The organism is Aliivibrio sp. 1S175, assembly GCF_001690985.1.
Classification (GTDB): Bacteria; Pseudomonadota; Gammaproteobacteria; order Enterobacterales; family Vibrionaceae; genus Aliivibrio.
In genome coordinates, this window is sequence record NZ_MAJS01000006.1 from 484,181 (window position 1) to 541,851 (window position 57,671).

The 57,671-nt window shown below is 38.5% G+C and carries 49 protein-coding genes (2 of these 49 running past the window's edge); 34 read left to right on the forward strand and 15 right to left on the reverse strand.

The annotated features are described in order from the left end of the window. The 6 genes from A6E06_RS04105 to A6E06_RS04130 form a co-directional block, all read left to right on the forward strand. Positions 1 to 1,292: the 3' portion of a fumarate hydratase gene (locus A6E06_RS04105; protein WP_065591762.1), read on the forward strand. Its footprint begins 253 nt before the window's first position; the window shows 1,292 of its 1,545 coding nt (coding positions 254-1,545); its start codon lies off the left edge, out of view; the stop codon is at positions 1,290 to 1,292. 153 nt (positions 1,293 to 1,445) lie between these two features. Next, on the forward strand, positions 1,446 to 1,808 hold the full coding sequence (locus A6E06_RS04110; protein ID WP_065591833.1) for a DUF2799 domain-containing protein: 363 nt from the start codon (positions 1,446 to 1,448) through the stop codon (positions 1,806 to 1,808). Positions 1,809 to 1,893: 85 nt separating this feature from the next. Further along, positions 1,894 to 2,928, forward strand: a complete 1,035-nt coding sequence (locus A6E06_RS04115; protein WP_065591763.1) for an efflux RND transporter periplasmic adaptor subunit — start codon at positions 1,894 to 1,896, stop codon at positions 2,926 to 2,928. A gap of 2 nt (positions 2,929 to 2,930) precedes the next feature. Continuing rightward, a complete protein-coding gene (locus A6E06_RS04120) occupies positions 2,931 to 4,010 on the forward strand; it encodes an efflux RND transporter periplasmic adaptor subunit (protein WP_065591764.1) in 1,080 nt (359 codons plus the stop codon). Further along, positions 4,010 to 7,087 (forward strand): efflux RND transporter permease subunit, encoded by a 3,078-nt coding sequence (locus A6E06_RS04125; RefSeq protein WP_065591765.1) that lies wholly within the window; start codon positions 4,010 to 4,012, stop codon positions 7,085 to 7,087. Before A6E06_RS04120 ends, A6E06_RS04125 begins: the two co-directional genes overlap by 1 nt. Before the next feature lie 104 nt (positions 7,088 to 7,191). After that, positions 7,192 to 7,578: a DUF2750 domain-containing protein gene (locus A6E06_RS04130; protein ID WP_065591766.1), complete on the forward strand. Its 387-nt coding sequence runs from the start codon at positions 7,192 to 7,194 to the stop codon at positions 7,576 to 7,578. A 95-nt stretch (positions 7,579 to 7,673) separates the two neighbouring features. On the opposite strand, the gene A6E06_RS04135 is transcribed toward A6E06_RS04130, so the two are convergent. Next, positions 7,674 to 8,864 carry a cystathionine beta-lyase gene (locus tag A6E06_RS04135; protein WP_065591767.1) on the reverse strand — a complete coding sequence of 397 codons (1,191 nt, stop codon included), beginning with the start codon at positions 8,862 to 8,864 and terminating at the stop codon, positions 7,674 to 7,676. Between the two features lie 143 nt (positions 8,865 to 9,007). On the opposite strand from A6E06_RS04135, the gene A6E06_RS04140 reads away from it, so the two are divergent. The 9 genes from A6E06_RS04140 (at position 9,008) to A6E06_RS04180 (ending at position 17,993) form a co-directional block, all read left to right on the forward strand. Beyond that, on the forward strand, positions 9,008 to 9,358 hold the full coding sequence (locus tag A6E06_RS04140; RefSeq protein WP_065591768.1) for a hypothetical protein: 351 nt from the start codon (positions 9,008 to 9,010) through the stop codon (positions 9,356 to 9,358). Between the two features lie 238 nt (positions 9,359 to 9,596). Then, positions 9,597 to 10,742, forward strand: a complete 1,146-nt coding sequence (yiaY, locus tag A6E06_RS04145; RefSeq protein ID WP_065591769.1) for an L-threonine dehydrogenase — start codon at positions 9,597 to 9,599, stop codon at positions 10,740 to 10,742. 147 nt (positions 10,743 to 10,889) lie between these two features. Continuing rightward, positions 10,890 to 11,489 (forward strand): GTP cyclohydrolase II, encoded by a 600-nt coding sequence (gene ribA / locus A6E06_RS04150; protein ID WP_065591770.1) that lies wholly within the window; start codon positions 10,890 to 10,892, stop codon positions 11,487 to 11,489. A gap of 224 nt (positions 11,490 to 11,713) precedes the next feature. After that, complete coding sequence (locus A6E06_RS04155) at positions 11,714 to 12,967, forward strand: imelysin family protein (protein WP_065591771.1); 1,254 nt, start codon at positions 11,714 to 11,716, stop codon at positions 12,965 to 12,967. A gap of 168 nt (positions 12,968 to 13,135) precedes the next feature. Then, entirely contained in the window at positions 13,136 to 14,539 is a 1,404-nt protein-coding gene (locus A6E06_RS04160) for a di-heme oxidoredictase family protein (RefSeq protein WP_065591772.1), read from the forward strand. Between the two features lie 10 nt (positions 14,540 to 14,549). Next, on the forward strand, positions 14,550 to 15,569 hold the full coding sequence (locus A6E06_RS04165) for an imelysin family protein (protein ID WP_065591773.1): 1,020 nt from the start codon (positions 14,550 to 14,552) through the stop codon (positions 15,567 to 15,569). Further along, positions 15,559 to 16,662 (forward strand): DUF1513 domain-containing protein, encoded by a 1,104-nt coding sequence (locus A6E06_RS04170; RefSeq protein ID WP_065591774.1) that lies wholly within the window; start codon positions 15,559 to 15,561, stop codon positions 16,660 to 16,662. The genes A6E06_RS04165 and A6E06_RS04170 overlap by 11 nt, the downstream gene beginning before the upstream one ends. A gap of 95 nt (positions 16,663 to 16,757) precedes the next feature. Next, positions 16,758 to 17,411, forward strand: a complete 654-nt coding sequence (locus A6E06_RS04175; protein ID WP_065591775.1) for an MBL fold metallo-hydrolase — start codon at positions 16,758 to 16,760, stop codon at positions 17,409 to 17,411. Positions 17,412 to 17,615: 204 nt separating this feature from the next. Beyond that, on the forward strand, positions 17,616 to 17,993 hold the full coding sequence (locus A6E06_RS04180) for a hypothetical protein (RefSeq protein ID WP_065591776.1): 378 nt from the start codon (positions 17,616 to 17,618) through the stop codon (positions 17,991 to 17,993). Between the two features lie 75 nt (positions 17,994 to 18,068). Here the strand turns inward: A6E06_RS04180 and A6E06_RS04185 are convergent, their stop codons facing one another. Together A6E06_RS04185 and A6E06_RS04190 are read right to left on the reverse strand one after the other, a co-directional pair. Beyond that, positions 18,069 to 18,986, reverse strand: coding sequence for a DUF3943 domain-containing protein (locus tag A6E06_RS04185; protein WP_065591777.1), 918 nt, complete (start codon positions 18,984 to 18,986; stop codon positions 18,069 to 18,071). A gap of 181 nt (positions 18,987 to 19,167) precedes the next feature. Further along, complete coding sequence (locus A6E06_RS04190; protein ID WP_065591778.1) at positions 19,168 to 20,340, reverse strand: aromatic amino acid transport family protein; 1,173 nt, start codon at positions 20,338 to 20,340, stop codon at positions 19,168 to 19,170. Positions 20,341 to 20,578: 238 nt separating this feature from the next. On the opposite strand from A6E06_RS04190, the gene A6E06_RS04195 reads away from it, so the two are divergent. Continuing rightward, complete coding sequence (locus A6E06_RS04195) at positions 20,579 to 21,814, forward strand: CinA family nicotinamide mononucleotide deamidase-related protein (protein ID WP_065591779.1); 1,236 nt, start codon at positions 20,579 to 20,581, stop codon at positions 21,812 to 21,814. A gap of 47 nt (positions 21,815 to 21,861) precedes the next feature. Here the strand turns inward: A6E06_RS04195 and yfaE are convergent, their stop codons facing one another. The 5 genes from yfaE to ubiG all read right to left on the reverse strand — a co-directional run bounded on the left by yfaE (position 21,862) and on the right by ubiG (position 29,243). Further along, a complete protein-coding gene (gene yfaE, locus A6E06_RS04200; RefSeq protein WP_065591780.1) occupies positions 21,862 to 22,140 on the reverse strand; it encodes a class I ribonucleotide reductase maintenance protein YfaE in 279 nt (92 codons plus the stop codon). Positions 22,141 to 22,223: 83 nt separating this feature from the next. Continuing rightward, positions 22,224 to 24,296, reverse strand: a complete 2,073-nt coding sequence (locus A6E06_RS04205; RefSeq protein WP_065591781.1) for a sensor domain-containing diguanylate cyclase — start codon at positions 24,294 to 24,296, stop codon at positions 22,224 to 22,226. A 169-nt stretch (positions 24,297 to 24,465) separates the two neighbouring features. Then, positions 24,466 to 25,599, reverse strand: coding sequence for a class Ia ribonucleoside-diphosphate reductase subunit beta (gene nrdB, locus A6E06_RS04210; protein ID WP_065591782.1), 1,134 nt, complete (start codon positions 25,597 to 25,599; stop codon positions 24,466 to 24,468). A 166-nt stretch (positions 25,600 to 25,765) separates the two neighbouring features. Beyond that, on the reverse strand, positions 25,766 to 28,042 hold the full coding sequence (gene nrdA / locus A6E06_RS04215) for a class 1a ribonucleoside-diphosphate reductase subunit alpha (protein WP_065591783.1): 2,277 nt from the start codon (positions 28,040 to 28,042) through the stop codon (positions 25,766 to 25,768). 496 nt (positions 28,043 to 28,538) lie between these two features. After that, a complete protein-coding gene (ubiG, locus tag A6E06_RS04220) occupies positions 28,539 to 29,243 on the reverse strand; it encodes a bifunctional 2-polyprenyl-6-hydroxyphenol methylase/3-demethylubiquinol 3-O-methyltransferase UbiG (RefSeq protein WP_065591784.1) in 705 nt (234 codons plus the stop codon). Between the two features lie 322 nt (positions 29,244 to 29,565). Between ubiG and gyrA the strand changes: the two genes are divergently transcribed. Then, positions 29,566 to 32,205 carry a DNA topoisomerase (ATP-hydrolyzing) subunit A gene (gyrA, locus tag A6E06_RS04225; protein ID WP_065591785.1) on the forward strand — a complete coding sequence of 880 codons (2,640 nt, stop codon included), beginning with the start codon at positions 29,566 to 29,568 and terminating at the stop codon, positions 32,203 to 32,205. Positions 32,206 to 32,689: 484 nt separating this feature from the next. Here the strand turns inward: gyrA and A6E06_RS04230 are convergent, their stop codons facing one another. Further along, on the reverse strand, positions 32,690 to 33,397 hold the full coding sequence (locus tag A6E06_RS04230; RefSeq protein WP_065591786.1) for a DUF3581 domain-containing protein: 708 nt from the start codon (positions 33,395 to 33,397) through the stop codon (positions 32,690 to 32,692). Between the two features lie 210 nt (positions 33,398 to 33,607). Here A6E06_RS04230 and A6E06_RS04235 point away from each other — a divergent pair, with 210 nt between their 5' ends. The 11 genes from A6E06_RS04235 (at position 33,608) to A6E06_RS04285 (ending at position 44,219) form a co-directional block, all read left to right on the forward strand. Then, a complete protein-coding gene (locus tag A6E06_RS04235) occupies positions 33,608 to 34,156 on the forward strand; it encodes a phosphatase PAP2 family protein (RefSeq protein WP_065591787.1) in 549 nt (182 codons plus the stop codon). 62 nt (positions 34,157 to 34,218) lie between these two features. Further along, positions 34,219 to 35,571, forward strand: a complete 1,353-nt coding sequence (gene yegD / locus A6E06_RS04240; RefSeq protein ID WP_065591788.1) for a molecular chaperone — start codon at positions 34,219 to 34,221, stop codon at positions 35,569 to 35,571. Positions 35,572 to 35,643: 72 nt separating this feature from the next. After that, positions 35,644 to 35,961: a N(4)-acetylcytidine aminohydrolase gene (yqfB, locus tag A6E06_RS04245; RefSeq protein ID WP_065591789.1), complete on the forward strand. Its 318-nt coding sequence runs from the start codon at positions 35,644 to 35,646 to the stop codon at positions 35,959 to 35,961. Between the two features lie 77 nt (positions 35,962 to 36,038). Further along, positions 36,039 to 37,223, forward strand: coding sequence for a multidrug effflux MFS transporter (locus tag A6E06_RS04250; protein ID WP_065591790.1), 1,185 nt, complete (start codon positions 36,039 to 36,041; stop codon positions 37,221 to 37,223). Between the two features lie 55 nt (positions 37,224 to 37,278). Beyond that, positions 37,279 to 38,361 carry a site-2 protease family protein gene (locus A6E06_RS04255; RefSeq protein ID WP_065591791.1) on the forward strand — a complete coding sequence of 361 codons (1,083 nt, stop codon included), beginning with the start codon at positions 37,279 to 37,281 and terminating at the stop codon, positions 38,359 to 38,361. A gap of 84 nt (positions 38,362 to 38,445) precedes the next feature. Then, positions 38,446 to 39,192 carry a sporulation protein gene (locus tag A6E06_RS04260; RefSeq protein ID WP_065591792.1) on the forward strand — a complete coding sequence of 249 codons (747 nt, stop codon included), beginning with the start codon at positions 38,446 to 38,448 and terminating at the stop codon, positions 39,190 to 39,192. Positions 39,193 to 39,415: 223 nt separating this feature from the next. Then, a complete protein-coding gene (thrS, locus tag A6E06_RS04265) occupies positions 39,416 to 41,344 on the forward strand; it encodes a threonine--tRNA ligase (RefSeq protein WP_065591793.1) in 1,929 nt (642 codons plus the stop codon). 3 nt (positions 41,345 to 41,347) lie between these two features. Then, positions 41,348 to 41,899, forward strand: coding sequence for a translation initiation factor IF-3 (infC, locus tag A6E06_RS19525; RefSeq protein WP_083190274.1), 552 nt, complete (start codon positions 41,348 to 41,350; stop codon positions 41,897 to 41,899). Between the two features lie 107 nt (positions 41,900 to 42,006). Beyond that, positions 42,007 to 42,201: a 50S ribosomal protein L35 gene (gene rpmI / locus A6E06_RS04275; RefSeq protein WP_065591795.1), complete on the forward strand. Its 195-nt coding sequence runs from the start codon at positions 42,007 to 42,009 to the stop codon at positions 42,199 to 42,201. Positions 42,202 to 42,241: 40 nt separating this feature from the next. Next, positions 42,242 to 42,595, forward strand: coding sequence for a 50S ribosomal protein L20 (rplT, locus tag A6E06_RS04280; protein ID WP_012550351.1), 354 nt, complete (start codon positions 42,242 to 42,244; stop codon positions 42,593 to 42,595). A gap of 295 nt (positions 42,596 to 42,890) precedes the next feature. Next, positions 42,891 to 44,219 (forward strand): ferric reductase-like transmembrane domain-containing protein, encoded by a 1,329-nt coding sequence (locus A6E06_RS04285; protein ID WP_255312052.1) that lies wholly within the window; start codon positions 42,891 to 42,893, stop codon positions 44,217 to 44,219. Positions 44,220 to 44,315: 96 nt separating this feature from the next. Here the strand turns inward: A6E06_RS04285 and A6E06_RS04290 are convergent, their stop codons facing one another. The 6 genes from A6E06_RS04290 to A6E06_RS04315 are packed head-to-tail and all read right to left on the reverse strand — an operon-like array spanning position 44,316 to position 48,840. Then, on the reverse strand, positions 44,316 to 45,095 hold the full coding sequence (locus tag A6E06_RS04290) for a heme ABC transporter ATP-binding protein (protein ID WP_065591796.1): 780 nt from the start codon (positions 45,093 to 45,095) through the stop codon (positions 44,316 to 44,318). Then, positions 45,095 to 46,132 (reverse strand): iron ABC transporter permease, encoded by a 1,038-nt coding sequence (locus tag A6E06_RS04295; protein WP_065591797.1) that lies wholly within the window; start codon positions 46,130 to 46,132, stop codon positions 45,095 to 45,097. The genes A6E06_RS04290 and A6E06_RS04295 overlap by 1 nt, the downstream gene beginning before the upstream one ends. Positions 46,133 to 46,144: 12 nt before the next feature. Continuing rightward, positions 46,145 to 46,993, reverse strand: coding sequence for a hemin ABC transporter substrate-binding protein (locus A6E06_RS04300; protein ID WP_065591798.1), 849 nt, complete (start codon positions 46,991 to 46,993; stop codon positions 46,145 to 46,147). Next, the gene (locus A6E06_RS04305) at positions 46,990 to 47,409 is read right to left on the reverse strand and encodes a biopolymer transporter ExbD (protein ID WP_065591799.1); all 420 of its coding nucleotides are present in this window, start codon (positions 47,407 to 47,409) and stop codon (positions 46,990 to 46,992) included. Before A6E06_RS04305 ends, A6E06_RS04300 begins: the two co-directional genes overlap by 4 nt. Beyond that, on the reverse strand, positions 47,406 to 48,083 hold the full coding sequence (locus tag A6E06_RS04310) for a MotA/TolQ/ExbB proton channel family protein (protein WP_065591800.1): 678 nt from the start codon (positions 48,081 to 48,083) through the stop codon (positions 47,406 to 47,408). The genes A6E06_RS04305 and A6E06_RS04310 overlap by 4 nt, the downstream gene beginning before the upstream one ends. Before the next feature lie 16 nt (positions 48,084 to 48,099). Further along, positions 48,100 to 48,840 carry an energy transducer TonB gene (locus A6E06_RS04315; protein ID WP_083190275.1) on the reverse strand — a complete coding sequence of 247 codons (741 nt, stop codon included), beginning with the start codon at positions 48,838 to 48,840 and terminating at the stop codon, positions 48,100 to 48,102. Between the two features lie 183 nt (positions 48,841 to 49,023). On the opposite strand from A6E06_RS04315, the gene hutW reads away from it, so the two are divergent. The 6 genes from hutW to A6E06_RS04345 form a co-directional block, all read left to right on the forward strand. After that, the gene (gene hutW / locus A6E06_RS04320; RefSeq protein WP_065591801.1) at positions 49,024 to 50,382 is read left to right on the forward strand and encodes a heme anaerobic degradation radical SAM methyltransferase ChuW/HutW; all 1,359 of its coding nucleotides are present in this window, start codon (positions 49,024 to 49,026) and stop codon (positions 50,380 to 50,382) included. 30 nt (positions 50,383 to 50,412) lie between these two features. Further along, positions 50,413 to 50,904 carry a heme utilization cystosolic carrier protein HutX gene (gene hutX, locus A6E06_RS04325; RefSeq protein WP_255312053.1) on the forward strand — a complete coding sequence of 164 codons (492 nt, stop codon included), beginning with the start codon at positions 50,413 to 50,415 and terminating at the stop codon, positions 50,902 to 50,904. Between the two features lie 29 nt (positions 50,905 to 50,933). After that, entirely contained in the window at positions 50,934 to 51,464 is a 531-nt protein-coding gene (gene hutZ, locus A6E06_RS04330) for a heme utilization protein HutZ (protein WP_065591802.1), read from the forward strand. 288 nt (positions 51,465 to 51,752) lie between these two features. After that, positions 51,753 to 53,837, forward strand: coding sequence for a type VI secretion system tip protein TssI/VgrG (gene tssI, locus A6E06_RS04335; protein WP_065591803.1), 2,085 nt, complete (start codon positions 51,753 to 51,755; stop codon positions 53,835 to 53,837). Continuing rightward, a complete protein-coding gene (locus tag A6E06_RS04340; RefSeq protein ID WP_065591804.1) occupies positions 53,837 to 54,691 on the forward strand; it encodes a DUF4123 domain-containing protein in 855 nt (284 codons plus the stop codon). Before tssI ends, A6E06_RS04340 begins: the two co-directional genes overlap by 1 nt. Beyond that, positions 54,688 to 57,671, forward strand: the 5' portion of a protein-coding gene (locus A6E06_RS04345; protein ID WP_065591805.1) for a T6SS effector BTH_I2691 family protein. 277 nt of this gene lie beyond the right edge of the window; 2,984 of the gene's 3,261 nt are visible here — the first part of the coding sequence; the start codon lies at positions 54,688 to 54,690; its stop codon lies off the right edge, out of view. Before A6E06_RS04340 ends, A6E06_RS04345 begins: the two co-directional genes overlap by 4 nt.

The following is a 57,671-nucleotide window of genomic DNA, read 5'->3' on the forward strand; positions in this document are numbered from 1 at the left end:
CTTGTTTTGTTAATATAGGTATGAACGTTAGATGGGAAGGTGATTTAACGGTTCAACAAATGATAGATGAAGGTACTCGTCAAGCGTACTTGAATCCAGACAATCCATTACGAGCATCAATATTGTCTGATCCTGCAGGTAAGCGTATTAACACCAAAGACAATACGCCATCGGTAGTTCATATCAGTATGGTTCCAGGCAATAAAGTTGAATTTCAAATCGCAGCTAAAGGTGGCGGTTCAGAAAACAAAACTAAAATGGTTATGTTAAATCCATCAGATGATATCGCTGAATGGGTAGAAAAAACCTTACCATTAATGGGTGCGGGTTGGTGTCCTCCGGGTATGTTAGGGATAGGCATTGGCGGTACAGCAGAAAAAGCAGCAGTACTGGCTAAACAATCATTAATGGAACATATCGACATTCAAGAATTGATTGATCGTGGCCCAGAGAATGCAGAAGAAGAGCTTCGTCTTGATATCTTTAACCGTGTCAATAAACTAGGTATTGGCGCGCAAGGACTTGGCGGTTTGACAACGGTTGTTGATGTGAAAATAAAATCAGCACCAACTCATGCTGCATCTAAACCTGTGTGCATGATCCCTAACTGCGCCGCGACGCGCCATGTTCATTTTACGCTTGATGGTTCAGGTCCTGCCGATCTTCAACCGCCAAAATTAGAAGAATGGCCAGACATTACATGGGAAGCCGGCGCGAATACTCGCCGTGTAAACCTAGATACGATTACAAAAGAAGAAGTGCAAGAGTGGCGAACTGGTGAAACAGTTTTACTCACGGGTAAAATACTAACAGGCCGTGATGCTGCACACAAACGCCTTCAAAGTATGATCGAAAGCGGTGAGGGTTTACCTGAAGGTGTCGACTTTAATGGTAAATTTATTTACTACGTTGGTCCCGTTGACGCAGTACGTGATGAAGCCGTTGGTCCTGCGGGTCCAACAACATCAACTCGAATGGATAAATTCACCGATATGATGCTTGATACCGGATTGATGGGAATGATCGGTAAAGCCGAGCGAGGCCCTGCAACCGTTGCGTCTATTAAAGACAAGAAAGCGGTATACCTAATGGCTGTTGGCGGTGCTGCTTATTTAGTCGCAAAAGCAATCAAAAAAGCCAGAGTCGTTGCTTTTGAAGAATTAGGAATGGAAGCGATTTATGAATTTGATGTTGAAGATATGCCGGTGACTGTGGCTGTCGATTCAACAGGTGCAAATGCACATCAAATTGGTCCAGATACGTGGAAAGTAAAAATCGCAGAAATGGAATAAGTTAGTAATTTACTAAATTGTTTCTATAATTTATGAAAAGCACTCAATTTTTGAGTGCTTTTTTTATATATGTATAGTTAATGTTAACTTATTGAGTGTATTATGGTTCTTCATTATGAATCAAGCAGAACACGTTATTTACTTGGAGATCCTATGAAATTACTTATTTCAGCGATATTGGCATTGTTATTGGTTGGATGTTCATCATCACCTCAAGCAGAAAAAGAAAAAAATGCAGATGACTGGTTTAATTATGGTGAGTTCAGAGCGAAGAAAGGATTAATTGTTCAGACACAAGAACAATTAGAAGCGGTGAATCCTGATGAGACAATTACAAAGGAGTTTTACAATGCTTATTTTTCAGGTCATCAGGAAGGTACTGTTATTTATTGTACCCAAAATCCTTATATCTTAGGGTTAAGTGAAGCACCTTACTTTGATTTATGCGCCCAATCTCATCCAGAGTTTAAAGACGAATATGAGAAGGGAGTGAACCACCAACAAAATAAAAAATAATATGTATTAATTTCAGACTTTCGGGATGAAAGAATGTTATGGGTAATAATGTTTTATATAAAAAATTCATTACAAGGAATTGTGTATGTTTAAAAAAACAGCAGTGGCAACGCTACTTAGTTCTGTTTTATTGATCGGGTGTGATAATAAAGCCCTAGAGGTTGTAGAGCCAGAGTCGAGACCAGCGAAAACAATGGTTGTGTCTATCGGTAATCAAGCCACCTCGCGCTTATTTCCTGCTCAAGCGGAAGCCGGAGATAAAGCCGTATTAGCGTTTAGGGTTCCGGGTCAACTAAATACCTTAGAAGTAAATGCGGGTGAAATGGTATCAAAAGGACAGCAACTCGCCACGATAAATCCGGATGAATATCGATTATTACAGAAACAAGCACAAGCGCAATACCGTTTGATTGATGTGCAGTACCAACGAATTAAAAAACTACGTAAAGACCAAGTCGTTTCAGAACAAGATTACGATACCGCAGTAGCAAACCGAAAAACCGCCAAGGCGGCCTTGGATCAAGCGAAAGCCAATCTCAGCTATACCAAATTAATTGCCCCTTACGAGGGAACCATTTCCTTGTTACCAAGTGAAAACTTTGAGTACGTAAGTGCCAAGCAATCGATCATGCACATTCAAACCAATGATATTTTTTATGTGGTTTTTCAACTTCCAGATTACTTATTAAAACGGTTCAGTTTTTCCGAAGTCGAAGCAACGGTAACGTTTGATTCATTTCCTAATTTTCAATTCCCTCTTGAATTTGAAGAAATTGATACCGAAGCGGACAGTAAAACATCAAGTTACACAGTTAAAATGAGCATGCCTCGACCAACAGAATTAGGTATTTTGCCAGGAATGTCAGGTCAAGTAAAAGTCACTATCCCAAGTGGTGAAAGTGAAAAATTGCCAGTAGGGGCGGTTGATTCGGAAGGTGATAAAACTTACGTGTGGCGAGTGGCCGAAGATGGCAGAGTCGAAAAAGTAGAAGTAGAGCTTAGTGATGAGCGTCAAATTCTTTCTGGCATTAATGATTCAGACCAAATCGTATCTTCAGGGATTGCCGGGTTAGAAGAAGGCATGAAAGTACGTAAGTGGGTTAAGGAAAGAGGATTATAATTATGCAGAAATTAATGAGATTTTCTTTATTGTCGACTGCCTTATTGCTTACGGCTTGTAACCCCGCCCCAATTGATACGGTGTTAGAAACACCTGATGTCATTATTAAAACGATTAATTCCGGTTTAGTGAGTGATCATCTTTATCTTCCTGCAGTCGCTACGGCGGCCGATCGCTCCCATCTAAGTTTTCGTTTATCTGGTGAGATTAAAGAGTTAAATGTTCGCTCGGGAGAAACCGTTAAAGCCGGTCAAGTCTTAGCTATTTTAGATAAAACGGATTACAACATTGATGTAGATAATGCGAGAGCAAGATATAACGTGGCAAACAGCCAGTATCGACGCTCGAAACCCTTAGTCGATAAGGGGTTACTTGCAAAATCACAATTTGATGAATTAGCCGCCCAACGTCAGATTGCATTGGCTGATTTAGAATTAGCACAATTGCGATTAAGTTTTACAGAATTAAAAGCCCCAATAGATGGCGTCATTTCTCGAGTGAGTGTCGAGCAATTTGAAAACATTCAAATGGGGCAGCAAATCTTCAATATTCATAATCGTAGCGCGGTTGATATTACGGTTCAGGTACCTGATAAGTTATATGCTAAACAACCAAATAAAGGATTAGTCGATAAAATTAAAGCCTCTGTTCGTTTAGATGATGGTTCATCGTACCAAGCGAGGGTTAAAGAGTTCACTACAGAGCCTGATCCTGAATCGGGTGCTTACTTAGTGACGCTGACGATGCCAATGCCAAAAGATCAATTTATTTTGGATGGTATGGCGGTTGAAGTGACGACTGAGCAAAGTTCATTAGGCGCGTCGAGTCAATTTGGACTTATTATTCCAATAGAAGCTGTTTTTAATGAAGATGGAGACAGTATTGATCGAAAAGAAAAATACGTCTGGCTTGTTGGCTCTGACAATAAAGTGAAAAAGCAAAAAATAATAACCACCAAGGCAACGTCTTCGGGCTTACGAGTCGTTGAAGGGATTTCAACAGGTGATCGTATTGTTATCGCGGGTGTTTCACGTTTACGTGATGGTATCGAAGTGAATATTATCAATGCGGAGGAGAAATAATGAGTCAAGAAAAGGGAATCGCAGCTTACTTTATAAAAAATAAAGTGGTTAGTTGGATGTTGACTTTGATCTTCATGATTGGCGGTACATCGGCATTTTTTGGTCTTGGGCGTTTAGAAGATCCCGCCTTTACCATTAAAGATGCCATGGTTGTCACTAATTATCCGGGAGCAACGCCAGAGCAAGTTGAAGAAGAAGTCACCTATCCAATAGAGAAAGCCATTCAACAGCTTACCTATGTTGATGAAGTGAATTCAATTTCAAGCCGAGGTTTGTCTCAAATTACCGTCACCATGAAAAACAATTATGGTCCGGATGATTTACCACAAATTTGGGATGAACTGCGTCGTAAAGTGAATGACTTAAAACGTCAATTGCCGCCGGGGGTTGGAGAGCCTTCTGTGATTGATGATTTTGGTGATGTATATGGGGTGCTTCTTGCCATTACGGGGGAAGGATACTCTTATAAAGAATTATTGGATTATGTTGATTATCTGCGACGTGAACTTGAATTGGTTGATGGGGTAAGTAAAGTCTCTGTTTCTGGTGTTCAGCAAGAACAAGTCTTTATCGAAGCGTCTTTAAAGCGAATGACAAGTTTAGGTATTTCACCACAAACACTTTATAACTTACTGTCAAATCAAAATACCGTGTCTAGTGCTGGTGCCGTCAAAATTGGGTCGGAATATATTCAAATCCATCCAACGGGTGAGTTTGAAGACGTTTCTCAATTGGGTGACTTGATCATTACCGAAGGTGGTGCTCAAGGTTTAATCTACTTAAAAGACATTGCCGAAGTAAAACGAGGTTATGTTGAAGTACCAAGTAATTTGGTTAACTTTAATGGTAACTTTGCACTCAATATGGGCGTTTCTTTTAGCGCGGGTGTTAACGTTGTTGAGATCGGAAAACACGTTGATCAACGTATGCTAGAACTGCGAGTTCAACAACCGATTGGCATTGATATTTCTGAAATATACAGCCAGCCAAAAGAAGTAGATAAATCGGTGAGTGGTTTTGTGGTTAGCCTCGCTCAAGCGGTTGCCATTGTTATTATTGTATTGCTTTTCTTCATGGGTGTGCGTTCAGGTCTACTTATTGGTTTAATTCTATTAGTGACGGTGTGCGGTACGTTCGTGTTCATGAAATACTTCGCGATAGATTTACAACGTATTTCGCTAGGTGCATTAGTTATCGCACTAGGGATGTTGGTTGATAACGCCATTGTGGTGGTAGAAGGTATTCTCATCGGTATGCAAAAAGGCCGAACGAGACTGCAAGCGGCCACCGACATTGTAACGCAAACCAAATGGCCACTGCTTGGTGCAACCGTTATTGCGGTAACGGCCTTTGCCCCGATTGGTTTATCGGATGATGCAACGGGTGAATACTGTGGAACCTTATTTACCGTTCTACTTATTTCATTAATGTTGAGTTGGTTTACTGCTATTTCTCTTACGCCATTCTTTGCGTCTTTATTCTTTAAAGAAACGGTTCAGGTTGAAGGGGATAATAAAGAAGAAAAAGATCCATACAACGGAATGATCTTTGTGATCTACAAGCGTTTCCTTGAGTTTTGCATGCGCTACTCATTGGCAACCATGCTGATCCTTGTTGTGGCTCTTGGTGGCAGCATGTATGGCTTTACCAAAGTTAAACAATCGTTCTTCCCATCATCAACAACGCCAATTTTCTTGGTGGATGTATGGATGCCAGAAGGAACGGACATTCGCTCAACCAACGATACGCTTAAAGAATTAGAAGAGTGGATCTTAGAACAAGAACATATTGATCACGTAACAACAACGGCAGGGAAAGGCCTGCAACGGTTCATGCTGACTTATACGCCAGAAAAAAGCTATGCTGCTTATGGCGAGATAATGACACGTGTTGATGATTACACCGCTTTACCTCCATTGATGGCTAAATTCCGCCAACACATTGAAGCCAACTATCCGCAGATCCAATACAAGTTAAAGCAAATTGAATTGGGGCCGGGTGGTGGTGCCAAAGTTGAAGCGAGAATTGTGGGTGCCAATCCAACTATTTTACGAGACTTAGCTGCACAAGTGATTGAAGTCATGCATAACGATCCGGGTGCCACGAACGTTCGTCATGATTGGCGTGAGCGTACTAAAGTGCTTGAACCTCAATTTAATGAAAGTCAGGCGCGTCGTTACGGCATATCAAAAACCGACGTCAATGAACTGCTTGAAATGGCATTCTCTGGCAAAGCGATTGGTGTGTACCGTGATGGTACAACGTTAATGCCTATTGTGACGCGTTTACCTGAAAATGAACGTGTTGATATCAGTACGATTGAAGGAATGAAGATCTGGAGCCCGGCATTATCATTGTACATTCCATTACAACAAGTGGTATTGGGTTACGATGTAATTTGGGAAGATCCACTGATAGTACGTAAAAACCGTAAACGTATGCTAACGGTAATGGCTGACCCCGATATTCTAGGTGAAGAAACCGCCGCAACATTACAAAAGCGTTTGCAACCACAGATAGAAGCGATCGATTTCCCTACAGGCTACAGCTTAGAATGGGGTGGTGAATATGAATCATCACGCGATGCACAAGCGTCACTATTCCAAACGATGCCTATGGGGTATTTGTTCATGTTCTTAGTGACGGTGTTCCTATTTAATAGTGTGAAAGAGTCCGTTATTGTGTGGTTAACTGTGCCACTTGCCTTAATTGGGGTAACCAGTGGTCTACTCTTGCTTAATACCCCATTTGGCTTTATGGCACTACTTGGTTTCTTGAGTTTAAGTGGGATGTTATTGAAAAACGGCATCGTACTGCTTGATCAAATTGAGATAGAAATACACTCAGGAAAAGAACCGTATCATGCAGTAGTTGATGCGGCATTGAGTCGTGTTCGTCCGGTTTGTATGGCGGCGATCACTACGATTCTAGGTATGATCCCACTATTGCCAGATACCTTCTTTAAACCAATGGCCGTAACCATTATGTTTGGTTTAGGTTTTGCAACCGTACTGACCTTGATTGTGGTTCCTGTGCTGTACCGCATGTTCCATAAAATTAAAGTCGTCGAATATTAATCAAAGATTGCTATAAACTCTAATTCAAGCCCACATTGTCATACGCAGTGTGGGCTTTTTTTGGTATTATCCATAGGATACTTTCCCACTGATAGGAATTGGTAATGAGCCAACTAGATCAACAAACAATGGACAAAATCGTAAATTCTCATGAAGAAGAGCGTTTTACTTACTTTATGAAAGAAGTTGTCGCTAATCGTGAGATTTGGATTTTGACTGATGAGCACGGTTGTGTGATGTTGAATACTGAAGAAGAAGATTGCGTTCCAGTATGGCCAAACAAAGAGTTTGCAGAAGCGTGGGCAACGGGCGAATGGGATGTATGTAAAGCAGAGTCTATCTCTCTAAACAAATGGCACAGCCGTTGGACTACTGGTTTAGAAGACGATGAACTTGCTGTTGTTGTTTTCCCAAATCAAAATGAAGAAGGGCAAGTATTATTCCCTGATGAGTTTGATTTTGAATTAACAAAACAAGAAAGAAAGCGTTAATTTTTTATCAGCCTAGATATTAAATACAGAGACATATAAAAATGGCGACTCAAATAAGAGTCGCCATTTTTGTATTTTTGCTAAACAGCATAAAGTTAAGCTGACAAAGTTTCTTGATATCGAGCTAAACCTTGCTCTAAATCTTCAATCAAATCATCGACATCTTCTAATCCAATATGAACACGGATCAGCGTGCCTTCAAACTGAGGATGAGCCACCGTTCTTAACGCATTAAAGCTTTTTGGCTCATTCGCTAAGATCAAACTTTCAAAGCCACCCCATGAATAACCCATACTAAAATGCGTCATACTATCAAGCAATGCCGTTGTTGCTTTGGTGTCAGACTGTTTTAGAACAAAAGAGAACAAGCCATTACAGCCTTTAAAGTCTCGTTGATAAATATCATGACCCGGGCAGCTTTCAAGGGCAGGGTGACGAACGTGATCAACCAGTGGATGCACTGCCAACCAATTCGCTACTTTAAGACTGCTTGCTTCATGCTGTTTCAGGCGAACGCCCATCGTACGAATACCACGCATTGCTAAATACGCATCATCAGGTGAAATACATTGGCCCATTAAATAGCTTTGCTCACGCAGTTGATCCCAATGTTGTTCATTCGCCACTGCCGTACCAAGCATCACATCAGAATGACCGACAATGTATTTGGTCGCCGCTTGAATAGAGATATCAACACCATGATCAAACGGTGAGAAATTCACACCCGCCGCCCATGTATTATCAAGCATCACCACAATATCCGATTCGTGTGCGATACGAGCAAGAAGCGGAACGTCTTGAACTTCCATCGTGATAGAGCAAGGAGACTCAGTAAACAGCACCGTGGTATTGGGTTTAATTAAATCACGAATGCCTTCACCAATCATTGGATCGTAATAGGTAGTTTCAATCCCCATTTTCTTCAAGATGGTGTCACAGTAATCACGAGTAGGTTCATAACAGCCATCAACCATTAAGATATGATCGCCCGTTTTTACGAAACACAAAATCGCATTTGCTATTGCAGCCGTACCACAAGGGTATAAGGCACAACCTGCGCCGCCCTCTAATTCAACCATCGCATCTTGCAAGGCAAAGTGGGTTTCAGTGCCGCGACGACCATAGAAAAGAGTTTGTTTGGCACGATTGGCCATGGCATGATTTTTTTCAGCAACGGTATTAAAAACAACCGTAGAAGCGCGTTGAACCGGTGGATTGACCACACCTTTTGTCCATTTCTTGCTGCGACCAGCAGTAACGTATTTGGTCTCTAATTTATCAGACATCTGAATCCATTCAATAATAAGTAAATAATACCTCCATAAAGCCAAAGTGAAGGCGAAATATCAAGGATTAAAACGAATTCCTATCGAATAAATTTTTATTACTGATAAAATCACACTATTGTTAATCTAAGAGTTGAATCAAAATGCAACAGAATGAATTTGAAATACTAGTTAAAGAGTTGTGCCAAAAAGAAAACCTTCCTCAAGTGCTAGAAGCATTAAAAGCATGTGAAGACCAAGATATCGTTGAAGCGGCTGAGTCATTGGCTGGCCAATTCCGTCTTGCTGAAGTAGAAGGCGAGCAACGTATTTATCATGTATTTAATGATGAAGACGAAAACGGCGAAACTCAAGAGCTTGCAGAGTGGATCATGAACGAAGGTGATGATGTGATCAAATTCGTCGCTTGGTTCTTCTACGCAATGTTTGATATGAAGCAAAAAGAAACGTACCAAGCCGCAGGTAAAACGTACCAGCAGCCAAAGCGTTCTTAGGATTCGCTCGTACTTTCTCAAGCCAATAATTAGTTTTATTGGCTTTTTTATCAATTAATTAACGTATTTTCTTCTTTGTTCTATCCGTCTACCCATAAAGTATGATGCATATCTCGTTTTCACTGTAACGTAGGCTACCCGTTACAAAAAATTGTCTTAGATCAAAAAGTTATTAACCGCATCAGTGTTACAACATAATCAGTTCTTAAAATTTATATAAATTATATTGGAGTTGGTTATGAGTGCATTTTTTATCCCTAGCGTAAATTTAATGGGTGCGGGTTGTCTTACTGAGGCAGTGGATAGCATTAAATCTCAAGGTTACAAAAAAGCGTTAATCGTGACTGATAATGTGTTAGTCGCTATCGGCATGGTAAAGCAAGTTTCTGATTTATTAGCTGAGCGTGGCGTAGAAGTTGCGGTGTTTGACGGCACTCAACCAAATCCAACCATTGGTAACGTAAACGCAGGCCTTAAAATCCTACAAGAAAATCAGTGTGACTTAGTTATTTCTTTAGGTGGTGGTTCTCCACATGATTGTGCTAAAGGTATTGCTTTAGTTGCAGCCAATGGCGGTGAAATTGCAGATTACGAAGGCGTAGATCAATCGCCAAAACCTCAAATGCCACTAGTTGCTATCAATACAACCGCAGGCACGGCATCAGAAATGACGCGTTTCTGTATCATTACGGATGAAGCTCGTCACATTAAAATGGCGATTGTGGATAAACACACAACCCCGTTAATGTCAGTGAACGATCCAGAACTAATGCTTGCAAAACCGGCCTCATTAACCGCAGCGACAGGTATGGATGCACTAACGCACGCAATCGAAGCGTATGTATCTATTGCAGCAACACCAATCACAGATGCCGTAGCGATTAAAGCGATGGAATTAATCCAAGCGCATTTACGCACCGCGGTAGCTGATGGTCAAAACCTTGAAGCACGTGAGCAAATGGCGTACGCACAATTCATGGCTGGCATGGCATTTAATAATGCATCTCTAGGGTATGTTCACGCGATGGCACACCAATTGGGTGGTTTTTATGACCTTCCACATGGCGTATGTAATGCCATTCTTCTTCCTCATGTACAAAGCTACAACGCAAAAGTATGTCCAGAGCGTCTAAAAGACGTCGCAAAAGCAATGGGTGTAAATGTAGAAGGTATGACTAATGAAGAGGGCGCACAAGCGGCTCTTGATGTAATTAAAGTGCTATCAAAAGATGTAGGTATTCCTTCTGGTCTTACTGAGCTAAATGCGAAAGAAGAAGACTTTGATACGCTCGCTGAAAATGCACTAAAAGATGCGTGTGGGTTTACTAACCCTCAACAGGCAACACATGATGAAATTGTGAGCATTTTTAAAGCGGCAATGTAATAAATAAGCAATATATCTATAAAGGTCTAACATTTGTTAGGCCTTTTTTTTGATTCTTGCATTTTAACTAGATATGCTTATGATCTTTTTATCTAGTTAAATCGTAGAAGGTCTACTCTTCTCATTGGAAAAAGGCAGTAAATCCGCATGGCAGACGTAAGAGCTCGTATAGAGTTAATGGTAGGACAGCAAAGTAATATCCCTGCAGAAATGCTTTCATTTGAAGGGCTAGAGACTGAAAAAGAACACGTTGCCGTTGTTTTCAAGCAAGCAGATAAAACACAAGCAATACCTTTAGTTCGTATGCATTCAGAATGTTTAACAGGTGATGTGTTTCATTCATCACGCTGCGACTGTGGTGAGCAATTAGAGGAAACCATAAATCGTATGTCTGAGAGTGGCGGTATTATCTTATATCTTCGCCAAGAGGGACGCGGTATTGGTCTATATAATAAACTGGATGCTTATGAGCTACAAAGCCAAGGCATGAATACTTATGAAGCGAATAATCACCTAGGGTTTGGGGATGATTTACGTGATTTTAAAGAAGCAGCGCAAATGCTTAATGCGCTTGGGATTACTAAAATAAAGTTAGTGACCAATAACCCGAAGAAAATAAAAGATATTCAGGATTATGGTATTGAATTAGAGGAAGTGGTTAACACTCATGCTCATGTGAAGAAAGGCAATGAGCATTACTTACAATCTAAAGCTGATCATGGACATAAACTTAATTTTGATAAATAGATAATATCGAAATCATTAAGTAAAGTTACGATTTATATAAAGCCTCATCATTGAATGGGGCTTTTTTGTATCCATTTTAAATTGAGTAATCTAAATGATAAATATTTGCATTTCCATTTCAATTGCGTATATTACGCAAATAAAAATAATTATCATTAATGAATGCTTACAAAATTCACTTAATGATTTACATACTCTATTCATTTGCTCAACAAGGACGATTTATGAACCGCGTTAAATTTGCCCGAAATATCATTACCGCTTCTCTTTTTGTTTTACCGACGTTTTCTTATGCAGCAACGCAAGCAGAAGTGGTTGAACACTATGCAGATATTGCTCATGCGGTATACAGTGATTCATTAACAACAGCTCAGCAACTTGATAAAGCCATTCACACTTTTTTGAATAACCCATCTGAGAAAGGCTTACAAACGGTTAAAACTGCATGGAAAGCAGCACGAGTTCCTTACCAACAATCAGAAGTGTTTCGTTTCGGAAATGCAGTTGTTGATGATTGGGAAGGGCAATTAAACGCGTGGCCATTAGATGAAGGCTTAATTGATTATGTTGCTGATGATTACCAATATGAATTAGGTAATGATGGCGCAAAAGCAAACATCGTTGCTTCTACCTCAATCAAAATTGGTGCAGAGACACTGGATGTTAAAAGCATTGAAGCGGATAAATTGGCTGACCTTAATGAGCTGGGTGGTTCAGAGGCAAACGTAGCAACAGGTTACCATGCAATTGAGTTTCTTTTATGGGGCCAAGATTTAAATGGCACTAACGCCGGAGCTGGTGAGCGTCCATATACAGATTATGTTATTGGCTCTGCATGTACTAATGGTAACTGTGAACGCCGTGCTGAGTATTTGAAATCGGCTTCTGAGCTGTTAATCAAAGATTTATCTTGGATGGAAAAACAGTGGAAAGAAGGTGAGAAAAACTACCGCGCTGAGCTGCTATCTGAATCATCAACACAAGGTTTACGTAAAATGTTGTTTGGTATGGGCTCATTATCATTAGGTGAACTTGCGGGTGAGCGTATGAAGGTGGCATTAGAAGCTAACTCTACTGAAGATGAGCACGATTGCTTCTCTGATAACACGCATAACTCTCATTATTATAATGAGCAAGGTATCTATAACGTCTACACAGGGACTTATACGCGTACTAACGGTTCAACATTATCTGGTCCAAGTATTCATGATCTTGTTGCGAAAGAAGATAAAAAAGCAGCGAAAGAAATTAAACAACAATTTGATGCGACTCGTGATCAAGTAGGTACATTGGTTTCTTCGGCTGAAAAAGATAACCAACATTTCGATCAATTAATTGCTTCAGATAATGCGGCAGGCAATGCGTTGGTTAATAAATCTATTATGTCTTTAGTGTTACAAACGGCGTCGATTGAACGTGCAGCTAATGTGATAGGCATTACAAGTTTAAACCCTGATACCGCAGATCATGAATTTTAATTCTAAGAAAAAGCAGTGAATCACTAGCTCAATCATTTTCTAATAAAGTGATTGAGCTCTTTTGTTTTTTAATATTGGGCTTATCGATATAAAAATAATTAAATTAATATTACCGATACTAGGTATATTGATAAGCGCGATAAAATGATAATCAGGACGTTCGATATCATGAAACCCGCAATACTTGGAGCAATAGCTTTACTATCAATTATCTCTTTCTCTGCTTCTTCATCTGATACTGCTTTTGTGGATATCGCCTCAGGTGGAAAAACCAGTGTTAAGAAGAATGGCCAAAATGCATTTTCTTTACCTGCCGCAAACTTACCAATGAGTAAGCGCCTCGATTTTAGTGTCGGAAATAGTTTTTTTCGTAATCCTTGGGTGCAAGCTCCGGCATCAACAGATGCGCGTGATGGTTTAGGACCGCTTTTTAATACGAATGGATGTCAAAGCTGTCACATTAAAGATGGGCGAGGTCACACACCTAAAGAGGGCGATACAAATGCGGTTTCTATGTTGGTGCGGTTAAGTATTCCCGCCTTAACCCCAGAGCAAAAAAGACGTGTTATTTTGGAAGGCGTGATCCCTGAACCTATGTATGGTGGTCAACTACAAGATTTTTCTTTACCAGGGATTGATCCTGAGGGTCAAATTAAGATCACTTATACCGCGCACCCTATAGCCCTTGCTGATGGTGACGTTGTCACATTAAGAAAGCCAAACTTATCGATAACTGATTTAGCTTATGGTGAGATGGCTGACAATGTCTTGTTATCTGCTCGTATTGCACCGCCAATGATTGGTTTAGGCTTATTAGAATCTATTCCTGAGCAAACTATTTTAGATTTTGCCACACAGCAAAAAGAAGAGAATAAAGGGATTTCTGGCAAGGCGAACCGTGTATGGAATGTTAATGCTGATGCATTGACATTGGGACGTTTCGGATGGAAAGCAGGACAGCCGACATTAATGCAGCAAAATGCGGCGGCGTTTAATGGTGATCTTGGTTTAACTAGCACGATGTTTCCTAAAGATGATTGCACTAAGGAACAGGCCATTTGTGACAAATTTCCTCACGGAGGGGTTCCTGAAGTGAGTGATAAAATCTTAGATTTTGTTGAGTTTTATTCACAGCACTTAGCGGTACCTATTCGTCGAAATACAAAAGATCCTCAAGTAATTAAAGGCCAAAAATTATTTAAAGATATCGGTTGTGAAAGTTGTCATAAAACGAATATCAAGACGGCAAAAATTGAAGAAAGACCGGCGTTATCAAATCAGATTATTAATCCTTATACCGATATGTTACTGCATGATATGGGGGCAGGCCTTGCTGATAATAGACCTGAGTTTTTAGCGAATGGTCAAGAGTGGAGAACAGCGCCGTTATGGGGATTAGGCTATATACAAGAAGTTAATGGTCATACTGAAATGCTGCATGATGGTAGAGCTCGAAATGCACTAGAAGCAATATTGTGGCACGGCGGTGAAGCACAACAAGCACGCGATAAAGTCGTTCAATTATCGACTCAAGATCGTACTGGGCTATTAGCATTTTTAGATTCGCTGTAAGGGAGTAGTCATGAAAACTATCTATTTATTATTGAGCTGCACGGTGTTACTTACTGCCTGTCAAAGTACTAATGAAGCGAATCAAGTTCCTAACTCCACCAATATGATTGACCATGTTTATTATATTGAACAACAATCAGCTCAACGCTTAGTTGGATCTAGTCAACGATTGGCTGAGAGTTTTGACGGGTATTGTGCAAATCAAACAACAAAAGAAACGGTTGTTATGCAGTGGCAACAAACCATGCAATCGTGGATGGCATTGCAAGGTCAAGAGAGAGGACCAGAAGCGGCGCTGAGCTTAAATTGGAATATTCAATTTTGGCCGGACAAGAAAAACACCACTGGGCGCAAAATGTCTCAACTGTTGAAAAAAGATCAAACGTGGAATAGTGAGTTGATCCAACAACAGAGTGTGACTACCCAAGGTTTAGGTGCGGTGGAGTGGTTATTATTTGATCCGGCATCGACGTTGCCAGCAGAAGAATCGTGTCAATTAGGTCAAGCTATTACTGAAAATTTGGCACTTAATACGAAAAAAATGGCTCAAGTATGGCAGATAAATCCATGGACACAGTTAGATGAAACCATGTGGTTAAATGAATACATCGCATTGCTTGCTAATCAACTTGATTACAGTATGAAGAAGCTTAGTCGTCCGTTGGCTAAAATAGGACAACCTCGTCCTTATTTTTCTGAGTCGTGGCGTTCAGAAACCTCGCTAACTTGGCTTAAATACAATGTAGAAGCGATGCAGCAACTATATATAGCGAATGGCTCAGGACTTAATCAGTATTTAAAAGATCAAGGCCACTCAGATTTAGCTGAAAGAATAGAAGACCATTTTAACTCTACGTTAGAGACATGGCCTGAATCGTCATCGCTATTTTCTGAGCTACAGACGAAATCTGGTTATCAAAACACCTTGGCTTTATACAATAAATTAGAGTATTTGAAGTATCTAATTCACGAAGAAGTTGCTATCGAATTAAATATTGCTATAGGGTTTAATGCAACCGATGGCGATTAATAATCAAAGACGAAAGCTATTGAAAGGCAGTTTTGGGGCGGTCGCATTATCTCCTTGGCTAACAGCGTGTTCGTCGGTCTCTAATCTAGATAAAAAAGCGGCTTTAATCTCTTGCTCCCGAACGGCTAATGGTCGTTTTGGCGCAGTGGTGGCTGACAGTGAAGGTTATCCAATCCATTCTATCCCTTTACCAGAAAGAGGGCATGGTGTTGCGATTACGCCGAATGGTGAGTTGGCAGTTGCCTTTGCGCGTCGTCCGGGTAATTACATGCAACTGTTTAATATAAAAACTGGTGTGAGCTATTCTATTACCCCATCAATGCCTAATCGATATTTTTATGGGCATGGGGTGTTCTCTTATGATGGCTTAACACTTTATACGACCGAGGGAGAGAAAGAGACTAGCCAAGGTGTGATTGGGGTTTATCAATTGCAAGGAACTCAATTAATAAAAATGAAAGAGTTCTCAGGGTTTGGTATTGGTCCACATGAGGTCATTCGTGTTGATGACACAACCTTAGCCATTGGTGTTGGTGGTGTTCATACTAAAGGCAGAGTCCCTGTTAATTTAGCATCAATGGAACCTGCCTTAGTTTACTTATCTACAGAAACAGGAGAGGTACTCGAATCGGTTGGTTTGCCTGATCATAAGTTGAGTATTCGCCATTTATCCTTAAGCGATGATGGCCGAGTGTTGTGTGGACAACAATATCGTGGAGAGCCAGAAGATGGAGCGCCACTGGTTGCCGTGCATCGACGCGGAGAACCCTTGGTTCAACTAAATGCAGATCCTGAAGAGTGGCTACGTTTTAATCATTACATTGCCAGTATTGCTGTTCTTGGGGATCATGTTGTAGCGACGTCACCGAGAGGCAATTGTTATGGCGTATGGAACTTAAAAACCAATCAATTAGTTGAGATAGCCACATTAGCGGATGCTTCTGGAGTGGTAGTTAATAGTAATGGTCGTGATTTACCTCAATGGCACATAAGTTCGGGCACTGGAAAAGTGATTAATAGAACGGAAAGAGGCGCGGTGACAAGCCACCAAACCAATGTAATGTGGGATAATCACTGGAGCCAAATATCATAGCGAACTAATCGTCGAAAATAGGTAAGGCATATCTGCATTCCCCTAAAATTATTGCCGTGGTATTCTTAGTGTAATTATTTTAGGAAGAGAAAATCATGAGTTTACAATATCAAATAATTCCAGTGACTTCTTATGAACAAAACTGTTCAATTGTATGGTGTGATGAAACAATGAAAGGCGTTGTCATTGATCCTGGTGGTGACGTTAGCCTATTGATGCAAGCGATTGAAGCGCTGAATGTAGATATCGTTAAGCTAGTATTAACTCATGGTCACTTAGATCATGTTGGTGGCACTGAACCTTTAGCTGCATTAACTGGCGCTCCAATCATTGGGCCTCATAAAGAGGATGATTTTTGGTTACAAAGCCTTCCAAACCAAAGTCAGCGTTTTGGTTTTCCGCATACAGATTCATTTGAACCGAATCAATGGCTAAATGAAGGTGATAGCGTTGAATTTGGCAATCAAGTATTGCATGTGCTGCATACGCCAGGTCATACACCAGGTCATGTTGTATTGTTTAACAAAGAAGCTCAAATGGCCTTTGTTGGTGATGTATTGTTTAAAGGCGCTATTGGTCGTTCTGATTTCCCAAGAGGCGATTACGAGACTCTTATTTCCTCAATCAAAACAAAACTGTGGCCTTTAGGTAATGATATGAAATTTGTACCAGGTCATGGTCCTGAATCTACATTTGGTTATGAACGTAAAACAAACCCGTTTGTTGCGGATGAAATGCCATTTTGGTAAGAAATTTGGCAAAAGTGCCGTACTTTTCGCCATACAGTGTCACCATCCCTATAAATATAGCGCGTTTTTTGGTATAAAACGCGCTTCGCCAATTCCAATACAACTATTTGAGTTTCACTTTAGGAATTGACATCTTTTTTCCGCTATCGTTTTTTTGTATATAACGCTTAAAAACAAGGTATAGCGCAACGGAGTTTACGTTTCATGAAAATTGCTCACAAACGCAAAGTACAGTCTAAGCTGCATAAACGCATTAAAGCAACAGCACCAAAAACTGAAGTGAAAAAAGCAGCTAAGCCTGCAAAAGTAGCTAAACCAGTTGAGAAAAAAGTGGAAGTAGCAGTCGTTGCAGCAGCACCTAAAGCAACAGATATCGCTCTAACACCAAAACAACAGACTGTATTTGATATTGTTTGCCAGAGTGCTGAAGGCATCAATTCAAAAGAAATTGGTGTAGCCGCAGGTCAAGAAGAAGCAAAAGCAGCAGCATGGGCAACAGGTGGTTTGAAAAAGCTAGTTGAAGAAAACCTTGTTGTGCGCGAGCAACTTACGGGTAATAAAGTGATTTACAAAGCAGCTTAATGTTTTAGTAACTTTCTTTAAGACACAAAAAAGCCGAGACTCTCTCGGCTTTTTTGTGTCTGTAATTTAGTGTTTTTAGAATTTCAATTTAAATTCAAGACCCACAAATTGGTCGGTGTAAGGCATTCCAGCATCATAAGCAAATTGAGCGGCATCACCATTACTAAACCAAGCGTTGTATGCTAAATTTACTTCAGTGTCGCCACCCCACGCGTCAGTTACCCAATAATGAATGTGACCAACAGGGTTTAAGAAGAATAAGCTGAAGCTACCAAGAGCCTCTGAACCCATTACTTCACCGCCATTATCTGTAATGCTTAATTCTTGTTGCAGCATTAACTCACCAACAACCGCACCAAAGAAAGGCGTGACGAATAAATCTTGTATTGATGGAACTTCGGCAAATGCTTCTACACCATACTCCCAGAAGAAAGTAGACATAGTGGTTGAATATAAGAAAGATTCAAATTCATTAAAGCCAGCGTGACGAGCAGCAGTATAGTAAACACCACCAAAGTAAGGGTGCATTACATAGTTTAAGAAATGCTCATCTTTATCCCATACAGGGCCTGCACTGACGTTATCTTTCCATTTACTGCCTAGACCTTTAAGGCTCGAATCTTCAGAATCCCATTTAGTAATGCTTTCTGGTAAAAAAGTCATTAAACCCACAGTAGCAACACTTAGCCCAAGAATCGTATAAGACTGCTCTAATAGGTAATCCCAATCTCGTTCATCAGAGACTCGTAAATAATGAGGTAGGTTTGCATCTGCAGAAAACATATCAGCTTCAGCTACTTTTGATGGGGTTGTATCGCCATCTAGTCGCATTGGAGACAAATTAAAAGAAGACGTTGCGCAATAGCTAGAGTAAATGTTTGTAGAACAGTCACTTTTATATTCCATATCATAAGCGCTATTAGTATTTAGTGCGTAAGCGGGCGTTGACGCTGCACATCCTAAAAGCAAACTGGCTATTGCTTGTTTTTTCACAAAAAGTCCTTAATCAATTAAATACTGAGCTAGATCACAATTATCTACTATTAAGCGAGAATTGCAAAACATAAAAGCAAAAAAAAGCCTATCTAATCTCTTTTGAACGAGCTAAATAGGCATTTAATACAGAGGTTTATGATATGTGGAATTAGTTCAGTTTTTTATAATATAAGAGTATTTATAGTGAAGAAAAAAGCTGACTTCCAATAATAACAACACCAAAAATCAGAACGATTAATAGAGCTAAATTACCACCGATAACTTTATATTCTGACTCTTTGTGGGTCTTACGAGCAGATACAACAAGTGCAACTGGTAGAAATAAAGCTAAAATTACAAGAGCAATAGCGGCATAACCGAGCGCGGTAATAAAACCTTGTGGGTAAAAAAGAGCAAACATCAGTGGTGGGGTGTAAGTTAATAAGGCTGTCATTAACGAAGATTGTTGCCATTTTTTGGATGAATCACGTAAAAACTCAAACAGGCCTAAACTTACACCAATAAAGGATGTTAATAGCGCTAAATCTGCAAATAATGATAAAGCAAGTTGAATAAATTGATGATCAATCGACTGTTGTATCGTGGTGATAAATTGATTTAATCCGTTAATTTGTTCAAATTCGACTTGAGATAATTGGCCTAGTGTAATGCCTTGCCAAAATAAGTAGATAATCAAAGGAAGCGATGATCCAACAAGTAAACTGGTTTTTATTTTTTTGATATCTAAATCAAGGTAATTAACAATTGCTGGAATACTGCCATGAAAACCAAAAGAGGTAAAAATCACAGGCAGAGCTGTAACAAATACACCTTGATGTACAGGAAGAGACAGTAAGTATTCGCCAGTAATATTAGGTGTTAAGAAAAATAAAATAGCGACCAGCATGATCAGCTTTAACGTAAATAAACCACGGTTAATAAAATCAACCGTTTTAGTGCCTAAGGTAATAACAATGGCAACGATCACCGTAAAAAGAACGGTAGAACCTGTTTTTGATAATTCAAAAGGTGAAATGGTATTAATTTTTGAATGAAATTGTTCACTGCCACCAGCGATGTAAGCCGCACATAGGGCATAAAAAAGAAATAGCATTGAAAAGGTAGCGATTCGTTGCCCATTTTTACCAAGAAACTGGAGTGCAAGGCTATGTAATGTCGCACTTCGTTGTCCATATTGATGGACTTCTAGCATCAATAAACTGGTGTAACTCATGATCGCCCAAATGCCAATCATAAGGAGACTTGCTGTAAAGAAACCTAAACTAGCAGAGACTAAAGGCAAAGCTAACATGCCTGCACCAATAGTTGTTCCTGCGATAATGAGAGAACTTCCGAGAACTTTTGTCTTCATTTATACATCTTCTATATTAAATCAGTTCAAACTGAGTGCTTTTTCAATGTTGTTAATGTACGCCGTATCGAATTCAAATTCAATTGTTTGTATAATTTAAATTACACTTTATGTAAATAAAAGATTACAGCGGTCGGTAGTTAGAATATTCACTATAATTGAAAGTAAGATAGGTTTTTTAAATCACTTAATGTGATAAATTAGACATAACTATAGAGATATCAAAGAGGAAGGGTGCATGTTGCAAGTTGCGATGATTAGCACAGGTGAAGAAGTCCTACATGGGGATATTGTTGATACTAATGCTGCATGGATGTCTCAACTGTTTTACCAGCATGGCTTCAAGCTATCGAATCGTTCAACTGTGGGCGATGATATTGAATCATTAGTTGCTGAAATTCAGCATCAGTCTAAAAATGCTTCTGTTGTTATTGTTAATGGTGGATTAGGGCCAACGTCTGATGATATTTCAGGGGAAGCGGCTGCAAAAGTATTAAATACTTCTTTGGTAATGTCTCAGTATTGGCTAGAACGAATGCAAGCTCGGTATTTAGAGCAAGGCAAAGAGATGCCACGTAGTAATATCAAACAAGCAATGCTTCCTGATGGAGCTCAACTTATAGATAACCCAGTTGGAACGGCTTGTGGTTTCTTTATCGAAGTGAATAAATCGATTGTTATCTTCACTCCGGGTGTCCCTTCTGAATTTAAAGTCATGGTTGAACATCAAATTCTACCTCGCATGAAACAATGGCATCCTATGGTAGAAACCTCCGAGTGTAGCCGTTTATTTACTTTTGGTTTATCTGAATCTGGAATTCAAGATAAATTGCAGCAAATCCGGTTACCTTCTGGGTTTGAGATTGGATATCGTTCTTCTTTACCTTTTATAGAAGTTAAGTTATTCGGTCCTGCCAATCATGACGGTCGTTTTCCTGTTTTAGAAAGAATGTATCATTTACTTGGTGATAATGTGGTTAGTGTTGATGAATCAATGCTTCCTAACGTTGGTGCCTTATTAAGTGAGTTTACGTTAAATCTAACAGTAGCAGAGCAAGCAACTGGTGGGTGGTTGACGAGTTGGTTACAAGAAGATGAGCAAATCCGAGCCAATATGAAACAAGGTTGGATCTTATCATCAGTTGTTGACCAACAGATGGCAGGGCAAGATCCTTTAGCCGCAGCTCTGGCATTAGCCGCTGCAACTCGTGAAAGAACTCAAACAGCGATTGGTTTATCATCAGGACCAATGATTCAAGGCAAAGTAGCAGTTGCATTGTCTACACCCTACGGAGAGTGGGGGCAATTGGTTAGCTTAAAACGTAACTACAGCTATAATGAAATGCGTTCAATAATATCCACACTTATGCTTGATATGCTACGTCGATGCTTAGAGAAGAAACCGATGTTTGGCCATTATGAATCGTTAAGCAGGGAATCTGAAATTTATGTTCCTCAAAGTGCTTTGCGATAAACATAGGTTTAATTAAAAATAGATAAGACGGCCAATAGGGCCGTTTTTTATGCTTTTTTTTCGGAAAATTGAAAATTAACACCTTCGATGACAAGATCGCTTTCTACCTTACATACGCAAGGTAAGATTTCATTTGGTGCTAAAAATGCTAAAGGGAATGATAGGTAACTGATTTCACCAGACACTAATGTACAGCGACATGTCCCGCAGTCACCATTGCGACAATGGGATTCAATGATCATCCCTTTATCTTCCATTATTTCTAGCAAGGACAAATTAGGTTTATTATCTAATGTGATGACTTTATTGATGCGTATTTTTGTCATGTTATATAAAGTGACTCTGCTAAAATAGATTGGTGAGAGTAGTATAATACAACTAAAAAATAGAGACAGTAATATGAAATGTATTAGACAACGCTTTCTATTTGATAACTTTCATAATAACAATTTCTGCCATTTCTTTTCGCTTCATAAAGAGCTTTGTCGGCTTGTTCAACTAATTGATTAAGAGTCAGCGAACCTAAAGGATCGACAGCATAGCTTATTCCGATGGATACAGATATATAATCAGAGCAACGTGAGTTCTTATGAGGAATGTACAAATATTCAATCTCATTTAGTAAGCATTTTATTTTATTGTGTATTTTATCTTGATTGTTCTTGGTAATTAAAATAAAAAACTCATCCCCACCATAGCGATGAACTTGTGTCTGTAAACCGTGAAAATGTTTTTTAATTAAGTTGCTTACTTTTATTAATACTTCGTCTCCGGCTATATGGCCATAAGTATCGTTATATTCTTTGTAATGATCGATATCAAGCATGATCCCCGTATAATGTTGAGTCGATTGTCGTTTGAATTGATTAAAGTGTGATTCAAGAGAGTTACGATTCCAAAGTTGGGTTAAATGATCGGTCTGCGACAAGTGGAGTAGCTGTTGTCGGTTGTGCTGGTTCTCTAGTGCAATTGAAATATAGTTAATTAATTGAATAAATAATTCAAAATGAAACGCTTGGTATTGATAGCTCTCTTTTGCTTGTACAGTAAAGCAAGCTTGTACTTCTCCATTAAACTTAATTGGAGAAAACATGACAGATTTACAAGTCACTCGTTTATCACAATTCTCTCCTAGCATCACCACTTTTCTCTCTGAATTCATATGATTAAAGTAAAAAGAAGAGTCACTTTTTATACAATAGCTCATATAAGTGGCCTCATTTTTACAATGACTTATCCATGGCTGTGTAACGGGTTGTTTATCATCGGAACAATGAATAGTAATATTATCTTGTTCTTTATTATAAAAGCCCAGCGCTAATGTATCTATGTGGAATAAAGTTGAAAGATCATTGTGAATCGTAGGCAAAACACTTTGAATATCAGTGCTATGATTAATATATTGACCAATTTTATTAATCAAAGCTAAATTATCAGATAATGATTTGACAGTACTAAGTTCAAGTTTAGCTGTATTAAGACGGTAAAGTTGTTGCAGATAATCACTTTCTCTTTTAAGTAATTCTCTTCTAGAATTAAGTAGAGAAGAGGTCAATGTTTGATAATGTTTTTCTCTAATTTCTATTTCTTTAATGTCTTTAATTCTAAGTAAAATAATGTCATTAAAGCCATCAATTAACTTATCGCTTTCGATTGCTTTAGCTATATTTAACCCTTGCTTGATATATTGATCAAGAGTTGAGTATTTGTCGTGACTAGTTAAAAAATGACAGTACTCTAAGATCATTTCAGCATAATAATAATCGTGTTGGCTTACCTTCATTTTTTCAATAGAAAGCAAATGGTATCTTTCCGCTGCGTCTGTTTGTTCTAATCCATTTGCGATTTCTGCTTTGATTTTATAGTAAAAACCTAAAAATCGAGGTTCATTTTGGATGTGTTGAAAAAGAGAGTCTAGCAGGGCTTGAGATTCAGTAAAACGGCATTGTTTTGCTTTAATTTCAGCGATATTAAATATTGGTAAAGCAATTGATGATTTTGAACCATATTGCTCTAGTCGTTTCTTTGCGTCATAGAGGTAAGTCAGAGCTTCGTTGAAATTGCCAATTTGGCGGAAAATATCACCAATATTGTTTTTAATTAGCCCTGTTATATAACTATCACAAAATTGCTGTGATTTTTCTGCCTTTGTTAAAAATTTATGGGCATAAAAATAGTTACCAAGCTTCCCGTAAAGTGTACCAATATTATAATTACAGAAACAGATTAAAAACTCTTGTTTATTTTGTTGGGCAAAAGTAACGGCATCAAAAAATAAAGCAATAGATTCGATGAGTCTTCCTGAACAAGAAAGAAGGTAAGCTTGAAATATATAGTCAAATTGTGGTGGAATGATTTGTTTTTGTTTCAGTGCTTCGACTGTAATTGTATTCAGATGAAATTGAACCTGCTCCTTGGATGAAGCTGAGGGTAACTGGCGAACTTGTTCCAGTAAATAATCATTCCATTGATTCTTAGCCATAATTTACTTTTATAATTATTGTTTTATTACAAGAAATTATTGCATATATAGATGATTATATGAAGTGATGTCTCATTTTAGTGCTATTAATAAGTTCAATTTGTGGATGATGTCATAAATTGCAGATATAAAAAAACCGAGCAGCTAGGCTCGGTTTTTTTAGATAAACTTAAAGCTCAAAATCGCCTAAATCATCAGCATCCATGTCGTTGTCAATTTGCCCAACAAGGTATGAACTAATCTCAGTCTCTTGAGGTGCAACCTGAACATTATCAGAACTCAGCCAAGAGTTAATCCATGGGATCGGATTCTGAGTTGCGCCGTCGTATGCACTGTTAAGACCAACGGCTTTCATACGTAGATTAGTAATGTATTCTACGTATTGGCAAAGAATGTCTTTGTTTAGACCGATCATTGAACCGTCTTTAAATAGGTAGTTAGCCCATTCTTTTTCTTGCTCAGCTGCGGCTTTAAATAAGTCGAAACAGTCTTGTTCACATTCTGCTGCTATTTCTATAAATTCAGGGTCATCTTGACCAGTACGAAGTAGATTTACCATATGCTGAGTACTGGTTAGATGAAGGGCTTCATCACGAGCAATCAGTTTGATGATTTTTGCATTTCCTTCCATTAATTTGCGTTCTGCAAAAGCAAAAGAACAAGCAAAACTCACGTAGAAACGAATGGCTTCTAGTGCATTTACAGACATTAAACAAAGGTAAAGTTTTTTCTTTAGTTCGCGTTTTGAAACGATAACTTCTTCATCGTTAATAGTATGCGTACCTTCACCTAAACGATGGTAATCATTGGTCGCCTGGATCAAGTTATCGTAATAGTGCGCAATGTCTTTAGCGCGTTTTAGGATCTCTTCATTCTCAACAATATCATCAAAAATAATTGATGGGTTATTGACGATGTTACGAACAATATGTGTGTATGAACGTGAGTGGATAGTCTCAGAGAAAGACCATGTTTCAATCCACGTTTCTAGTTCAGGTAGAGAGACTAAAGGAAGTAGGGCAACATTTGGGCTACGGCCTTGAATTGAATCTAGTAGCGTTTGGTACTTTAAATTACTGATAAAGATGTGCTGCTCATGCTCTGGTAAGTTATTGTAATCAATGCGATCACCAGAAACATCAACTTCTTCAGGGCGCCAAAAAAAAGACAGCTGTTTCTCGATAAGTTTTTCAAAGATCTGAAACTTTTGTTGATCATAACGAGCAACGTTTACTGAGTTACCTAAGAACATTGGTTCTTTCAATTGATCATTTTTTTCTTGTCGAAAAGTACTGTACGCCATGGAAACCTCAATATTATCAAGCCAAAGGAAGAGAGTGGCTTTATTCTAATCAAATAATTATACCAATAAATACTTGTTAGAAGCATGTGTTGGTATAACTATATGAAAATAAGCTAAAAAATAAATAGCCCGCTAAAAGTAGCGGGCTGAATTTTAAAGTGAAACGTTAGATCTTACAACCGCCGCCTGCACAATCGTCATCTTGTCCTAGATCACCTTGTGAATCGCTAGCACCATCACGAGTGTTATGGTAATAAAGTGTTTTAAGACCTAGCTTATAAGCGGTCAATAAATCTTTTAGCAATAGCTTCATTGGCACTTTGCCATTTGGCTGAATGTTAGGATCGTAGTTTGTGTTTGCTGAAATTGCTTGGTCAACAAATTTTTGCATGATACCTACCAGTTGAAGGTAACCATCGTTTGAACCGATATTCCAAAGTAACTCATAGTTGTCTTTTAGATTAACGTAATCAGGAACAACTTGCTTTAATATACCATCTTTAGATGCTTTTACTGATACAAAGCCACGTGGTGGCTCAATGCCATTCGTTGCATTTGAGATTTGTGAAGAGGTTTCTGACGGCATCAATGCAGATAACGTTGAGTTACGTAAACCGTGAGTTTTAATGTCTGAACGTAATTCTTCCCAATCTAAATGTAATTCTTCACTACATATATTATCGATGTCTTTTTTGTAAGAATCGATAGGTAAGATACCTTGAGCATAAGTAGTTTCATTGAAAGCAGGGCAAGCGCCTTGTTCTTTCGCTAAATTTACAGATGCTTTTAGAAGATAGAATTGAATTGCTTCAAACGTTTTATGTGTTAATCCGTTCGCGCTGCCATCAGAGTACTTAACGCCATTTTTCGCTAAGTAATAAGCATAGTTAATAACACCTACACCTAACGTACGACGGTTCATTGTTGATTTGTAAGCCGCTGGTAATGGGTAGTCTTGGTAATCAAGTAGCGCATCAAGCGCACGTACCGCTAATTCTGCTAATTCTTCAAGCTCTTCTAATTTCTCTATCGCACCTAGGTTAAATGCAGACAGAGTACATAATGCAATTTCACCTTCTTCGTCATTAACGTGTGTTAATGGCTTAGTTGGAAGAGCGATTTCTAAACATAAGTTAGATTGGCGAATTGGAGCAACACTTGGGTCGAATGGGCTGTGTGTATTACAGTGATCGACGTTTTGAATATAGATACGACCTGTTGAAGCTCGCTCTTGCATTAGTAACGAGAACAGCTCAATCGCTTTGATTGTTTCACGCTTAATTGATGTATCTTGTTCGTATTTAAGATACAGACGCTCGAACTCGACTTGATCAGCAAAGAAAGCTTCGTACATGCCAGGAACATCAGAAGGTGAAAATAAGCTGATGTGCTCCCCTTTAATTAGGCGAGTATACATAAGCTTGTTAATTTGAACGCCGTAGTCCATATGACGAACACGGTTTTCTTCAACACCACGGTTATTTTTAAGAACCAATAATGATTCTACTTCACGGTGCCAAATAGGGTAGAACAAGGTTGCTGCGCCGCCACGAACACCGCCTTGAGAACAACATTTTACCGCTGTTTGGAAGTATTTGTAGAATGGGATACAACCGGTATGGAATGCTTCACCGTCACGGATTTCAGAACCAAGTGCACGGATACGACCAGCATTGATACCAATACCTGCACGTTGTGATACATAACGTACAATAGAGCCAGCAGTTGCATTAATTGAATCTAGGCTGTCATCACACTCAATCAGAACACATGAGCTAAATTGACGTGTTGGCGTACGAACACCAGACATGATCGGTGTTGGTAATGAAATCTTGAATGTAGAGGTTGCGTTGTAGAAACGCTGAATATAATCCAGACGAGTCTCTTTTGGATATTTTGCAAACAAACATGCAGCAACAAGGATATAAAGGAATTGTGCACTTTCGTAGATCGCGCCCGTTACACGGTTCTGAACGAAATATTTACCTTCAAGTTGTTTAACTGCAGCGTATGAAAAATCCATATCACGATTATGATCGATCATTTGATCCATCAAGTCGAATTCTGCTTCTGAGTAATCTTCAGTAATATGTTTATCATATTTACCTAATTCGATTAGCTTACTAACGTGATTAAACAGTGTTGGTGGCTCAAATTGGCCATACGCTTTTTTACGAAGGTGGAAAACTGACAAACGAGCCGCAAGGTATTGGTAATCTGGCGTTTCTTCAGAAATAAGATCGGCCGCTGCTTTGATAATGGTTTCATGAATATCAGATGTCTTCATGCCATCATAAAATTGGATGTGAGACTTCATTTCAACTTGAGACACTGAAACGTTATCTAGATCTTCTGCAGCCCAGGTGATCACTTTATGGATCTTATCCAGATTGATCTTTTCTGTGGTGCCATTTCGCTTAGTAACGGTAAGCTGTTGGGTCATTTGCTACTTTTCCTTAGGATGAAGAACGAAAGATGTAATATTTGTAATTTTCGTTATTAATTTGTGATCAAGCTCATTGCGTTGAATTTTGAAGTAAACACAACATATAGGGCTTAATAAGTAATTAGCTACAAGATAATGATAAATTGACAGGTAATCAAGTCTGAAAATAAGATAGCCCTGTGGATAACCTCTGAATTAAAAAAAACAGTAAGTAGGCACTAACCGAGTTAGATTAGGTATATCAAGAGATCAGAAATAACGTATTTCGTAATGGGTGAGAAGTAGGCAGTAAAAAAAATATTTTCCTTGATTTTTGTGGTTTAGAAGGATCTTCTATTATCAAAAAAAAATGCTGTTTTGTTGTTCTAATTTGGAGATTAATGGAGCTTTAGTAAACAAGATGATAATTGAAATATTTACACAAAACATCACTCTTTATTTGTATTAAGAACACAGATAAAGAGTGATAAATGTGATAGGCAGGTGATGAAACTTACAAAGTGGTATGAACGATATAATTTACATCAACATTTTTGCCTAATGAATAGACATCTGTTAATGGATTGTAATGTAAGCCTGTAATGCCTTGTTCTTGTAATGCGGTTTGGTCTAGCATCTTTAATAATTCAGAAGGGCGAATAAATTTGTCGTGGTCATGTGTGCCTTTAGGTACCAGTTTAAGAAGTTGCTCTGCACCAACAATGGCAAATAAGTAAGATTTAATATTACGATTCAATGTAGAGAAAAATACATGGCCACCAGGTTTTACCATCTTTGCACATGAACGAATAACAGAAAGAGGGTCGGGAACGTGCTCAAGCATTTCCATACAAGTAATTACATCGTAGGTTTCAGGATTTTCTTCTGCGTGTTGTTCTGCCGTCGATTGTATATATTCTAGTTCTGTACCGGTTTCTAATGCATGAAGGCGAGCGACGGTAAGGGGTTCTTTACCCATATCTAATCCGATAACATCAGCACCTTGATTTGCCATGCTCTCAGCTAGAATGCCACCACCACAGCCCACATCTAATACCTTTTTACCAAATAAGCCATTGGCATTGTTTAATACATAGTTCAGACGTAATGGGTTAATTTGGTGTAGTGGTTTAAATTCACCTTCAAGATCCCACCAACGAGAGGCCATATCTTCAAATTTTTTGATTTCTGCTGGATCGACATTTAACTGCTGAGTCATAATTCACATTCCTTTTTTATCTTCCTTTTATTATATACAAAAAAAATAAGAAAGAGAGCCTTTAAAATGATGCTTTTTTCATCAATTTATTCAGGCTTTTCAAGAATATGATAGATTGACTTGTGACTTGCTCCTGATTTCGTAGGATTCTTAAGCTTAAGAGTGATTTTGCGAATTAAAACGATGCGAAATAGAAGCGTTGTGTGCTATATTTTGTAATCTTGCACGTTTATCAGTATCAATTACTTTATCTTTATAGATAGTATGATTGATAAAGTAATTGATATTGATACGACAGAACTAATTGAGGGATATTGGCTCTATGAGCGATCTTGCTAAAGGGATCACGCCCGTAAATATTGAAGATGAGCTTCGAGGTTCATACCTAGACTACGCGATGTCAGTAATCGTTGGTCGTGCTCTTCCAGATGTGCGTGATGGTCTAAAACCTGTACACCGCCGTGTTTTATTTGCGATGGATGTATTAGGTAATGATTGGAATAAACCATATAAAAAATCTGCCCGTGTAGTCGGCGACGTAATTGGTAAGTATCACCCACATGGTGATAGTGCTGTATACGACACGATAGTACGTATGGCGCAGCCGTTCTCACTACGCTATATGCTTGTTGATGGCCAAGGTAACTTTGGTTCTATCGATGGTGACTCTGCTGCGGCAATGCGTTATACCGAAGTTCGTATGTCGAAAATTGCCCACGAATTGTTGGCCGATTTAGACAAAGAAACCGTCGATTACGTTCCTAACTATGATGGTACAGAACAGATCCCTGCGGTATTACCTACTCGTGTACCTAACTTATTAGTTAATGGTTCATCAGGTATCGCAGTTGGTATGGCAACTAATATACCTCCTCATAACTTAACTGAAGTGGTTAATGGTTGTTTAGCATTCATCGAGAATGAAGATATTACTATCGATGAGCTAATAAACTATATTCCAGGTCCTGACTTTCCGACAGCTGCGTTAATCAGTGGTCGTAAAGGCATCATTGATGCATATAAGACAGGTCGCGGTAAAGTTTACATGCGTTCTAAAGCAAATATCGAAGCGGACAAAAATGGTAAAGAAACCATTATTGTTACTGAGATCCCTTATCAAGTTAACAAAGCACGTGTGATCGAAAAGATCGCTGAGCTGGTTAAAGATAAGAAAGTCGAAGGTATTTCAGCACTGCGTGACGAATCTGATAAAGATGGTATGCGTATTGTTATCGAATGTAAGCGTGATGCCGTGGGTGAGGTGGTTCTTAATAACCTGTTCTCATTAACTCAGCTTCAAACTACATTCGGCGTAAACATGGTAGCGCTTGATAACGGCCAACCAAAACTGTTCAACTTAAAAGAAATGTTGAAGTGTTTTGTTGATCACCGTCGTGAAGTGGTAACTCGCCGTACAATTTTTGAATTACGCAAAGCGCGTGATCGTGCTCATATCCTTGAAGGTTTGGCGCTGGCATTAGCAAACATTGATGAGATCATTGATCTAATCAAAAATGCGCCATCACCAGCAGAAGCAAAACAAGGCCTAGTCGCTCGCGGTTGGGATCTTGGTAATGTTGCCGACATGCTAGAGCGTGCTGGTACAGATGCTGCTCGCCCTGATTGGTTAGAGCCAGAGTTTGGTATTCGTGAAGGTAAATACTTCTTAACGGAACAACAAGCTCAAGCAATTCTAGAATTACGTCTACACCGTTTAACTGGTTTAGAACATGAAAAAATTCTAGATGAATACAAAGCACTATTAGATGAAATCGCAGAACTAATGCATATCCTTGCAAGTACTGAGCGTCTAATGGAAATCATTCGTGATGAATTAATAACGGTTCGTGATACTTATGGTGATGAGCGTCGTACTGAAATTGGTGCCGCTATTCACGATATCGATATCGAAGACTTAATCACACAAGAAGATGTTGTAGTAACACTTTCTCGTGAAGGTTATGTTAAGTACCAAATTCTAGGTGATTACGAAGCGCAACGTCGTGGTGGTAAAGGTAAGAGTGCAACTAAGATGAAGGACACCGATTATATCGAGCGTCTACTTGTTGCTAACACTCATGATAATATCCTTTGCTTCTCTACACGTGGTAAAGCATACAGCTTGAAAGTATTCCAACTTCCTCAAGCAAGCCGCACCGCTCGTGGTAAGCCTATCGTGAACATTCTTCCTCTAGAAGAAGGTGAGCGTATTACAGCGATTCTACCAGTATCTGAATACTCTGAAGATAAGTTCATCTTCATGGCAACAGGTGATGGTACGGTTAAGAAAACATCGTTAGACCAATTCGCTAAAGTTCGTGCAAACGGCTTAATTGCAGTTAATCTACGTGAAGATGATTCATTAATCGGCGTCGATATTACGACGGGTTCAAATGAAATCATGCTGTTCTCTAAAGCAGGTAAAGTCGTTCGTTTCAGCGAAGAACATGTTCGCGGAATGGGTCGTACTGCTTCAGGTGTTCGTGGTATGAAACTGACTGGTGAAGATCAGGTTGTTTCATTGATTGTTCCTTCTAATGAAGGTGACATTCTAACGGTGACAGAAAATGGGTACGGTAAACGTACTAAAATTTCTGAATACCCAACGAAGAGCCGTGCAACACAAGGTGTTGTATCTATCAAGGTTTCAGATCGTAACGGCAGTGTTGTCGGTGCAGTTCAAGCTGAAGATGGTGATGAGTTCATGATGATTACTGATGCAGGTACGTTAGTTCGTACACGCGTATCGGAAGTAAGCCAAGTGGGTCGTAATACCCAAGGTGTTACACTGATCCGTACTGCTGAAGATGAAAACGTAGTTGGTTTACAACGCATTGATGAACCAGAAGAGCTTGAAATTCTTGACGGTGATGTAGTAGAAGGTGAAGAAGAGGCGACAGTAATTACTGAAGCAACTGAAACTCCTGACGCTGAATCAGATGAAGATACGACAGAAGAATAATTTTTCTTAATGTATTAAAAAGCCCGCTTATTTTTAAGCGGGCTTTTTTGTCTCTGTAATTTGACAAACTTGAAATGGTTAGCAAATATCAAATTTACGTTGTTCAGAATATAGATCGGTTGTGATGACAAATTTTTCTTTGCCACATGCGATACAAATAGGTTGTCCGAACCAAGCTGCATAGCATTCGCAACAGGAATAATGATTATTCATTAGTGGGGATAGTGTTTTTTCTAAAAGGAGATCATCTAAAGAAGAACGCCTGAATTGGTCTTGTTTTTTTGTATTGATTATCGATTTCATTCTAGCCAGCATTAGTAATGTTATGAATCTCGTAGTATTCATAATCGTTATAGGTATAAGTTAAGTATCATATGATATTTATCGTAAAACAATAGCGCAGATCGTGATTTACCTTGCTTTATTTACAAAAAAAAAGGAGCGAAATGCTCCTTTTTTATAAATGTGTATGGGCTTTATTAAATTAACTATTATAAGCCACTTTTAATGCGGTAAATCTTTCAACTAGATCGTCAATAGCGACTTGATCATAACTTTTCAAACCTGTAGCAATCATGCGCTTTGTGCCATGACCGACTTCTTCACCGTTTTCAGTGAATATGAAGTTTAGTTTAACTAAGCCTCTTTTTCCTTCGATATCCATCGTAGCGCCAGTAAATTCAACTCTTGGTGTTGAAATATCTAAACGAGTAAATTCTACGTCCATGCTCTCATAAATAACCAAAGGACGTTGGCAATTAATCATTAATTGCTTTTCTTCCATTAATGGAACCATGATATGAGGGAAGTTCATACCAGAAAATTGCACATATTGTTTTACAACATGTTCAATAAACTCAGGATTTAAATTTTTCTCGCCGCTACGGCTCACGTGTAAATATTCTTTATCGTTATCATCTGATAATGAATATTCACCTTCTTCAAGGTGATTGATATGTAAAGCGGTCCCACCAGCGACCATTCCGGCAAAGTCAAAATGCATTTTGTTACTAATGCCGGTTTTAGAAAGTAAAACGGCAAACAATAAATCACCAGGAACACAGAAACGTTTTGAGTCTACGTTGTGAATCGGGTTGAAGTCACCAGCCACTTTTTTTGCAAAATCACTTGCTTGTTGACGGGTGAATTCGAATGAATTATCTGTTTCCGAAAAATATTGATTTAACTGCATAATATATTTGGTAAAAACCTAGCTAATGAAATAACAGCGTTAGTATAACCAATCTCTTATCATCAAATGGTCTATCCAGTCATAATAAAAGTAAAAACAATTATTTAACGGTTTCAAATTGTAGATAAATTGACAATTACTTCACGATTAACTCGTTATAATTCCAAAAATAACACTCTAATGCAGTGATTGATTAAATAAAGGTCAAAAATGAAATCGTTAGTAAAAATAGGAATAGCAGGTTCATGTATTTTTATGAGTTCTTTTGCTTGTGCGGAAGTGAAAAAATCAGGAGATATGGCCGCTGATATTGGTGCTGTAGCAATTCCAATCATTGCTGGTTCAATTGCTTTATATAAAGAAGACTATGATGGTTTTTGGATGTTTGCTAAAGGCGCCACTTATACTTTAGCTGCAACGCAAGCGTTGAAATATACCGTGAGAGAAGAACGACCAAATGGAGAGGATGATCTTAGCTTTCCATCAGGGCATTCATCTTCAGCTTTTCAGGGGGCGTCGTATTTACAATTTCGTTATGGTTGGGAGTATGGCTTACCCGCTTATATAGGCGCTGGTTTGGTTGGATATTCAAGAGTAGAGAATGAGCATCACTATTGGAGAGATGTTATTGCAGGTGCGGTATTAGCGACAACAATTCAATATTTGGTGACAGATAAGTATATAGAGTCAAACCAAGTGATGATTATGCCCATAATTAACCAAGATCATGTCGGAATTGCAGCATCTTTCTCATTTTGATTGGCAAAGTCACTGCAAGCGAGTAAAATCAGCTCCCTTTTATCGAAGCTAGGTGTACAACAATGTTTATCGGATTTGACTATGGAACTGCCAATTGCTCAGTGGCTACCATCCAAAATAATCAAGCAAAGCTATTAAAGCTAGAAGGAGACAGCACGTTTATTCCTTCTGCGTTATGTGCGCCTACACGAGAAGCCGTTTCAGAATATTTATTCCGTATTTGGGGTGTTCAGCCAAGTTCAGATATTAATGAGCGTCTACTTCATACCGCCATTTCATTCAACCGTGAAGAAGATATTGATGTAGATGCTGAGTCGATGACATTCGGTCAAGCAGCATTAAATACGTATATTGAAGATCCAGAAGATGTGTATTACGTAAAATCTCCAAAGTCTTTTTTAGGGGTTTCTGGTTTACGTGATGTACAAGTGAGTTTGTTTGAAGATCTTGTTACAGCAATGATGAAAAACATCAAGAACAAGGCAGAACAAGAGCTGCAACAAGAAGTCACTTCAACAGTGATTGGCCGCCCAGTCAACTTCCAAGGCGCTGAAAGTGATGAAGCAAATAGTCAGGCTATCTCAATCCTTTCTCGTGCAGCAATGCGTGTTGGTTTTAAGAATATTGAATTCCAGTTTGAGCCAGTCGCTGCTGGTTTGGATTATGAGCAAACGCTAAACGAAGATAAAACCGTTCTTATTGTTGATATCGGCGGTGGTACAACAGACTGTTCAATGATTCAAATGGGACCATCATGGCGCGATTATCATGATCGCACAAAAGGGATCTTATCTCACAGTGGTTCACGAATTGGTGGTAATGATCTAGATATTCATTTAGCCCATCGCCAATTAATGCCATTATTGGGGTCTCAAAGTCGTACGCACAAAGGGCTTGAGTTACCAATGACGCAGTTCTGGAACCCAATAGCAGTCAACAATATTGTGGCTCAGTTGGAGTTTTTTGGTTTTGGTAATCGTAAGCATCTTTTACAAATGATGAACGACACTCAAGAGCCTGAAAAACTAGCTCGTTTAATTAAATTGTACGATGAAAAACTAAGTTATAAATTACTGCGTGATGCTGAACAAACCAAAATTGCATTGTCAGAGCATTTCGAGCATGCGGTAGATTTAAGCTATTTAGATGAAGGCTTATCGTTATCAATCAGTCGGTCAGATTTGATAGAAGCGATAGCTAAACCACAAGAAAATATTAACAAACTTGTAAAAGAGGCTATTCAGCAAGCAGGCAAAACGCCAGATATTATTTATGTCACCGGTGGTTCTGCTCGTTCACCAATTTTACAAGCAGCATTGCAGAAACAATTACCAAATATTGAAATTGTAGGTGGCAATTACTTTGGCTCAGTTACTGCCGGTTTAGCTCATTGGGCAAATTACTGCTTCGCTTAACGTTACGTATTTTTTATTAATATTTCTCTTCGAGCTGCATTGTCGCAGCTCGAATTGCATTAGGAAAAGACAATGAAATCAGCACCAACAAGCATGACCTTTTTTGAACGTTTTGAATCTGATATTTTATCGGGGAAAAAAGTAATTACCATTCGTGACGAATCAGAAAAAGATTACGTGGTAGGAACTGAAGTAGAAGTCAGTACTTATGAAGATAACCGTCATTTTTGTCGATTAGCGATTGATTCGGTAGAGCCAATTACCTTTGATGATCTTAATACGTATCATGCAGAACAAGAGAACATGACGCTTGAAGAGTTAAAAAATATCATTGAAGAGATCTATCCAAACAAAGGTCAGCTTTATGTTGTGTCTTATCATTTAGCATAAATGGTTTAATGAAATAGGATCAATCTATTAATGCCATAAGGGAGTAGGTATTAACATGGAATGGCAGTCATATAATAATGAGTAGTATTCTTAACACTCATATGAAAAGCATTTTACTTGCATGCTTAATTATTAGTATTGGCCAGTTAAGTATGGGATTAGTTTTCCCATCATTACCTTGGATAGCAAAAGATTTTAATATTAGTCTTAATGAAACTCAGCTGTTAGTGAGTGTGTATTTATTGGGTTTTGGACCGTCTCAATTTATTTATGGGCCAGTGTCTGATGCTTTAGGCCGTAAAAAAGTATTAATTTTTGGTTTGTCTATTGCTTTACTTGGCATTATTTTTATTCTTATATTTCAACATAGCTTTCAAGGTATTGTTCTTGGAAGATTTTTACAGGGGCTTGGTACTGGGTGCTGCGCGGTTTTAGCAAGAGCGTCTACTCGAGACCGGTTTAATGGCGCTGAGCTGCCTATAGCGATGTCTTATATTGCGATGGCGGCATCAATAACCCCAATGATAGCGCCTGTAATTGGCGGGTTTATAAATTATCACTTCGGATGGAGTGTTATCTTTATTTCATTATTTGGCTATGTAGTTATCGCATTATTGGTCATTCTTGTTCAATTTAAAGAAACCTTAATTCAAACTTCTTCGATTCCATCTCCTGTAAATATAGCAAAGCAATACTGGGCTCTACTGACATCTCGCTATTTTATAAGCTTTGCGAGTATTGGTTGGCTTAATTTTACATTAATGATAACCACAATATCTGTCATGCCTTTTATTATGCAAAACCAAATAGGCATGAGTTCTGCTGAATACGCGGTGTGGGCTTTAATACCCGCGATTGGAATGCTATTAGGAACAAGTATTTGTAATCAAGTACGGCCTAAAATTGGCACAAAGAAAATGTTATTATTTACTCCTGTATTGCATTTTATTTCTGCTATATGGTTATTTTTAGTTCCATTAGAGCCAATGTATTTAATGCTTGGACAAGGGTTAATGATCTTGGGGAATGGGATAGCTTTACCGTGTGCCCAAGCCATGGTGATGCAACCTTATAAGAAACAAGCAGGGGCTGCTGCAGCTATGTCTGGGGGAGGGCAAATGATAGTGTCGGCCTTGGTTAGTATGTTGTTAGTAAAAATTGGTTTAAATGCGGTATGGCATCTTTCAATTGTTATTGTTGTTTTTGCTGTCATCACTGTTTGTAATATTTATCGTGGTTTTTCAATGTTGGAAGATCAATAGCGGTTGAGGCTACCCTCAAAAAAGCAATATCATAATCTATATTTTAAGGTAAATAATGGAATTATTATCAATTAACTTTTTAGGGCAACCATTACGCTTAGAAGGTTCAATGGCTGGATGGCAGCAAGTTTTTTGGAATAACACTTTAGTGGCTCAGCAAGCGGCTTCAGCTGACCATCAAGATCATTACCTACATGAGTTTCAGTTGAATAAAGGAGATATTGTGATCACTTGTCGCCTAGAAGCGAAAGTGACATGGCAGCCTTTTTTAATTGAATACAGAGCTATGGTTGATGATGAACTGATTGCAGAAGGTTCTCGTAACACGAAAGATATTGAGCAACAAGTTCCGCATACCCCAATTAAGGCAGAGCGAAAATTTAGTTTAATTGGACTTATCTCATTAGGAATGAAAGCATTAAAAAGTGCAAAACTGATTAAAGTGGTGTTAGCCTCTGCCAGTATTGCCGCTTATTCATGGTTATTTTCTATTGAATTTGCGCTATCGCTTATCGCTTGTCTCGTTTTTCATGAATATGGTCATATCAGAGCGATGAAATACTTTGGCATGAAAACGAAAGGGATCTATTTGATTCCATTTTTAGGAGGCTTAGCACTCAGTGATGAAAAGATAAATACACGTTGGCAAGATGTCGTTATTTCTATCATGGGTCCTTTTTTTGGCTTGATATTATCTCTTGTTCTCATTGTAGTCTATTGGATAACCGGAGAAATGTTCTTTGCAGGTCTTGCTGTTTTTAATGCATTTTTGAACTTATTTAACTTACTACCAATACTCCCTTTAGATGGTGGCCATGTTCTAAAGAGTATTAGCTTTTCAATGAACAGTAAGCTAGGTATTACCTTGTGTGCGTTGGCTGCAGTAGGTGGCATTATCTTGAGTTACCAATTAGGGCTCGCGTTATTTGGGTTCTTACTTATTATGGGAAGTCTTGAGATAGTCTTTGAATGGCGATCTCGTCATCATAGCCATCTATTACCATTAGATAAGTATGGACAGCTTGTATCGACTGCATGGTACGTAGGGTTAGTAAGTTCACTTGTCGGGATTATTTGGTACTTTGCTAGCAGTGGTGATGCTTTATTACAATTACCAATGCAGATTTTAGGAACGTAATCTAAAAGACTCCTATTAAAGTTTACGTAGAGAGTAATATCAGACAGAATTAAATAAGAATAAGCATATGAAAAGGACGAAAAGATGTTTAAAAAATTAAAGGCGTCATTAGGTATAGGTGCCGCGAAGGTAGATACCATTTTAGAAAACCCAGAATTATTTCAGGGTGATACTTTAATCGGTACTGTTCATATCCAAGGTGGCGATGTTGAACAGCAGATTGATGCAATTCACCTAAAACTCAATACAGAAGTTAAAGTAGAAAGTGATAACGGTACTAGCTATCAAACACTGACTTTGTTTCATACCCAAGCGGTGGATCCTTTTGTTATTCGAGTCGGGGAGAAGAAGGAAATACGATTCACAATTAAACTGCCTGATGAAACTCCTATTACAGCATTGAACGTTCGTAATAATCATTGTGATGTTTGGGTTGAAACTGTGTTAGATATTGATTTTGCAATTGACCCGACAGACCGTGATTTACTCGTAGTGAAACCGATGTCAGTTGCAGCCACTATTATTAATCAAATAGAACAAGCTGGTTTTGGCATGGTAAAAGCCGATGTTGAGAAGGGGTACCTTAATGGTGGCCACTTTAAATCGCATTCTGGTGGTTACCAAGAGATTGAGTTTAGAAGTAACGGATTCATCAATAAAAAAGAGATTGAGTTGTCATTTATTCTCGATGGCCAAGTACTTCATTGTTTAGCTGAAGTTGACCGTTCGATGGGGTTTAATCGTGGTGACCAATATGTGTCTTTTTCACTAAATACAAATGCTTCAAGCGCAGAAATACATAATGCAGTGCAAAAGATATTACGCGTATAGCTAACGTTTTTATTTTAAACATATTAAAAGAATCGACATCATTTTTGTGATCTCGATTCTTTTTTGCATTAGGTGATTAAGAGTCGTACAATGACCAACTTGTAAGTGTTCCCGACCTTTGTGTGGTTGATTGATCCTTACATCTTAGACAATCTATTATTTTAGACTTATTAATTTTTAGCATGTGTTGCTTCGTGTGCAACACCACTGTAAAGGATAAAACATGCCTGTAATTACTCTTCCAGACGGTTCTCAACGTCAATTCGATAATGCTGTTTCTACTATGGATGTTGCTGCTGACATCGGTCCAGGTCTTGCGAAAGCTTGTATCGCTGGTCGTGTTGATGGCGTTCGTGTTGATGCGTGTGATTTAATTGAAAATGACGCACAACTTGAAATCATCACAGCAAAAGATGAAGACGGTTTAGAAATCATTCGTCACTCTTGTGCGCACCTTTTAGGTCACGCAGTTAAGCAGCTTTTTCCAGAAGCTAAAATGGCGATTGGTCCAACTATCGATAACGGTTTCTACTACGATATCGATATGGAGCATTCTTTAACGCAAGAAGATCTTGATAAGATTGAAAAGCGTATGAAAGATCTTGCTAAAACCAAGTACCAAGTAATCAAGAAGAACGTAAGCTGGCAAGAAGCTCGCGATGCATTCGATGCTCGTGGCGAAACTTACAAAATTGAAATCCTTGACGAAAACGTATCTAAAGACGATCGTCCAGGCTTATACCACCATGAAGAATACATCGACATGTGTCGTGGTCCACACGTACCAAACATGAGCTTCTGCCAGAATTTCAAAATTCTAAGCGTTGCTGGTGCATACTGGCGTGGTAACAGCGACAACAAAATGCTGCAACGTATCTATGGTACGGCATTCCAAGATAAGAAATTGCTTAAAGCACATCTTATTCGCCTAGAAGAAGCAGCAAAGCGCGATCACCGTAAAATTGGTAAGCATCTTGATTTGTTCCATATGCAACAAGAAGCACCAGGTATGGTTTTCTGGCATCACAACGGGTGGACTATCTTCCGTGAGCTAGAAGTATTTGTTCGTGAAAAACTAACAGAATACGATTACCAAGAAGTAAAAGGTCCATTAATGATGGATCGCGTACTTTGGGAGCGTTCAGGTCACTGGGATAAATACGCAGAAGCGATGTTCACAACAAGCTCAGAGAACCGTGAATACGCAATTAAGCCAATGAACTGCCCAGGTCACGTTCAAATCTTTAACCAAGGTTTGAAGTCATACCGTGATTTACCACTGCGTATGGCTGAGTTCGGCTCATGTCATCGTAATGAACCATCAGGAGCGCTACACGGCATCATGCGTGTTCGTGGCTTCACTCAAGATGATGCTCATATCTTCTGTACAGAAGCACAAGTACAAGATGAAGTGAAATCATGTATTGAGATGGTTTACGATACATACACAACATTTGGTTTTGAAAACATCGTAGTTAAGCTATCTACACGTCCTGAACAACGTGTTGGTTCTGACGAAATGTGGGACAAAGCAGAGGCGGATTTAATCCTTGCATTAGAGTCTATGGAAATCGCTTACGAGATCCAAGAGGGTGAAGGTGCGTTCTACGGACCGAAAATTGAATTTACTTTGCATGATTGTCTGGACCGTGCGTGGCAATGTGGTACAGTGCAGCTAGATTTTGCATTACCAGAGCGTTTAGGGGCAACTTACGTAGGTGAAGATAACGAACGTCACACACCAGTGATGATTCACCGCGCGATTTTAGGTTCACTTGAGCGCTTCATTGGTATCTTGATTGAAGACTACGCAGGCTTTTTCCCAACATGGTTGGCGCCAGAACAAGCAATTGTGATGGGCATTACAGACAAACAAGCTGATTATGTACAAGAAATTGCAAAAAAACTGCAAAAAAATGGATTTAGAGTCAAAGCGGACTTGAGAAATGAGAAGATTGGCTTTAAAATCAGGGAACATACTTTGAAACGTGTTCCGTACATGCTTGTTTGTGGTGACCAAGAAATGGAAGCCGGAGAAATTGCAGTACGTACACGTAAAGGTAAAGATTTGGGTAAATTTAAAATTGATGATTTTGTTGCATTCCTGCAGCAAGAAGTTAGTGCCCGAACGCTCAATACTGTGGAGGAATAAGGTATTAAAGGCGGAAAAAGAGCCCAACAGCCGGCTAAACAAAATGCTCATCGTCTAAACGGTGAAATTATTGGCGTTAAAGAAGTACGCCTTACAGGTCTAGATGGCGAGTCAGTTGGTGTCGTTTCACTAAATGAAGCGTTAGACGTTGCACTTGAAGCAGGTGTCGATCTAGTTGAAATCAGCCCGAATGCCGAGCCACCAGTCTGTCGTGTGATGGACTATGGCAAATTCCTCTTCGAAAAGGCTAAGGCTGCTAAAGAGCAGAAGAAAAAACAGAAACAGGTTCAAACTAAAGAAATTAAATTTAGACCTGGGACTGATATTGGAGACTATCAGGTAAAACTACGCAACCTGACTGGTTTCCTGGAAGAAGGCAACAAAGTGAAGGTAACAATTCGCTTCCGTGGCCGAGAGATGGCTCACCAAAACATCGGTGTTGACGTTCTTAATCGTTTGAAAGCGGATACTGAAGAATTTGCAGTAGTCGAATCATTTCCAACGAGAATTGAAGGTCGCCAGATGATTATGGTGTTAGCCCCTAAAAAGAAGTAATTTAGTGCATTCAAGTAGTAAAGTAGGGTAGCTGTTCGCAGTTGTCCTGTTTTATTCGCCTAATTACTATATGTTTAATCACGCAACAATGCGGAGTTATATTCATCATGCCTAAGATGAAATCAAACAAAGGTGCTTCTAAGCGTTTTAAGAAAACTGCTGGTGGTATCAAATTTAAGCACGCTACGAAACGTCACATCCTGACTAAACGTACTACTAAAAACAAGCGTCAGCTTCGTCCAAACTCTCTACTTCCTAAATGTGAAGTAGCAGCAGTTTTACGTATGCTTCCATACGCATAATTTTTAGTTAATTTATTATATTTAGTTTAGGAGAGACACAATGCCTCGCGTAAAACGTGGTGTACAAGCTCGTGCACGTCATAAGAAAGTACTGAAACAAGCTAAAGGTTATTACGGAGCACGTTCACGTGTTTATCGTGTAGCTTTCCAGGCAGTTACTAAAGCAGGACAATATGCTTACCGTGACCGTCGTAATAAAAAGCGTGTTTTCCGTCAACTTTGGATCGCTCGTATCAATGCTGCTGCTCGTCAGAACGGCCTATCTTACAGCCGTTTCATCAACGGTCTTAAGAAAGCATCTATTGAAATCGATCGTAAGATCCTAGCTGACATCGCTGTATTCGACAAAGTAGCATTCGCTGCTCTTGTTGCTAAGGCGAACGCTGCTCTTTAATTAGAACAGTTTCAAGGCTTTAAGACTAATTAAGGAGAGCACTAGCTCTCCTTTTTTTATGCCTGTAATATCTACCTATCTACCTATCTACCTATCTACCTATCTACCTATCTACCTATCTACCTATCTACCTATCTATCTTATGCCATATTCAGTTTGTAGCGGCTCATTTCATTTAGAACAGACTTAGGTGTAATGTCAGGTTTTGTAAAAGAGCGGCAGCAAATGTAAATCCACTTTTGATTTATTTATTAAAGCATATTATCTATGTAGTTAATTCACCTTATGAGTGTCGATGATGCGTAAATTTACGATTTTTCTTCTTTTACTATGGCTACCTTCTTTTGTGTCATCATTTTATGAACTTGATAATATGATGGACTTACGTAAGCAGCTTATTGTACTAACGGGCTGGTTAGGCTTTGCCTACATGGGGGCGGCAATAATTCTTTCTGCACGATTCAAATGGGTAGACGGTGTAGTGAAAGGATTAGATAAAGGTTACGCACTGCATAAAAAATTAGGGATCTCAGCATTTATCACTCTAATTTTGCATTGGGCCGTTATCAAAAGTGCGCATTGGGCTGTTCAATTGGGTTTACTTATTCGTCCCTTGCATCAAGGAAAAGGGAAAGGCCAATTAATGTCAGGTGTTGATTGGGTATCAATGGCTGAAAAAGTCGGAGATATATCATTCAAGTTTTTCATTATTTTTACCATTATCAGTTTAGTCGAAAGGTTTAGTTACAAAAAATTTAAAGGGGTCCATAAAATTGGTGGAGTATTAATGTTGGCCGGTATTTTTCATACTCTTCTTTTGATCAACTGGGATCTTTCGTTAATACCGATGAATATCGCGATCATACTGATATCGATTATCTCAGTCTGGTGCGCATTCCTATCATTAACGGGTTCTATTGGTAAGAAAAATAAAATAAAAGGCGAAGTTATACGCGTTGATAAATTTAAGAGTGGATCAGATTCAACAATGGTAGCTCGTCTGCAAATTAAGCTTGAAAATTCATTACAATATAAAGAAGGTCAATTTGCTTATATTAACTTCCATGATGGTGAAGCTCCGCATCCGTTCTCTATCCTAAATTATGATGAAGATAGAAAATTGGTTGAATTTGGGATCAAAGATCTTGGTGATTACACCCATACATTAGTCAATGAGATAAACACAAGAACAAAAGTGACCGTTGAGGGGGGCTATGGCTACTTTCAGGTATCATCAGATGCGAATCAAGTATGGATAGGGGCAGGAATTGGCATTGTTCCACTACTTTCTCGGCTATATTGGCTTCAAAAAACAGCGAATACAGGAAAAAATAAGATTAAAAAGATCCATCTATTCTATTGTGTAAACAATGAAAAAGAAGCGTTCTTCAATGCTGAAATTAAGGTGATACTACGTAGTATGGACTTTATTGAGTTACACCTTATTGAGTCAAATAAAGGAAATAGATTAACGTCTGAGCAGATTTTAAAGAGCATGGATAATAAAGCGTTTTCAGTTAGCTTTTGTGGCCCTGAAGGATTTGGTGTTAGCTTGAAAGACACATTAGTAAAAGCCGGTTTATCAGAAGCATCATTCCATAAAGAAATATTTAAAATGCGTTAAAGAATAAGTTGTCTGCAATTGAAAAGAAGAGCTGATAAGTGATGCGAGCTCTTCTTTTCATATTATTGGAATTGTTTTCTTATAAATGTTGAAGGTTTAAGCCGCATACACCACAGGAAAATCATACATTGGGTGCGCTTGTATTAACGTTTTATGCCCATATACATTTTCAATCATTCCTGTTGTTATCGTTTCCCAAGGGGCTCCATCAGCTTGCAGTTTCCCATCTTTTAATACAATCACTCTATCTGAGTATTGCGCGGCTAAATTCAAATCATGTAATACTACTACTACGGCTGCCCCTTCATTTGCTAATTCCCGCACTAAACGTAATGTATTATGTTGGTGAGATAAATCTAAAGCGGAGGTGGGTTCATCAAGCATGATAATCTTCTGTTGATGTTGACTTACTTGCGTTAGTACGCGTGCTAAATGAACACGTTGTTTTTCACCACCAGAGAGGGAAGGGTAGAGTCTTTCTGTTAAATGAAAGATCCCTGTTTTCTTCATCATAGATTGAGTGGTCTGTTTCAATGCTTTATTGGGAAGATCTAAAGGCAATCCACCAAGTTCAACCACTTCATCAACATTAAAAGAAAAAGATAAGCTACTCTGTTGTGGAAGAATACCAAGTTGCTGTGCTAACAACGTTTTATTCCAATCCTCTTTTCTCTTATTGAAATAGAGGATTTCATGGTTAGATTCGATTTCATTACATAGCATTTTCAATAACGTACTCTTTCCTGCGCCATTAGGCCCAAGTAAAGTGGTTACTTCACCACAATGAAGATCTAAATTAATATCGTCTAAAATAATCTTATTATTTATCCGATAAGAGATATTTTTTGCTGAAATAGCAACAGACTTAGAGTGCATTAGAGCTTTCCCCTTTGAGTAAATAATAGATATAAAAAGAAAGGTGCACCAATAATCGCGGTAACAATACCGACAGGAAGTTCCGCGGGGCTTACCGCTACACGAGCAAACATATCGGCACAAGTGAGTAAAAGGCCACCTAAAAGAGCTGATAGAGGTAATAAGGTTTTATGATTTGGTCCTGCTATCATGCGACCGAGATGAGGAATAATAAGGCCTATAAACCCAATCATACCCGATAAGCTGACAGTGATCCCTACACCAATAGCACTTAAAATAATCATTCGTTTTTTTAATGATTGAACGTTAATCCCTAAATGTTTTGCTTCTGCTTCACCAAGTAACAATGCATTTAATCCTGATGCATTTTTCATAAAGAGAGATAGAAGAACAACAAGTCCAAAACTCGCTAATAATAAGTCAGGCCACCTTGCTCCCGCTAATGATCCCATTGACCATAAAGAGAGGTCGCGTAACATTTGGTCATCCGCAATAAAGTTTAAATAACCAATTCCTGCACCAGATAATGCACTAATAGCAACGCCAGCTAACAGCATTACTGTGATAGAGGTGCCAAACTTGCTAGTCCCTAAACTATAAACAATTAAAGTGGTAATCGCTCCTCCAAGAAAAGCAAAAACAGGCACTGCAGCAAAGTTCATGAATAGCGGGTATTTCTCCGAAATCGAAGAGAATAGAACGATCGCGGTTGCAGCACCAAGAGCGGCTCCTGCCGATACACCTATAATCCCAGGTTCAGCAAGTGGGTTACGAAATAACCCCTGCATTACAACGCCAGATATCGCTAAAATAGCCCCAACAAGCATGCATAATAACGTTCTAGGCAATCTAACTTGATGAATGATCAAATCAATATGAGCAGGCGTTTCAATACTAGACCAAGGTACTAAGCTGTTAAAGCTGTCACTTAAGCTAATATTCATTGGTCCTGTAGCAATAGAGCCCAGAGCAATAAAGGTAAGAAAAAAAGCACAAATGCTTAATAATTTTGAATAAGGAATGTATTTCAACAACATAATGAATTCATCCTATGGGTAAAGCAGAGTGTTAAGACGAGCAGCCTCATCAAGGGTCGCTAAACCTAGTCCACCAACGAGTGCAGAGCCATTAATCCCGATGATTTTCTTGTTGATACCTGCGGGAGTTGACGCCAAGGTAGGTATGGATTTAATTATGTTATCAATACCATCTAATTTTTTTAAACTGCGATCACTAACTAAAATTACATCGGGTTGCATAGAGATCATCGCTTCCATTGAGAGAGGCTTGAAAGAGGACATTAATTGTTGGGCTGGATTGATACCACCAGCCAGACTGATCATTTCGTCCATCGTAGTATCACTGCCTGCCACATAAGGTGCTCGGCCTTCATGTAACAATAAATAGAGCACTTTTTTTTGTTTATCTTTGTTTGGGATATTGCTTTTTAACTGCGCGACTTTTTTATTAACACTATCTTTAATTTTTTGAGCTTGTTCTTGATGTTGAGTAATCGCTGCAATTTCATCAATACGTTCTAATAAGCCTTGGATCGTTGGTTTGGTATTTACCACACTGACTTTAATATTAGACTGAACAAGTAAATCTAATGTTGTCTTTGGCCCCATCTCATCAGAGCCAATAATTTGAGTTGGCTGTAATGCTAATAGACCTTCAGTTGATAATTGGCGATGGTAGCCAATTTTAGGTAATTGAGCCGCTTGTGGAATTTTGCTAGTAACATCAACGGCAACAAGAGATTCTTGAGCATTTAACGCATAAATTAACTCAGTCACAGCACTGCCAGCACTGATGATTCGTTCTTGTGCAAAGGTTATTGAAGGCATTGAGGAAATGATTAAAGTAAGTAAAGCTGAAGTCAGTTTTAATTTGTTCATGATTTATTTTCGTCCATTAAAATTTGAGTTGCTTTGATATCATTGTTTTGTAGAAAGGCGAGTAGTTTAACCATGTGTTGGATTTCCGCTGATTTGTCAGAGGCGATAACAACTTGAAAGTCCGGTTTTTGTTTTACTTGAATTAATAAGCTTTGTGTAAAACTCTCCCAAGAAGAGTAGGACTTTCCATCTAATCCCCAATAAGGTGCATTTTCTAAAATATTTACGGTAAGAGATTTACTATCTACATCTGATACCGCCTCTGTTTCAGCGCTAGGTAAACTAACTTCAAGCGATTGAAGCTTTACTGTGGCTGTTAATAGAAGAAATACCATCACAATAAAAATAATATCTAATAAAGGGGTTAAGTCGGGTTGAAATGACTCAGAAGAAGTCTCGTTAGCCAGCTTTATCATACGATCACCACTTTATTTACTGAATTTTCTTCTACTTTTTCGTTTGTAGTGAATACACCCTCGACCCATAAATTAGTGTAATTTAATGAATGTTCTAAGCGAGTAAAAATACGATCTGCCCATAACCCTAATAATTGAGCACTTGAAATAGCGGGTAGGGCAATAATTAAACCGATGGCAGTTGTTCGCATAGCAAGTCCCAGTCCATCTGCAAGTATGTTCGGGGTAATCGATCCTGTGGTTGCGGCGACATCTTTGAACATATCAATAAGACCAAGCACTGTGCCTAATAAGCCAAACAGTGGGCTGATCATACCAATTAATGACAATAAACGAAGGCCTGAACGCAGTTGGTATCGTTTCTCTTGTAGCCATAACCCGGCAACATCTTCACGCAGCGTTTTCGCAAAGTTACGGTGGGCAAGTAACATGGCGTTACCTTTGGCTGATAAAGCTCTTCGGTGTTTTAGAGTGGTAATTAATGTCTCTATTCCTTGCTCATCATTTTTATCCAATTGTGCTAAAGATTGTTTGATTGAACGGTGAGAGCAACCAGAAAATAATAGCAGTTGAATAGATCGTTCAATTAATAACGCTAAGGTAATTAAAGAGCAACATAATAACGGTAAGGCCATAAGACCTAATTGAGAATATAAATGAGAAAAATTGAGCATGTTAATGTCCATACAACTAGTTTAGTGAAAATCGAACAGGGATCTGAACGCGATGAGCGATAGCCTGACCATTAATAATTTGTGGTGAAAATTTCCAATCACGTATAGCGTTAAGAGCCGCTTCATCAAGAACGCTTGCTCCAGATGAAGTAATTAATTCTTGTTTAATTTGCTTTCCTTTTTCATTAAGCCAAATCTCATATAGAGCGGTTCCTTCAACACCTTTACGCTGTGCAATTCGAGGGTAACGAGGAGCGCTAGGACGCTTTAGGAAACTTGGTTTCTGAATTAACTGTGGTTTCTCTGTTGCTCCTGATTTTGATGCAACAGGTTTTGCGGTACTGTCTGTTTTAGCAATGTCTTGCTTTGTTTTTGTTACTGATTCTTTAGGTGTTGCCTTTGATTTCGCTTGTTCCACAGCTGGTTTTGGTTGCTTCTTAACTGGTGGTTTTGGGTTGCTTGGCTTTATTTTTGACGGTTTTTTTGTATGTTCTATTTTCTTAGTGATTGGTTTTTTGGGCTTAACCGTTTCCATTTTTTTTTCCAGAGCTTCGGTTTTGATTTCTTCTTTGTGTGGCTCGGTCTTTTTAACTGAAGACATTGCTGGTGCGCTAGGAGCAACAAGCTGAATGTTCACTTGTGAGGATTGGCTTCCAGTAGGCATAGCAAATGCTTTCTTTTCTGGCACAGACCAAAGAAGAATGGTGTGAACAGCTAAAGAAAATCCAACGGCAGCAAGGTAACGAAAGTTCAGCACGAATAACTCCATATCAAATTTATACCAAGCAAAATTGGTAACAGAACATCAAAAGATAGGGATTATTATAAACGGAATAGAAATGAGATCAATTATCAATTGCATTATCATTTAAAAATAATTTATGATGTAAAAAGAAACGAAGCTCTTAGCGGTAAAGAGTAGAGAAGTAGAATTGAAATCATGAATAAACAGATAAATTTACATCAGCTACCCACATCAATCTTAGGTGAAAGCACACCAGAACCTTTGCTTTATGCTTTTCAAAGAAAATCATCAGCTCATGCTGGGGGAGGTTCAGTTCCGATTAATCAGGCACATTTTACAGAGCGTTTTGATAAGGCTTTGTCAGAGACAGCAGAATTAAGTAATCACCGTTGCTTATATATACATATCCCTTTTTGTCGTGTGCGTTGTACATATTGTAATTTCTTCCAACACGCTTCAAGTAAAAGTCTAGTTGCAGATTATTTTGATGCATTGATGATTGAGTTGAAATGGAAAGCGAAATTAGCTTGGACACAAGCTGCACCATTTCACGCGGTCTATATTGGTGGAGGAACGCCAACGGATCTGAGTGCGGATCAAATTGAAAAACTAGGTAAAGCTATTCGTCATTATTTTCCTTTAGTAACAGATTGTGAAATTACCCTAGAAGGGCGTATTAATCGATTTGATGAAGAGATGTTTGATAAATCACTTGAAGGTGGGTTCAATCGATTCTCTTTTGGCGTACAGAGCTTTAATACCAAAGTTAGACGTTCAGCCAAACGTTTAGATGACAAAGAGTACGTACTACGAAGAATTCAAGAGCTCAGTAAAGCTAACCAAGCTCCAATTGTAGTTGATCTCCTCTATGGCTTGCCATATCAAACTGCTGAGATATGGCAGCAGGATCTAAATGACTTCTTAGAAACAGGGGCCCATGGTGTTGATCTGTATCAGCTGATTGAGATGGGCGGGACACCAATGCAAGGGATGATTGAAAACGGAAAATTACCACAACCCGCTTCGACAGAAGAAAAAGCGTATATGTACCAATACGGTGTTGATTTCATGAAAAAACATCACCTACATAGATTAAGTGTAAATCATTGGGCAAGAGACAACAGAGAGCGCAGTATTTATAACAGTTTAGCTAAAACAACGGCTGAAGTTTTGCCTGTTGGTTGTGGTGCTGGTGGTAATGTTGGCGGTGTTGGTATCATGCAGCATCGAACGCTTAACAGTTATATAGACTCAATTAATAGCAATCAAATGCCTATCGCAATGATGACGCAATCAGCAACTTCGGCAGGTCTGTTTTCAATGATAAAGGCGGGGTTTGATCGTGGTGTTCTATCGCGTCAGCTATTACTACCGCATTCATCACAAGATATTTTTCACTATCTAATGCCCTTATTCCAACATTGGCAAAATAATGGTCTTGTGATCGTAAACAATGACTATTTAAGTTTGACGTTAGCTGGCGAATTTTGGGCGGTAACTTTGGCTCAAGGTGCTATATCAGCGCTGTCCCAAGTAAATGAAAAAGCAGCTTAATCACAATTAATGAAATATAGAGAATGAATCGTGAATAAAGAAATTATGGAAATCCTAAATAAAGACCCATCGCTTCTACCAAGTGATATTGCAAAAAAATTAAATTTATCAGAATTTGATGTCGTGAAATCTTTACCTGAAACCATGGTTACGTTAATTGATGGCGTAAAAGCTCAAGAGATCTTAGAGGGCCTTGTTGGCTTTGGCGATGTTACCACTATTGTACGTTTATTTGGTTCAATTTTTGAGGTGAAAGCACCGTTTCCAAAAGGAAAGCTTGCTCATGGTTACTACAATTTAATGGGGCGTAATGGTGAGTTACATGGTCACTTAAATCTAGAGTTAATGCACGATATCGCTTTAGTTAGTAAGCCGTTTAGAGGTTCAGAAAGCCACTACTTTGGTTTCTTTGATCAAGACGGTCATTCGATTTTTAAAATTTATTTAGGCAGGGATAAAAAGCGTCAACTGCTTCCCGAACAAGTTAGTGCTTTTAATGTCTTAAAACAAGAATATAAATAAGTCAGAATATAATTTAAAAGGAAATAAAAATGAGCTCAGCAGTTAAACAAGAAAGATTACAAAATCGTCTTGGTCCTGAAATTCAAGAGTTTCGTGATTCACGTAAAACCCTTCAATTAGCAACCGTAGATTGTGAGGGGAAGCCAAACGTAAGCTATGCGCCCTTTGTTTTATTAGACGATGGTTACTATATATTGATTTCAGAAATTGCACGTCACGCAAGGAATCTTCTGCAAAACCCTGATGCATCATTAATGCTCGTAGAAGATGAAGATACGTCAAAACAATTATTTGCGCGTAAACGTCTTACCTTCGATGCGACGGCCATATTAGTTACTCGTGATGAAGATAAGTGGGAAAAGGCAGTTGCACAAATGAAAGAACGTTTTGGTGAGATTATCGATGGATTGAGCTCATTGGAGGATTTTAAGTTGTTCAGATTAAAGCCGATACAAGGTTTGTTTGTAAAAGGTTTTGGTCAGGCTTTTCAAGTGAGTGGTGATGATCTTGTGGACTTTATTCACTTAGAAGAAGGTCATAAGAAGCGAGAAACTGCCTAGTTTTAACGCAAATTTGATTGTTTAACCAGTAAAGCCAAGCGAATTGATAGCTTGGCTTTTTTATAATCAATACAGATACATCCCTATATATCCTACCGGTATAATTACCGTATATAAATCCAATTAAATTGGCACGATTTTTAGTTTGATTGATTTTCAAGCGTGAAAGTGCCGTTGATCGCATAATCTTTAACCAAAATAGGCATCTTGTTTTTTACTGATATTATCTGTTCTTAATTACAATAAGTTATTGATTAATTAGTTATTTAAATTAAATTTGGAATGTATATGCAGGATGCAAATCAAACTCAATTTGGACTTGATGTAACAACAATAGAATTACCACTTCAAGTATATGAATTTTCAGGTGAAGAAATATTAGGAGATAACTACCAGTTTGATATTACGTTTGTATGTGAAGATCCTGATTTAGAATTAGCACAGTGGCTACAGCTGCCAGCTAGATTAACTATTCAACATTTTAATCAAGAGGCTCCTGAAAATACGAATCGTTATGTACATGGTATTATTGAATCGATAGAGCAATTGAGTTCCTCTTTTCGTCTTAGTACTTATAGATTAACTCTAGTACCTATTTTTAGCTTATTAAATTATCGAAAGAATTTTCAAATTTTCCAACAGAAATCTATTCCAGACATTATCTCAGATATTTACCGACAAGCAGGAATTCTGAGTCATCACTTTACTCTTGAATTATACAATACACACGAGCTTCGAGAATATTGTGTGCAATACGGGGAATCTGACGATCAGTTTATTTCACGAATAATGGCAGAGGAAGGACTTGTTTCTTATTTTGAACATACTGCGCTTGGATCTAAATTAATTATTTCAGATGGAAAAGAAACGTATACCGCTTTAGCACCGTTATCAGTAGTGACAGACAGTGGAATGGCTCAAGAAGGGGATACTATCCATTCCCTAAAAGTAAAACATCAAATTCAAAGTGGTAAAGCGTCAGTTAAAGATTATCTCTTTACTCACCCAACCCAACATATTGTCGGTCAAGTACAACATGAAGAAAAAGAGAATCAAAGTAGTGATATTGCATTAGAGCATTATCAATATCCAGCAAATCAACCGAACAATCCAACAGCAAAACAACAAGCACAGTTAAACTTAGAACAACGTCGAATTAAAGCAATGGAATTAGTTGGTTGCAGTAATAGTGCTCAGCTTGCAGTAGGGTATTTTCAGCCAATACATAATGCGTCTAATCCTGATTGGAACATCAATTGGCTAGTAACTAAAGTTGTGCATTCAGGTATACAGCCTCAAGTAATGGAAGAACTTGCGGATGGTGGTTCGAGTTACGAGTGTGATTTTACAGCTGCCCCTTGGTTTGTTCCGTATAAATTAGCGAGTGTTAAAAAACCATACATTCGTAACATAGATACAGCGATAGTGACGGGACCAGAAAGTGAAGAGATTTATTGTGATGAATATGGCCGTGTAAAAGTGCAATTTCATTGGGATAGAAATGGGCAAGCCGATGAGAAAACAAGTTGTTGGCTTCGTACTTCACAAGGTTGGGCTGGTAATCAATATGGCCAATTTGTACTGCCAAGAATAGGACACGAAGTGATCGTTAGTTTCATTCACGGTGATCCCGACAAACCCATCATTACAGGTTCACTATATAACGGGAATAATAAACCGCCATATACACTGCCAGAGCATAAAACACGCAGCACATTTAAAACATCAAGTTCAATTGGCGCGGATAATTTTAATGAATTACGTTTTGAAGATAAAAAAGAGTCAGAGCAGGTTTATATTCATGCCGCTAAAGACATGGATAGCCAAATTCAAAACAATCGCACTAGCGAGGTATTTAATGACGATCATTCGGTTGTTCATCATGATCATTTTCATCAAGTAATTAAAGATAATCACCTGACTGTTCTATTAGATAATTTAAGCTCAATTAAAGGTGATGCACACCAGCAAGTATCAGGCTCTATTCAACAAAAAATCCAAGGAAGTCGGCTTGAACAAATAGGCACCGAGTTACACATTAAGGTGGGTAATAAAGCAGTACTTGATGCCGGTAGTGAACTGACCATCACCACTGGAAGTAGCACAATGAAACTTGATTCTGGTGGCATTCATCTGCTTGGCGCCGCGATTGATCTAAACAAAGGCGGCAGCGCAGGAAGCGGCAGTGGATATGCGGGTATTACAGCAACACAACCTGTCATGAAGCAGGCTGAAGCTGCAGGCAGTGTGGCTGAAACCGCAACGGCCTCTGAATATACCAGAAGTAAAATTAACGCCGATCATCAGATAGAAGCACTAAAAACATCGGATCCCGTTTGTGAGGAGTGTGAGCAAGAGCAGGGGCAAGAATAATGGAAACAGAGTGCTTTGATTCTCTGAATATTGACGACTTCACCTCTTTCTATTTGATGCTAGACACAAGTCAGAGTGTTGACGTATTAAAACAATTGTATCAATTGGACACGGTGATTGAGCAAGAACCTCTTTATTTGTATGAGCCTTGGGATGATTTGATATCGGTCTCTCCTTACTTGGTAAAAGCAACGCCTGTTATTGCACAATGGTTTGAAAGTCAATCTGGTCAGCTAGATGGTTTCTTATTCAGTTCGGCGTTAGATCTAGAAAGTCTTGTCGAACATTTTAGAGGTTTGATTAAGGTTCAATCGCCTTATGGTTCATCCATCATATTAAAATCCGCGCATTCAGGGTGTGCCAATGTTTTATTCTCAACAGGAACAGATTGGTATTGGCAACACATTAATGAAGTTTGGCTTCCATCTAAAAAAGGATGGGCACATTACCTATCGCCTTGCACTGAGATGAAAAGCGAGAAACCTTATCGTTTAACGGACGAACAATGGCAAGCGTTAGGAGAGTTAGCGACTGAAAATGCCTATGCCTATGTACTTAATCATGTGGAATATTTCTTCCCACATTGTTTAGAGGGTGTGATAGATAAACAAAAATGGATTCAGTATTGGTTCGATGCCGCTTATAGCAGAGGGTTTCAAAATGAGACTGACGTCTGTCTATTTATGAATGTGATGGGATATTTAGGGAAAGAAGCGATCACAACCGATAAATACCCAAAAATCACCAAATTGATCTATCAAACATCGCAGCAAACCCCAGAACAAAGAATCAAACAAGCGGCAGATTTGGCCTATCAATATCGTCACTCTATGCAAAAGGATTTACAAGAATGAGCGAAGCAAACAATGCGGCCATGTGTGGCAGTAAAAAAGATGCGAAAAACCCAGCAGGGGCTTGTCCTGTAAAGTTTGGTGTTATTGACATCATTCCAGTTCGTTATGCGATTGATGATATGGATGATGAAGAAAAAGAGCAGAAACACCCATTACTTGATGCCCATAAAGGTCACGGCTTTTTTGATGTTGCTCATTCAAAATATACATTAAGACAATTAAGAGACGGTTGGCTTTACGTTTATAGCAATAAAGATAAAACCTTTCATGAATATCAGGTGAAAGGCTCTCAATTCATTAAGATTGACTGGGGCTCAAATGAAGCCGATAAAGCACCAGAAGAGAGAGGGCAAGCAGGAGAGGCTAAAAGCTGTTTGTCTTACTCTAAGAATGACACGGTAACGATATCATTTTCTCACCAGCGTTGGACATGGCGATTATGTGAACACATGCGCTCAAATACTCAGTGCCGAAACGAATGGATGCGGACGGTCGACTTAAAAACCTATTCAAACACATTAGAAATAGAACACGGTGGTGGCATGCGTGATTTTGTTCATGCTGTTGCTGATATTGGAACTCCCAAACCCTCCGATGTCTTGTTTGAAAAAACATGTTCCCCATTAAAAGACGATGATCCCTCTGATGATGAGTTTCATCTCGCTACCCATAAGAAAACCGTATTAGAAACCGATTATCAATGCGATTTATTAGAAAAGAACAGCGCTTTGTATATTGCACTGGATGATCAGTTGGCTGATATAACGGATCTGTTTTTGAAGTTGTCAGAAACATACGTTCGTATTGTTGAACTACAAGGAACAGAGGAGGATGAGTACAAAGCTCAAATGGCTGAATTAACACGATCTTTAGCAAGGGTAACATTTAGTGATGATCAACTTCCTGAAAATATTAAATCAGATCCAATTGAACGGTTAAAACTAGAAATAGAGATAAATGAGTATTTATACCAAGAGCAAAATGTCCAACAATCTTCAGCATCTTATGAATATCATGTTGGCGAAGGGGTAGAAAATACCTCATGGTATGAGGCGTTAGAAGCGAAAAAACAAGCCATAAAAGAGCGGTTTAATTTTGAAATTAAAAAGGACCATACTTCTCAGTGGAAAAAGCAATATCGAAATTTTGATGAAATTCGATGGAATGAATTGAATGAATATCTATTTGAAAAATATGACAAATTATCAGAAGTAGAAACATTAAACAGTAAGTTAATTTATCAGCATAAAGAGGTAACAGATGCCATTGAGCAGATGGGTATCGATCCTATGTATTTCGGGATTGATAATCAAACAGAGGTTGGTCAACGTTATTTATCTGAGTTATTTTCACCAATAACCGTCGAGCTTGTTCAATCTGGTTTTAATGTTCCTGAGATTAAGCATTATTTAGAAAAAATGTTAGATCTGAGTAATCCCAACAATTTATTAGCATTAGCCCCGTTTGCTTACTCCAAAGAAGTAGTGGATGAATTAACCACTTACTCTGAGGGTGGCGCTGCACTTAATATGAGCAGTCCTAGTGACATGATCGCACTGCATACTCGATTATCAGAATTCGATACCTTAACAGGTGATGTAAGAATTCAAGATTCTGATTGGTACAAGCTGCTTCATATCGATATTAAAGCCGTGTTTGCTGCATTTATTGCAAGTAACAAAGCCAATCCGATACTGCAATTTCGACCTTCGATGGAGATGCTCAATGCAATCCAACCTCGTACGAATCAATTCAGTGCACTTAGTTTTATGACTCGCTTCAGAGTTCTCATCATGGAAAATCTAGCAGATAGCAGTTTTATTGTTTCTGTAAATCCTAATTACCCTAAAGAACTGGCGGCATTTAATAAAAAATATGATCAGTTTTTACTATCTAACAGCAAAACAATGGCTGCAATTATTCGGAAAGAACAATTTGCAGCGGTTCTAGTCCAAAAAGCCTCTGAATTTATTTCAGAGAACATGCCTCAAATGCTTAAGGTTTCGCAAAATGGATCAATGTTAAATATAAAAGGAGCAATCAGCAAAGGCGTGGCAGAGAGTTGGGCTGCTTATAAGAATACAAAGGCAGATCTTGTTAGTTTTTCTGAAAGAAAGTGGAAAGGGTCTGCAAGTTGGAATGGTGTTGTTGCAGCATTAAACATTTGGAATTCAATAACCGTTTTTTCAAATTTACTTCAAAGAAACCAAGAGAGTAAGACGACAGAGGAATATAAATCAGTCGCCGCAGAGGTTGTTTATACGGCTTCTTGGACTGTAAATGCGTGCGCTTTGGTATCAAGAGATGCCTCATGGGTTGAGGTGATGAAAGATAAAAAACTGTTGAATAAAAACAGATATATTGCTTTGAAATCAAACAAAGAATTAATTACTAAATTTATTAATTTAACTAAGCTCGTTGCTGTTACTGGATTAATCGCCAGTGTGTCTGAAATTTATTATGTCTATAAACGCTTAGATAGCCCTCTCTTATCAAAAGAAGAAAGAATGGCAGAAATTCTAAAATCGGGATCATTAGTAGGGCCAGCATTTATTTATTCTATTCAATTAATATCATGTTTTATGAATGGATCAATTGGCGCCATTGTTGCTCCTTGGATGGTTATAGGGTTGGTTATTTTTGGTGTGATTTATATTGCTGCAACCGTATTTATTAATATGTTTAAACGAACTGATATGGAGTTATGGCTAGTGCAATCCATATGGGGAGTAAAGACGGCTAAGTGGTCACCAGAAATTGAATTAGTGAAATTACAAAACATATTAAATAAACCAGTAGTCCAGATAGACACTGGAATAGTTAGAACGTATCAGTCAAGTAATGATTCAGACAAACAATGGACGTTAACGATTGATTTACCTGATTACTTATCCGATAAATGGTTTGGAATTAAAGTAATTAAAAGCACATCTAAAAAAGTAATAAAACATTATAATTTCATTGGAAATAAAGAGACGAG

Excerpts from the sequence above, each read along its gene's own strand:
- A6E06_RS04110 (WP_065591833.1), top strand. The coding sequence starts at position 1,446 with ATGAAATTACTTATTTCAGCGATATTGGCATTGTTATTGGTTGGATGT.
- A6E06_RS04115 (WP_065591763.1), top strand. The coding sequence starts at position 1,894 with ATGTTTAAAAAAACAGCAGTGGCAACGCTACTTAGTTCTGTTTTATTG.
- A6E06_RS04120 (WP_065591764.1), top strand. The coding sequence starts at position 2,931 with ATGCAGAAATTAATGAGATTTTCTTTATTGTCGACTGCCTTATTGCTT.
- A6E06_RS04125 (WP_065591765.1), top strand. The coding sequence starts at position 4,010 with ATGAGTCAAGAAAAGGGAATCGCAGCTTACTTTATAAAAAATAAAGTG.
- A6E06_RS04130 (WP_065591766.1), top strand. The coding sequence starts at position 7,192 with ATGAGCCAACTAGATCAACAAACAATGGACAAAATCGTAAATTCTCAT.
- A6E06_RS04135 (WP_065591767.1), bottom strand. The coding sequence starts at position 8,864 with ATGTCTGATAAATTAGAGACCAAATACGTTACTGCTGGTCGCAGCAAG.
- A6E06_RS04140 (WP_065591768.1), top strand. The coding sequence starts at position 9,008 with ATGCAACAGAATGAATTTGAAATACTAGTTAAAGAGTTGTGCCAAAAA.
- yiaY (WP_065591769.1), top strand. The coding sequence starts at position 9,597 with ATGAGTGCATTTTTTATCCCTAGCGTAAATTTAATGGGTGCGGGTTGT.
- ribA (WP_065591770.1), top strand. The coding sequence starts at position 10,890 with ATGGCAGACGTAAGAGCTCGTATAGAGTTAATGGTAGGACAGCAAAGT.
- A6E06_RS04155 (WP_065591771.1), top strand. The coding sequence starts at position 11,714 with ATGAACCGCGTTAAATTTGCCCGAAATATCATTACCGCTTCTCTTTTT.
- A6E06_RS04160 (WP_065591772.1), top strand. The coding sequence starts at position 13,136 with ATGAAACCCGCAATACTTGGAGCAATAGCTTTACTATCAATTATCTCT.
- A6E06_RS04165 (WP_065591773.1), top strand. The coding sequence starts at position 14,550 with ATGAAAACTATCTATTTATTATTGAGCTGCACGGTGTTACTTACTGCC.
- A6E06_RS04170 (WP_065591774.1), top strand. The coding sequence starts at position 15,559 with ATGGCGATTAATAATCAAAGACGAAAGCTATTGAAAGGCAGTTTTGGG.
- A6E06_RS04175 (WP_065591775.1), top strand. The coding sequence starts at position 16,758 with ATGAGTTTACAATATCAAATAATTCCAGTGACTTCTTATGAACAAAAC.
- A6E06_RS04180 (WP_065591776.1), top strand. The coding sequence starts at position 17,616 with ATGAAAATTGCTCACAAACGCAAAGTACAGTCTAAGCTGCATAAACGC.
- A6E06_RS04190 (WP_065591778.1), bottom strand. The coding sequence starts at position 20,340 with ATGAAGACAAAAGTTCTCGGAAGTTCTCTCATTATCGCAGGAACAACT.
- A6E06_RS04195 (WP_065591779.1), top strand. The coding sequence starts at position 20,579 with ATGTTGCAAGTTGCGATGATTAGCACAGGTGAAGAAGTCCTACATGGG.
- yfaE (WP_065591780.1), bottom strand. The coding sequence starts at position 22,140 with ATGACAAAAATACGCATCAATAAAGTCATCACATTAGATAATAAACCT.
- A6E06_RS04205 (WP_065591781.1), bottom strand. The coding sequence starts at position 24,296 with ATGGCTAAGAATCAATGGAATGATTATTTACTGGAACAAGTTCGCCAG.
- nrdB (WP_065591782.1), bottom strand. The coding sequence starts at position 25,599 with ATGGCGTACAGTACTTTTCGACAAGAAAAAAATGATCAATTGAAAGAA.
- nrdA (WP_065591783.1), bottom strand. The coding sequence starts at position 28,042 with ATGACCCAACAGCTTACCGTTACTAAGCGAAATGGCACCACAGAAAAG.
- ubiG (WP_065591784.1), bottom strand. The coding sequence starts at position 29,243 with ATGACTCAGCAGTTAAATGTCGATCCAGCAGAAATCAAAAAATTTGAA.
- gyrA (WP_065591785.1), top strand. The coding sequence starts at position 29,566 with ATGAGCGATCTTGCTAAAGGGATCACGCCCGTAAATATTGAAGATGAG.
- A6E06_RS04230 (WP_065591786.1), bottom strand. The coding sequence starts at position 33,397 with ATGCAGTTAAATCAATATTTTTCGGAAACAGATAATTCATTCGAATTC.
- A6E06_RS04235 (WP_065591787.1), top strand. The coding sequence starts at position 33,608 with ATGAAATCGTTAGTAAAAATAGGAATAGCAGGTTCATGTATTTTTATG.
- yegD (WP_065591788.1), top strand. The coding sequence starts at position 34,219 with ATGTTTATCGGATTTGACTATGGAACTGCCAATTGCTCAGTGGCTACC.
- yqfB (WP_065591789.1), top strand. The coding sequence starts at position 35,644 with ATGAAATCAGCACCAACAAGCATGACCTTTTTTGAACGTTTTGAATCT.
- A6E06_RS04250 (WP_065591790.1), top strand. The coding sequence starts at position 36,039 with ATGAGTAGTATTCTTAACACTCATATGAAAAGCATTTTACTTGCATGC.
- A6E06_RS04255 (WP_065591791.1), top strand. The coding sequence starts at position 37,279 with ATGGAATTATTATCAATTAACTTTTTAGGGCAACCATTACGCTTAGAA.
- A6E06_RS04260 (WP_065591792.1), top strand. The coding sequence starts at position 38,446 with ATGTTTAAAAAATTAAAGGCGTCATTAGGTATAGGTGCCGCGAAGGTA.
- thrS (WP_065591793.1), top strand. The coding sequence starts at position 39,416 with ATGCCTGTAATTACTCTTCCAGACGGTTCTCAACGTCAATTCGATAAT.
- rpmI (WP_065591795.1), top strand. The coding sequence starts at position 42,007 with ATGCCTAAGATGAAATCAAACAAAGGTGCTTCTAAGCGTTTTAAGAAA.
- rplT (WP_012550351.1), top strand. The coding sequence starts at position 42,242 with ATGCCTCGCGTAAAACGTGGTGTACAAGCTCGTGCACGTCATAAGAAA.
- A6E06_RS04285 (WP_255312052.1), top strand. The coding sequence starts at position 42,891 with ATGATGCGTAAATTTACGATTTTTCTTCTTTTACTATGGCTACCTTCT.
- A6E06_RS04290 (WP_065591796.1), bottom strand. The coding sequence starts at position 45,095 with ATGCACTCTAAGTCTGTTGCTATTTCAGCAAAAAATATCTCTTATCGG.
- A6E06_RS04295 (WP_065591797.1), bottom strand. The coding sequence starts at position 46,132 with ATGTTGTTGAAATACATTCCTTATTCAAAATTATTAAGCATTTGTGCT.
- A6E06_RS04300 (WP_065591798.1), bottom strand. The coding sequence starts at position 46,993 with ATGAACAAATTAAAACTGACTTCAGCTTTACTTACTTTAATCATTTCC.
- A6E06_RS04305 (WP_065591799.1), bottom strand. The coding sequence starts at position 47,409 with ATGATAAAGCTGGCTAACGAGACTTCTTCTGAGTCATTTCAACCCGAC.
- A6E06_RS04310 (WP_065591800.1), bottom strand. The coding sequence starts at position 48,083 with ATGCTCAATTTTTCTCATTTATATTCTCAATTAGGTCTTATGGCCTTA.
- hutW (WP_065591801.1), top strand. The coding sequence starts at position 49,024 with ATGAATAAACAGATAAATTTACATCAGCTACCCACATCAATCTTAGGT.
- hutZ (WP_065591802.1), top strand. The coding sequence starts at position 50,934 with ATGAGCTCAGCAGTTAAACAAGAAAGATTACAAAATCGTCTTGGTCCT.
- tssI (WP_065591803.1), top strand. The coding sequence starts at position 51,753 with ATGCAGGATGCAAATCAAACTCAATTTGGACTTGATGTAACAACAATA.
- A6E06_RS04340 (WP_065591804.1), top strand. The coding sequence starts at position 53,837 with ATGGAAACAGAGTGCTTTGATTCTCTGAATATTGACGACTTCACCTCT.